The 56,049-nt window shown below is 66.6% G+C and carries 55 protein-coding genes, 3 tRNA genes and 1 pseudogene (1 of these 59 only partly in view); 31 read left to right on the top strand and 28 right to left on the bottom strand.

What is annotated here, in order from left to right; all coding sequences use genetic code 11:
* On the top strand, positions 1-29 hold the 3' portion of the coding sequence (glk, locus tag QZ546_RS10405; protein ID WP_294236847.1) for a glucokinase. 937 nt of this gene lie to the left of the window's left edge; 29 of the gene's 966 nt are visible here — the last part of the coding sequence; its start codon lies off the left edge, out of view; it ends in the stop codon at positions 27-29.
* A complete protein-coding gene (gene eda, locus QZ546_RS10400; RefSeq protein WP_058744040.1) occupies positions 26-631 on the top strand; it encodes a bifunctional 4-hydroxy-2-oxoglutarate aldolase/2-dehydro-3-deoxy-phosphogluconate aldolase in 606 nt (201 codons plus the stop codon). The genes glk and eda overlap by 4 nt, the downstream gene beginning before the upstream one ends.
* Positions 632-759: 128 nt before the next feature.
* On the opposite strand, the gene QZ546_RS10395 is transcribed toward eda, so the two are convergent.
* The gene (locus QZ546_RS10395) at positions 760-1,638 is read right to left on the bottom strand and encodes a LysR family transcriptional regulator (RefSeq protein WP_294236844.1); all 879 of its coding nucleotides are present in this window, start codon (positions 1,636-1,638) and stop codon (positions 760-762) included.
* Between the two features lie 94 nt (positions 1,639-1,732).
* Here QZ546_RS10395 and bla point away from each other — a divergent pair, with 94 nt between their 5' ends.
* Positions 1,733-2,605 carry a subclass B3 metallo-beta-lactamase gene (gene bla, locus QZ546_RS10390; RefSeq protein WP_294236842.1) on the top strand — a complete coding sequence of 291 codons (873 nt, stop codon included), beginning with the start codon at positions 1,733-1,735 and terminating at the stop codon, positions 2,603-2,605.
* Here the strand turns inward: bla and QZ546_RS10385 are convergent, their stop codons facing one another.
* The 7 genes and pseudogenes from QZ546_RS10385 to fabD all read right to left on the bottom strand — a co-directional run bounded on the left by QZ546_RS10385 (position 2,606) and on the right by fabD (position 8,373).
* A complete protein-coding gene (locus QZ546_RS10385; RefSeq protein WP_294236840.1) occupies positions 2,606-3,025 on the bottom strand; it encodes a hypothetical protein in 420 nt (139 codons plus the stop codon).
* Between the two features lie 87 nt (positions 3,026-3,112).
* Positions 3,113-4,081, bottom strand: coding sequence for an endolytic transglycosylase MltG (gene mltG, locus QZ546_RS10380; protein ID WP_294236838.1), 969 nt, complete (start codon positions 4,079-4,081; stop codon positions 3,113-3,115).
* Positions 4,082-4,433: 352 nt separating this feature from the next.
* Entirely contained in the window at positions 4,434-5,690 is a 1,257-nt protein-coding gene (fabF, locus tag QZ546_RS10375) for a beta-ketoacyl-ACP synthase II (RefSeq protein WP_294236834.1), read from the bottom strand.
* Positions 5,691-5,812: 122 nt separating this feature from the next.
* Positions 5,813-6,049: an acyl carrier protein gene (locus QZ546_RS10370; RefSeq protein ID WP_007403554.1), complete on the bottom strand. Its 237-nt coding sequence runs from the start codon at positions 6,047-6,049 to the stop codon at positions 5,813-5,815.
* A 130-nt stretch (positions 6,050-6,179) separates the two neighbouring features.
* A complete protein-coding gene (gene fabG / locus QZ546_RS10365) occupies positions 6,180-6,920 on the bottom strand; it encodes a 3-oxoacyl-[acyl-carrier-protein] reductase (protein ID WP_294236938.1) in 741 nt (246 codons plus the stop codon).
* Positions 6,921-6,977: 57 nt separating this feature from the next.
* Positions 6,978-7,367 (bottom strand): annotated as a pseudogene (locus QZ546_RS10360) (GxxExxY protein); the annotation flags it as partial.
* A 46-nt stretch (positions 7,368-7,413) separates the two neighbouring features.
* A complete protein-coding gene (gene fabD / locus QZ546_RS10355; protein ID WP_294236831.1) occupies positions 7,414-8,373 on the bottom strand; it encodes an ACP S-malonyltransferase in 960 nt (319 codons plus the stop codon).
* 257 nt (positions 8,374-8,630) lie between these two features.
* On the opposite strand from fabD, the gene rpsF reads away from it, so the two are divergent.
* From rpsF to QZ546_RS10335, 4 genes are all read left to right on the top strand, one after another.
* Positions 8,631-9,041, top strand: a complete 411-nt coding sequence (gene rpsF, locus QZ546_RS10350) for a 30S ribosomal protein S6 (RefSeq protein ID WP_037567458.1) — start codon at positions 8,631-8,633, stop codon at positions 9,039-9,041.
* Positions 9,041-9,265 (top strand): 30S ribosomal protein S18, encoded by a 225-nt coding sequence (gene rpsR, locus QZ546_RS10345; RefSeq protein WP_007403456.1) that lies wholly within the window; start codon positions 9,041-9,043, stop codon positions 9,263-9,265. Before rpsF ends, rpsR begins: the two co-directional genes overlap by 1 nt.
* Before the next feature lie 12 nt (positions 9,266-9,277).
* Positions 9,278-9,874, top strand: a complete 597-nt coding sequence (gene rplI, locus QZ546_RS10340; protein ID WP_294236829.1) for a 50S ribosomal protein L9 — start codon at positions 9,278-9,280, stop codon at positions 9,872-9,874.
* A gap of 489 nt (positions 9,875-10,363) precedes the next feature.
* Positions 10,364-10,717: a hypothetical protein gene (locus tag QZ546_RS10335; RefSeq protein ID WP_294236826.1), complete on the top strand. Its 354-nt coding sequence runs from the start codon at positions 10,364-10,366 to the stop codon at positions 10,715-10,717.
* Between the two features lie 876 nt (positions 10,718-11,593).
* Here the strand turns inward: QZ546_RS10335 and mutL are convergent.
* Positions 11,594-13,381 (bottom strand): DNA mismatch repair endonuclease MutL, encoded by a 1,788-nt coding sequence (gene mutL / locus QZ546_RS10330; protein ID WP_294236823.1) that lies wholly within the window; start codon positions 13,379-13,381, stop codon positions 11,594-11,596.
* A 134-nt stretch (positions 13,382-13,515) separates the two neighbouring features.
* Here mutL and QZ546_RS10325 point away from each other — a divergent pair, with 134 nt between their 5' ends.
* From QZ546_RS10325 to QZ546_RS10290, 8 genes are all read left to right on the top strand, one after another.
* Positions 13,516-14,556: a rod shape-determining protein gene (locus QZ546_RS10325; protein WP_042482832.1), complete on the top strand. Its 1,041-nt coding sequence runs from the start codon at positions 13,516-13,518 to the stop codon at positions 14,554-14,556.
* A gap of 24 nt (positions 14,557-14,580) precedes the next feature.
* Entirely contained in the window at positions 14,581-15,450 is an 870-nt protein-coding gene (gene mreC / locus QZ546_RS10320; protein ID WP_294236818.1) for a rod shape-determining protein MreC, read from the top strand.
* Positions 15,447-15,971 carry a rod shape-determining protein MreD gene (gene mreD / locus QZ546_RS10315; RefSeq protein ID WP_294236816.1) on the top strand — a complete coding sequence of 175 codons (525 nt, stop codon included), beginning with the start codon at positions 15,447-15,449 and terminating at the stop codon, positions 15,969-15,971. Before mreC ends, mreD begins: the two co-directional genes overlap by 4 nt.
* A gap of 2 nt (positions 15,972-15,973) precedes the next feature.
* Positions 15,974-18,052 (top strand): penicillin-binding protein 2, encoded by a 2,079-nt coding sequence (gene mrdA, locus QZ546_RS10310; RefSeq protein WP_294236812.1) that lies wholly within the window; start codon positions 15,974-15,976, stop codon positions 18,050-18,052.
* On the top strand, positions 18,049-19,161 hold the full coding sequence (rodA, locus tag QZ546_RS10305; RefSeq protein ID WP_294236809.1) for a rod shape-determining protein RodA: 1,113 nt from the start codon (positions 18,049-18,051) through the stop codon (positions 19,159-19,161). Before mrdA ends, rodA begins: the two co-directional genes overlap by 4 nt.
* Positions 19,162-19,276: 115 nt before the next feature.
* Positions 19,277-19,352, top strand: a tRNA-Lys gene (locus tag QZ546_RS10300).
* A 77-nt stretch (positions 19,353-19,429) separates the two neighbouring features.
* Entirely contained in the window at positions 19,430-19,792 is a 363-nt protein-coding gene (locus tag QZ546_RS10295) for a DUF6481 family protein (protein WP_294236807.1), read from the top strand.
* Positions 19,789-20,460: a spermidine synthase gene (locus QZ546_RS10290; RefSeq protein ID WP_294236804.1), complete on the top strand. Its 672-nt coding sequence runs from the start codon at positions 19,789-19,791 to the stop codon at positions 20,458-20,460. The genes QZ546_RS10295 and QZ546_RS10290 overlap by 4 nt, the downstream gene beginning before the upstream one ends.
* Before the next feature lie 105 nt (positions 20,461-20,565).
* On the opposite strand, the gene QZ546_RS10285 is transcribed toward QZ546_RS10290, so the two are convergent.
* From QZ546_RS10285 to QZ546_RS10260, 6 genes are all read right to left on the bottom strand, one after another.
* The gene (locus tag QZ546_RS10285; protein WP_294236802.1) at positions 20,566-20,754 is read right to left on the bottom strand and encodes a DUF4169 family protein; all 189 of its coding nucleotides are present in this window, start codon (positions 20,752-20,754) and stop codon (positions 20,566-20,568) included.
* On the bottom strand, positions 20,754-22,217 hold the full coding sequence (locus QZ546_RS10280) for a phospholipase D-like domain-containing protein (protein WP_294236800.1): 1,464 nt from the start codon (positions 22,215-22,217) through the stop codon (positions 20,754-20,756). The genes QZ546_RS10285 and QZ546_RS10280 overlap by 1 nt, the downstream gene beginning before the upstream one ends.
* 62 nt (positions 22,218-22,279) lie before the next feature.
* The gene (locus tag QZ546_RS10275; RefSeq protein WP_294236797.1) at positions 22,280-23,323 is read right to left on the bottom strand and encodes a sulfate ABC transporter ATP-binding protein; all 1,044 of its coding nucleotides are present in this window, start codon (positions 23,321-23,323) and stop codon (positions 22,280-22,282) included.
* A complete protein-coding gene (gene cysW / locus QZ546_RS10270) occupies positions 23,320-24,165 on the bottom strand; it encodes a sulfate ABC transporter permease subunit CysW (protein WP_294236794.1) in 846 nt (281 codons plus the stop codon). Before cysW ends, QZ546_RS10275 begins: the two co-directional genes overlap by 4 nt.
* Positions 24,162-24,992 (bottom strand): sulfate ABC transporter permease subunit CysT, encoded by an 831-nt coding sequence (gene cysT, locus QZ546_RS10265; protein WP_294236791.1) that lies wholly within the window; start codon positions 24,990-24,992, stop codon positions 24,162-24,164. The genes cysW and cysT overlap by 4 nt, the downstream gene beginning before the upstream one ends.
* Positions 24,993-24,997: 5 nt before the next feature.
* On the bottom strand, positions 24,998-26,029 hold the full coding sequence (locus QZ546_RS10260; RefSeq protein WP_294236788.1) for a sulfate ABC transporter substrate-binding protein: 1,032 nt from the start codon (positions 26,027-26,029) through the stop codon (positions 24,998-25,000).
* A 207-nt stretch (positions 26,030-26,236) separates the two neighbouring features.
* Here QZ546_RS10260 and QZ546_RS10255 point away from each other — a divergent pair, with 207 nt between their 5' ends.
* Positions 26,237-27,679 carry an NAD-dependent succinate-semialdehyde dehydrogenase gene (locus tag QZ546_RS10255; RefSeq protein WP_294236785.1) on the top strand — a complete coding sequence of 481 codons (1,443 nt, stop codon included), beginning with the start codon at positions 26,237-26,239 and terminating at the stop codon, positions 27,677-27,679.
* A 134-nt stretch (positions 27,680-27,813) separates the two neighbouring features.
* On the opposite strand, the gene QZ546_RS10250 is transcribed toward QZ546_RS10255, so the two are convergent.
* The gene (locus QZ546_RS10250; protein ID WP_294236782.1) at positions 27,814-28,218 is read right to left on the bottom strand and encodes a helix-turn-helix domain-containing protein; all 405 of its coding nucleotides are present in this window, start codon (positions 28,216-28,218) and stop codon (positions 27,814-27,816) included.
* A gap of 41 nt (positions 28,219-28,259) precedes the next feature.
* Here QZ546_RS10250 and QZ546_RS10245 point away from each other — a divergent pair, with 41 nt between their 5' ends.
* Positions 28,260-28,868, top strand: coding sequence for an NAD(P)-dependent oxidoreductase (locus QZ546_RS10245; RefSeq protein WP_294236779.1), 609 nt, complete (start codon positions 28,260-28,262; stop codon positions 28,866-28,868).
* Between the two features lie 142 nt (positions 28,869-29,010).
* Positions 29,011-29,086 (top strand) — tRNA-Lys (locus QZ546_RS10240).
* A 105-nt stretch (positions 29,087-29,191) separates the two neighbouring features.
* On the opposite strand, the gene QZ546_RS10235 is transcribed toward QZ546_RS10240, so the two are convergent.
* On the bottom strand, positions 29,192-30,820 hold the full coding sequence (locus tag QZ546_RS10235; RefSeq protein ID WP_294236776.1) for a peptidase S10: 1,629 nt from the start codon (positions 30,818-30,820) through the stop codon (positions 29,192-29,194).
* Between the two features lie 257 nt (positions 30,821-31,077).
* Entirely contained in the window at positions 31,078-33,663 is a 2,586-nt protein-coding gene (locus QZ546_RS10230; protein WP_294236773.1) for a M1 family metallopeptidase, read from the bottom strand.
* A 133-nt stretch (positions 33,664-33,796) separates the two neighbouring features.
* Between QZ546_RS10230 and QZ546_RS10225 the strand changes: the two genes are divergently transcribed.
* Entirely contained in the window at positions 33,797-34,756 is a 960-nt protein-coding gene (locus QZ546_RS10225) for a nitronate monooxygenase family protein (protein WP_294236770.1), read from the top strand.
* A gap of 3 nt (positions 34,757-34,759) precedes the next feature.
* On the opposite strand, the gene QZ546_RS10220 is transcribed toward QZ546_RS10225, so the two are convergent.
* Positions 34,760-35,221: a DUF1465 family protein gene (locus QZ546_RS10220; protein ID WP_294236767.1), complete on the bottom strand. Its 462-nt coding sequence runs from the start codon at positions 35,219-35,221 to the stop codon at positions 34,760-34,762.
* A gap of 75 nt (positions 35,222-35,296) precedes the next feature.
* A complete protein-coding gene (locus QZ546_RS10215) occupies positions 35,297-35,494 on the bottom strand; it encodes a DUF465 domain-containing protein (protein ID WP_294236764.1) in 198 nt (65 codons plus the stop codon).
* Between the two features lie 230 nt (positions 35,495-35,724).
* Here QZ546_RS10215 and QZ546_RS10210 point away from each other — a divergent pair, with 230 nt between their 5' ends.
* Positions 35,725-35,880 carry a DUF465 domain-containing protein gene (locus tag QZ546_RS10210; protein ID WP_294236762.1) on the top strand — a complete coding sequence of 52 codons (156 nt, stop codon included), beginning with the start codon at positions 35,725-35,727 and terminating at the stop codon, positions 35,878-35,880.
* A 194-nt stretch (positions 35,881-36,074) separates the two neighbouring features.
* On the opposite strand, the gene QZ546_RS10205 is transcribed toward QZ546_RS10210, so the two are convergent.
* Together QZ546_RS10205 and dksA are read right to left on the bottom strand one after the other, a co-directional pair.
* Entirely contained in the window at positions 36,075-36,479 is a 405-nt protein-coding gene (locus QZ546_RS10205) for a PilZ domain-containing protein (protein ID WP_294236760.1), read from the bottom strand.
* Positions 36,480-36,705: 226 nt separating this feature from the next.
* Positions 36,706-37,167: an RNA polymerase-binding protein DksA gene (dksA, locus tag QZ546_RS10200; RefSeq protein ID WP_294236757.1), complete on the bottom strand. Its 462-nt coding sequence runs from the start codon at positions 37,165-37,167 to the stop codon at positions 36,706-36,708.
* Positions 37,168-37,598: 431 nt separating this feature from the next.
* On the opposite strand from dksA, the gene QZ546_RS10195 reads away from it, so the two are divergent.
* The gene (locus tag QZ546_RS10195) at positions 37,599-38,468 is read left to right on the top strand and encodes a PEP-CTERM sorting domain-containing protein (protein WP_294236756.1); all 870 of its coding nucleotides are present in this window, start codon (positions 37,599-37,601) and stop codon (positions 38,466-38,468) included.
* Between the two features lie 25 nt (positions 38,469-38,493).
* On the opposite strand, the gene QZ546_RS10190 is transcribed toward QZ546_RS10195, so the two are convergent.
* Positions 38,494-38,925 (bottom strand): host attachment family protein, encoded by a 432-nt coding sequence (locus tag QZ546_RS10190; RefSeq protein ID WP_294236754.1) that lies wholly within the window; start codon positions 38,923-38,925, stop codon positions 38,494-38,496.
* 89 nt (positions 38,926-39,014) lie between these two features.
* Here QZ546_RS10190 and serS point away from each other — a divergent pair, with 89 nt between their 5' ends.
* From serS to tyrS, 5 genes are all read left to right on the top strand, one after another.
* Positions 39,015-40,292: a serine--tRNA ligase gene (gene serS / locus QZ546_RS10185; protein WP_294236752.1), complete on the top strand. Its 1,278-nt coding sequence runs from the start codon at positions 39,015-39,017 to the stop codon at positions 40,290-40,292.
* Complete coding sequence (gene surE / locus QZ546_RS10180; protein WP_294236750.1) at positions 40,292-41,056, top strand: 5'/3'-nucleotidase SurE; 765 nt, start codon at positions 40,292-40,294, stop codon at positions 41,054-41,056. The genes serS and surE overlap by 1 nt, the downstream gene beginning before the upstream one ends.
* Before the next feature lie 34 nt (positions 41,057-41,090).
* Positions 41,091-42,317, top strand: a complete 1,227-nt coding sequence (locus tag QZ546_RS10175) for a M23 family metallopeptidase (RefSeq protein WP_294236748.1) — start codon at positions 41,091-41,093, stop codon at positions 42,315-42,317.
* Positions 42,318-42,415: 98 nt separating this feature from the next.
* Complete coding sequence (locus tag QZ546_RS10170; protein WP_294236746.1) at positions 42,416-42,823, top strand: hypothetical protein; 408 nt, start codon at positions 42,416-42,418, stop codon at positions 42,821-42,823.
* 92 nt (positions 42,824-42,915) lie between these two features.
* Positions 42,916-44,142 (top strand): tyrosine--tRNA ligase, encoded by a 1,227-nt coding sequence (gene tyrS / locus QZ546_RS10165; protein WP_294236743.1) that lies wholly within the window; start codon positions 42,916-42,918, stop codon positions 44,140-44,142.
* 219 nt (positions 44,143-44,361) lie between these two features.
* Here the strand turns inward: tyrS and QZ546_RS10160 are convergent, their stop codons facing one another.
* Together QZ546_RS10160 and recG are read right to left on the bottom strand one after the other, a co-directional pair.
* Entirely contained in the window at positions 44,362-44,802 is a 441-nt protein-coding gene (locus tag QZ546_RS10160; protein WP_294236741.1) for a DMT family transporter, read from the bottom strand.
* 30 nt (positions 44,803-44,832) lie between these two features.
* On the bottom strand, positions 44,833-46,887 hold the full coding sequence (gene recG / locus QZ546_RS10155; protein ID WP_294236739.1) for an ATP-dependent DNA helicase RecG: 2,055 nt from the start codon (positions 46,885-46,887) through the stop codon (positions 44,833-44,835).
* Positions 46,888-46,962: 75 nt separating this feature from the next.
* Between recG and QZ546_RS10150 the strand changes: the two genes are divergently transcribed.
* Positions 46,963-47,229 (top strand): succinate dehydrogenase assembly factor 2, encoded by a 267-nt coding sequence (locus tag QZ546_RS10150; RefSeq protein WP_294236737.1) that lies wholly within the window; start codon positions 46,963-46,965, stop codon positions 47,227-47,229.
* Between the two features lie 31 nt (positions 47,230-47,260).
* The gene (mfd, locus tag QZ546_RS10145) at positions 47,261-50,728 is read left to right on the top strand and encodes a transcription-repair coupling factor (RefSeq protein WP_294236735.1); all 3,468 of its coding nucleotides are present in this window, start codon (positions 47,261-47,263) and stop codon (positions 50,726-50,728) included.
* 177 nt (positions 50,729-50,905) lie between these two features.
* On the opposite strand, the gene QZ546_RS10140 is transcribed toward mfd, so the two are convergent.
* Together QZ546_RS10140 and QZ546_RS10135 are read right to left on the bottom strand one after the other, a co-directional pair.
* Positions 50,906-51,334 (bottom strand): DUF4440 domain-containing protein, encoded by a 429-nt coding sequence (locus QZ546_RS10140; RefSeq protein ID WP_294236732.1) that lies wholly within the window; start codon positions 51,332-51,334, stop codon positions 50,906-50,908.
* Positions 51,322-52,983: a bifunctional diguanylate cyclase/phosphodiesterase gene (locus tag QZ546_RS10135; RefSeq protein ID WP_294236730.1), complete on the bottom strand. Its 1,662-nt coding sequence runs from the start codon at positions 52,981-52,983 to the stop codon at positions 51,322-51,324. Before QZ546_RS10135 ends, QZ546_RS10140 begins: the two co-directional genes overlap by 13 nt.
* Before the next feature lie 125 nt (positions 52,984-53,108).
* Here QZ546_RS10135 and moaA point away from each other — a divergent pair, with 125 nt between their 5' ends.
* From moaA to QZ546_RS10120, 3 genes are all read left to right on the top strand, one after another.
* Positions 53,109-54,128, top strand: a complete 1,020-nt coding sequence (moaA, locus tag QZ546_RS10130; protein WP_294236728.1) for a GTP 3',8-cyclase MoaA — start codon at positions 53,109-53,111, stop codon at positions 54,126-54,128.
* The gene (locus tag QZ546_RS10125; protein ID WP_294236726.1) at positions 54,125-54,904 is read left to right on the top strand and encodes an NAD kinase; all 780 of its coding nucleotides are present in this window, start codon (positions 54,125-54,127) and stop codon (positions 54,902-54,904) included. Before moaA ends, QZ546_RS10125 begins: the two co-directional genes overlap by 4 nt.
* 109 nt (positions 54,905-55,013) lie before the next feature.
* A tRNA-Asn gene (locus QZ546_RS10120) sits at positions 55,014-55,088 on the top strand.
* Positions 55,089-55,518: 430 nt separating this feature from the next.
* On the opposite strand, the gene QZ546_RS10115 is transcribed toward QZ546_RS10120, so the two are convergent.
* Positions 55,519-56,049: integrase core domain-containing protein (locus QZ546_RS10115; RefSeq protein ID WP_294236724.1), on the bottom strand; the 531-nt coding region annotated here is incomplete at its 5' end.

Raw genomic sequence — 56,049 nt, 5'->3', positions numbered from 1 at the left:
CCGCGGCCTTCGCACAGGAGCATACATGACCGACATCGCCACCATCATGCGCACCAGCGCGGTCATTCCCGTGCTGGTCATCGACGACGCCGCCACCGCCAAACCGCTGGCCGAGGCGCTGGTCGCGGGCGGGCTGAAGGTGCTGGAGGTGACGTTGCGCACCCCCGCCGCGCTGGAAGCCATGGCCGAGATGAAGAAGGTCCCCGGCGCGATCGTCGGTGCCGGCACCGTCGTCAACGAGCAGCAGCTGCGCGACGTGGCCGATGCGGGTGCGGAGTTCATCGTTTCGCCCGGCCTGACCGATCGGCTTGGCGCGGCGGTAATCGACAGCGGCATCCCCTATCTGCCCGGCATCGCCAATGCGGGCGACATCATGCGCGGGCTCGATCTGGGCCTGACCCATTTCAAGTTCTTTCCCGCCGAGACCAGCGGCGGGCTGAAGGCGCTGAAGGCGCTGGCCGCGCCCTTTTATCAGGCGCGCTTCTGCCCGACCGGTGGCATCACCGAAGCGAGCGCCCCCGACTGGCTGGCGTTCGACCGCGTGCTGTGCGTCGGCGGCAGCTGGGTCACGGGCGGGTCGATGGCGGACGTCGAGGCCAAGGCGCGCGCCGCGGCGGCGCTGCGCGGCTGATCCAAATCCTCCCCAAGCTATGCTTGGGGAGGGGGACCGCCCGGCAAAGCCGGGTGGTGGAGGGGCGTGGCATCCGCGATTGTCGACCGCGACATCCGTCCGTCAGGCCTGACGGCCTGCCACCTCCCCTACAGGGGAGGAATATCCACCGCCCCTAGCACCCACTGGCGAAACGCCTTCATCGCCAGTCCCTCTTTCCGCAACAGCAATCGCGTCAACCAATAGCACCCGGCGTCAATTTCCACGTCGAACGGCTGCACGAGCCGCTCCGTTGTCAATTCATGTCCGAACATCACCTTTGGCGCGAGCGCTACGCCCAGCCCCGCCATCGCGGCCCCCACCATCAGTGCCGAGCTGTCGAACATCGGCCCGCGCAAGGTCGGCGGCTGCGCACCCGCCGCCGCGAACCAGCTTTCCCATTCGCTGACCCGATAGGATCGCAACAGCCGTTCGCGCGCCAGATCCCCCGGCGCTTGCAGCCGAGCCGCCACCAGCGGCGCGCAGAGCGGTGTCAGCGGCGCAGCCATCAGCCGCTCGGCATGGGTGCCATGCCACGCCCCGTCGCCAAAGCGGATCGCATAATCTAGCCCCTCCCCCGCCAGATCGACCCGGTTGTTGTTGATCGACACGCGCAGGTCGATATGCGGATGGGTCGCGGCGAAATCGTCCAGCCGCGCGAGCAGCCAGCCGGTGGCAAAAGTCCCGACCACCCCGATATTCAGCACATATTGGAACCGACCATCGGCAAAGCGATCCAGCGTCGCCCCGATCCGGTCGAACGTCTCGGCCAGCACCGGCACCAGCGCCTGTCCGTCGTCGGTCAAGGCCAGCCCGCGCGGCAGCCGGTGGAACAGCCGCGCGCCCAGTCTTTTCTCGAGCGTCGCGACCTGATGGCTGACTGCCCCCTGGCTGACGCATAGCTCGATCGCGGCCCGGGTGAAGTTCAGATGCCGTGCCGCCGCCTCGAATGCGCGAAGGGCGTTGAGCGGCAGTTGGGCACGGTCCATGGCCCACCATGAATTCTGCTCATGGCTCTGTCGAGCGAAGATGCTTTGTCGGCGCGCCCGAAGCGATCCATCATGCCGGGCAAGGAGACCCATCATGCTCGCCAGGCCGACCCTCTTCTCGCTGATCGCGCTCGTCACCGCAACCGCCAGCCCTCAGGCGCCGGATCCGCTGACCCGGCCGATCGTGACCGACCGCACCGCCGGATGGCTGACGCCGCGTCCGCCGGTAAGGGTCTTCGGCAATACCTATCTGGTCGGTTTCGGGGGCCTGAACGTCGCGCTGATCAATACCGGCAAGGGCCTGATCCTCATCGACGGCGCGCTGCCCCAGGCCGCACCCGCGATCCTGGCCAACGTCTCCAGGCTCGGTTTCCGGCCGCACGACATCAAATATATTCTCAGTACCGAGCCGCATTTCGATCATGCGGGCGGCATCGCGGCCCTGGCGCGAGACACCGGCGCGACCGTCATCGCCAGCGCGCGCGGCGCCGAACGATTGCGGACCGGCCGTCTGGCCGCCGACGACCCACAGCGGGCTTATGACAGCCGCTTTCCCGCCGTGGCTTCGGTCCGCGTCATCCATGACGGCGAAAAACTACGACTGGGCGACACGGTCGTGACGGCCCGTGCGACGCCGGGCCATACCATGGGCAGCATGAGCTGGAGCTGGCCCGCCTGCCAGGCTGGATCATGCCGCGCGATCGTCTTCGCCGCCAGCCTGAACCCGGTGTCGGCCGAGGATTATCGCTTCTCGGCCCCGGCGAATCGTTCCGTCGTCATGGCCTTCGCACGCGGGCAGGCGGCGATGGCGCGCCTGCCCTGCGATATATTGATCACCGCCCATGCCGATCAGGACGGCGCCACCGACCGCTTCCGCGATTCTCCCGGTGCGTGCCGGGCCTATGCCCGTTCCTCAAGAGAGGCGTTGCAGGCTCGGTTGCGCCGGGAGGCCGCATCGCCGCGCTGATTACTCGACCGTCAGGTTGCTCAGCGAGCGGACCGAGACCTCGTGCTGGAGGCGGTTATAGCTGCGCGGCGTGCCGTTGATCACGTTGACGATCGGCATCAGCTTCAACATGCCCTTCACCCGCACGGTACGGCCGATCAGCGCGGTTTCGGGGGCCGCGCCCAGCTTTTCCTGCAGCTTGCGCGCGGCTTGAGGGGTCAGCCGGAAGGTCAGGTCGTCCGGCGAGCGGTAATCGGCATTCGAGTTGAGGTACAGCGCCTCGCGCGTCCGCTGGGCCGCGGCGACCGTCATCTCGAACGTGCCCGTGACACCCCGGCCACGCCGCGCATCGGCCAGCGCCATGGCCTCGGTAGGCTGCATTACCGCGCCAGCCTGCGGCATGGCGGCGACCAGAAGTACGGAACCCAGCAACGTGATCATCGAACAGTCCTCCCAACCAGAAGCCATGGTCTGGCAGGAAGATGCTACAGGTCCGAGTCCAAGTTGAAAGTGGGCGAAAGGCGCTGGTTACATTTCCCCGCGCTGGCGACGGATCGCGTACCATTTCTGAACATTGGCATTATGCTCGGCCAGCGTGTCGGCAAAGACATGGCCACCGGACCCGTCCGCGACGAAATACAAGGCCTTGCTGTCCGCCGGATCCAGCACCGCGTCGATCGAGGCACGCCCCGGATTGGCGATCGGCCCGACCGGCAGGCCGGGGCTGGCATAGGTGTTGTACCCGTTCTTGGCGTGCAGCTCCGAACGCAGGATACGGCGGCCGAGCGGACGCCCCTTGGTGATCGGGTAGATGACGGTCGGGTCGGCCTGAAGCGGCATTCCGATGCGCAGACGGTTGCCATAGACCGCCGCCACCGTCCGGCGTTCGGAGGGCTTGCCCGTCTCCTTCTCGACGATCGAGGCGAGGATGATCGCCTCCTGCGGCGTCTTGACCGCGATGCCGGGCTTACGGTCGGCCCAGGCCTGGGCAAGATAGTCCTTCATCGCCTTCTGCATCCGCGCGACCACCGAGGCGCGGGTGTCGCCCTTCTGGTACGCATAGCTGTCGGGCAGGATCGAACCCTCGGCAGGGACCGGCACATCGCCGGTCAGCCCGTCGGCGCGTATCAGGGCGTCATAGACCAGGACAGACGGGTATCCCTCGGGCACCGGCACCAGCCGCTGGCGGACCTTTCCTTCCTGCAGCAGGGTCAGGACGTCATGGGCGCTGGCATGTTCGGGAATGGCATATTCGCCCGCCTGGATTGCGCTGCCCTTGCCGAAGAGCCGCGCATAGAGGCGGAACCGCCCGGCGGAACGGATCGCACCGGCCTTTTGGAGGGCATTGGCGGCCCGCGCCAGGCTGGCGCCCTCGGGCACGACGACGGCGAGGGGCTTCTGCGCCGGTCCGCTGCCCGCCCAGTCATGCGCGACCCAGGCGAATACGGCGATGCCGATCAGCCCCAGCAGCAACCCGATACAGCCGACCTTGCGCATATCTCACCCGGTTTTGACTAGGGCGCACAGGCCCGGACAGGAAACAACCCCGGCACCGATCCGGGCCCGCTTGCGTGCCAGCCCGATGGCGCGGGCCGATCCATATTGCAAGCGGACCCCGAACGATGCCGGGGTTGGCATTTCAAACGGCCTGCACTTCGTTCGCACTGAGCGAAGTCGAAGTGCATGCCCTGCGTGCACCCCTGATCCCGTGGCCTTCGACTTCGCTCAGGCTGAACGGAGGTTGGGGAGCGTGGCACAATATAACCGCCGTTCAGCCTGAGCGTAGTCGAAGGCCAAGGGAAACCCCTGGAACGCAACGACTCCGCCCCACCCGAACGGCGGAGGAGCGTCAGATCGCCTTCATCACCAGCGAAGCATTGGTGCCGCCGAAGCCGAACGAGTTGTTCAGCACCGCCTTCACTTCGCGCTTCTTGGCCGTGTGCGGGACCAGGTCGACGCCCTCGGTGCCCTCGTCGGGGTCATCCAGGTTCAGCGTGGGCGGCACGATCTGGTCGCGCAGCGCCAGGATGCAGAAGATGCTCTCCACCGCACCGGCGCCGCCCAGAAGATGGCCGATCGCCGACTTGGTGCTCGACATCGACGCGCCCGACAGGTCGTCGCCGAACACGCGCTTGGCGGCGGCCAGTTCAATCGTGTCGGCCATGGTCGAGGTGCCATGCGCGTTGATATAGTCGATGTCCGACGGCTCCATGCCCGCCTTGCGCAGCGCCATGCGCATCGCATTCTCGGCGCCCTTGCCCTCGGGGTGCGGCGCGGTGACGTGATAGGCGTCGCCCGACAGGCCGTAGCCTACGACCTCGGCATAGATCTTCGCGCCGCGCGCCTTGGCGTGCTCATATTCCTCGAGCACGACGACGCCCGCGCCCTCGCCCATCACGAAGCCGTCGCGGTTCTTGTCATAGGGACGGCTCGCCTCGGTCGGGCGGTCGTTCATGCTCATGTTGAGCGCCCGCGCCTGCGCGAAACCGGCGACGCCCAGTGGGTTGATCGTGCTTTCCGAACCACCCGCCAGCATGATGTCGGCATCGTCGTCGCGGATCATCCGCGCCGCGTCACCGATCGAATGCGCGCCGGTCGAGCAGGCGGTGACGACCGCATGGTTCGGGCCCATCAGGCCGTATTTGATGCTGACCTGACCCGAGATCAGGTTGATCAGACGACCGTGGACGAAGTGCGGGCTGACCCGGCCGGGGCCGCGCTCGTGCAGATTGACCGATTCGATCTCGATGCCCGGCAGGCCGCCGATGCCCGAGCCGATCGACACGCCGGCACGCAGCTTCGTCGCCTCGTCCATCTCGGTCAGGCCGGCATCTTCCAGCGCCTGTCCGGCGGCGTCGATGCCATAGACGATGAACGGATCGACCTGGCGCTGGACCTTGTGGTCGACGCGCTTGTCGGGGTCGAAGCCATATTCATGATCCTTGGGCTTCACCTCGCACGCGATGGTGCATTTCTGCCCGGTGGTATCGAACCGCGTGATCGGACCGGCGCCGGACTTGCCAGCGATCAGATTGGCCCAGGCGGTTTCCACGTCCGCGCCCAGAGGCGTGACAAGACCCAGTCCGGTGACGACGACGCGCCGCATATTCCACTCCATTCAGAACGAAAACGGCTCCCCGCCCGCTAGTCGGGGTCGGGGAGCCGCTTGAAACCTGGCCTGTTACGGCCTGATCGGCCCGCATGACGGCGGGCCGAGTGGCCCCGTTATCAGGCCTTGTTCTCGTCGATGTACGTGATCGCGTCCTTGACGGTCGTGATCTTCTCGGCGGCATCGTCCGGGATTTCGACACCGAACTCTTCCTCGAACGCCATGACGAGCTCGACGATGTCGAGGCTGTCGGCACCGAGATCGTCGATGAAGCTCGCGTCCTCGGTCACCTTGTCGGCTTCGACGCCGAGATGCTCGACGACGATCTTCTTCACGCGGTCGGCGGTCTCGCTCATGGTAATCCCTTCTCGTATCTAATCGGGGGTTGGTAATTCCTGAACGCACGTAGAACGCGCGCCCATGTCTGGCAAGCCCGTCCAGCGACGGACTTGGTTTAGTATCGGATCATTCGAGCCCTGGCAGGGCTCAGAGCATCGCCATGCCGCCATTGACGTGCAGCGTCTGGCCGGTGACATAGCCCGCTTCCTTCGACGCCAGGTACACGACGGCGGCGCCGATATCCTCGCCCTTGCCCAGGTCGCCCGCCGGAATCTTGCCGAGCAGCGCGGCCTTCTGCGCCTCGGGCAGCACGTCGGTCATCGCCGAGCGCATGAAGCCCGGTGCAACGCAGTTGACGGTGACGTTGCGGCTGGCGAGTTCCTGCGCCACCGCCTTCGACATGCCGACGATGCCCGCCTTGGACGCGGCATAGTTCGCCTGGCCCGGATTGCCGGTCGCGCCGACGATCGAGGTGATCGAGATGATACGGCCGAAGCGCGCCTTCATCATCGGCTTGGCGGCGGCGCGGATCAGGCGGAAGGTCGCCTCCAGGTTGACGCTGATGACCTGGTCCCACTCCTCGTCCTTCATCCGCATGGTCAGGTTGTCGCGGGTGACGCCCGCATTGTTGACCAGGATGTCGAGCTTGCCGCCCAGCGCTTCCACCGCCTGCGGGACCAGCGCGTCGACGGCAGCGGGGTCGGAGAGGTTGCACGGCACCGCGACATGATCGCCGCCCAGCTCGGCACGAAACGCCTCCAGCTTGTCGATATTGGAGCCGGACAGCGCCAGCTTCGCCCCCTGCGCGGCCAACGCCTTCGCGACCGCCGAGCCAAGGCCACCGGACGCGCCGGTCACGAGGGCTGTCATTCCTGTCAGGTCGAACATTGGAAACTCCCTAGAAATTTTGTTCGCGCAGACGCGCGGAGGACGCAGAGGGGTTATGGCAGAGGGGTTATGGTTGTTGACGAGGCGACGTATACCCTCGCGCAACGTCTCCCCTCCGAAGTTGATCAACAGCCCAACGGGCTGACCAGTCAGACGCAGATAGGTCAGTAGTTGTTTGGCGTGAACAGGAGCCAAGCGTTCCACCGATTTGATTTCGACCACAAGGCGCTCATCAACCAAAAGGTCGATCTTGAACGCTCCCTCGATACGCACGCCTTCAAATTCGATGTCGATACTGCGCTGGCGCGCGACCGAGTAGCCCATAGCCGCCAATCTGGCGGCCAGGACAATCTCATAGACACTTTCCAGGAGACCGGGACCCAACTCGCGGTGCAGCCGCAAGGCCACATCGACGACATCCCCGCTGATGAGATCGATGTCACGCAATGGCCCCAATCCCCCTCTGCGTCCTCCGCGCCTCTGCGCGCAAAAATCAGAGCTTGGCGAGAAGCCCCTCGATATCGTCCATCGTCACGACACTCACCGCGTCCGCATCCGGCGCGATGCGCTTGACCATGGGGCCGAGCACCTTGCCGCCGAACTCGACGAAATTCGCGACACCCGCATCCTGCATCGCCAGCACCGATTCGCGCCAGCGGACCATGCCCGTCACCTGCGCCACCAGCAGCGCGCGGATCGCGCCGGGATCGGCGACCGGTGCCGCCTCGACATTGGCATAGACCGGCACCAGCGGCGCGCGGATCTTCGCCTCGGCGAGCGCGGCGTCCATCGCATCGGCGGCGGGCTGCATCAGCGGGCAGTGGAACGGCGCCGACACCGGCAGCAGGACCGCGCGCTTGGCGCCCAGATCCTTGGCCAGCGCCACGGCCTTCTCGATCGCGGCGCGGTGGCCGGAGATCACGACCTGGCTGGGATCATTGTCGTTCGCCACGGTGCAGACCAACTCCTCGCCACCCTCGGCCAGGATCGAGTCGACCGCCGCGCCCGCGATGGTCTTCGCCTTTTCCAGGTCCGCGCCGAGCAGAGCGGCCATCGCCCCCTCGCCCACCGGCACCGCCGCCTGCATCGCCCGGCCGCGCAGCTTGAGGAGACGCGCGGTCGTCGCCAGGTCGATCGCATCGGCCGCGCACAATGCGGTATATTCGCCCAGCGAGTGGCCCGCGACGAAATCGACCTTTTCCGACAGGCGGACGCCGCCTTCCTTTTCCAGCACGCGCAGGGTCGCGATGGCGTTCGCCATGATCGCGGGTTGCGCATTCTCGGTCAGGGTCAGCTCGTCGGCTGGCCCCTCGACCATCAGGCGATAGAGATGCTGGCCCAGCGCCTCGTCGACCTCCTGGAACACCTCGCGGGCGACGGGGCTCGCCTCGGCCAGCGCCTTGCCCATGCCGACGGCCTGGCTGCCCTGGCCCGGAAAGATGAATGCACGCATATGTCGTTCTGCCATGAAACGGTAATAGGATGGCCCGCGCGGTAGAAAGGTCGCCCGCCGCTGGCAAGTGCGAGGCCCCTTAGCCGCTTGCCTTTTGCCGCCAAATCGCTATGAGCCAGCGCACCATTGGGCGGGAAGCACCTGCTTCACCCGCCCTCATGCCATTTTGGCGTGACGGTATTGAAGTATGGAAGACAGCCGGAGGGGCGTCCCACATGGGGTGGGCGTCAGCGATCGGCCAACATAAGGTAAGCTGCATGGCTCTTTACGAGCACGTGTTCCTTGCGCGCCAGGATCTGGCACAGGCGCAGGTGGACGCGCTGGCGGAAGCCGCCACGAAGATCGTCGAGGACAATCAGGGCAAGGTCGTGAAGACCGAGACCTGGGGCCTGCGTTCGCTGGCGTACAAGATCGCCAAGAACCGCAAGGCGCATTACGTCATGCTCGAAATCGACGCCCCCGCGGGTGTCGTCGCCGAGCTGGAGCGCCAGACCCAGATCAACGAAGACGTGATCCGCTACATGACCGTCAAGGTTGACGGCCATGAAGAAGGTCCGTCGGTGATGATGCGCAAGCAGGAGCGCGACCGCGAGCGTCGTGCCGATCGTGGCGAACGCCCCGACCGTGCTGACCGCCCCCGTCGTGATCGTGAAGAGGAAGCCGCATAATGGCCCGCCCGTTTTTCCGTCGCCGCAAGAGCTGCCCCTTCTCCGCGAAGGACGCGCCCCGGATCGACTATAAGGACGTCCGTCTGCTGCAGGGCTTCGTGTCCGAGCGCGGCAAGATCGTTCCGTCGCGCATCACCAGCGTGTCGGCCAAGAAGCAGCGCGAACTCGCCCAGGCGATCAAGCGCGCGCGTCATCTGGGCCTCCTGCCCTACGTCGTGAAGTAAGGGGTCTTACAGATGAACGTTATTCTGCTTGAGCGCGTCGAGAAGCTCGGTGCCATTGGCGACGTGGTTTCGGTGAAGGACGGCTATGCCCGTAACTTCCTGCTGCCGCGCAAGAAGGCGCTGCGCGCCAACGAAGCCAACAAGAAGGTGTTCGAGGCCAACCGCGCCCGCATCGAAGCCGAGAACGCGAACCGTCGCGCCGAGGCTGAAGTCGAGTCGAAGACCTTCGAGAACGCCACCGTCACCCTGATCCGTCAGGCGTCGAACGTCGGCCAGCTGTACGGCTCGGTCGCGGTGCGTGACCTGGTCGAGGCGCTGGTCACCGACGGCCACAAGGTTAACAAGAGCCAGATCGTGCTCGACCGTCCGATCAAGGCGATCGGCCTGTACGACGTGCGCGTCGCGCTTCACCCGGAAGTGGCCGTGACCGTCAAGGTCAACGTCGCCCGTTCGCCGGAAGAAGCCGAGATGCAGGCGCAGGGCGTCGACGTCATGGCCTCGATGTTCGAGCGTGACGAAGCCGGCTTCACCGAGGATTACGATCCCAACGCAGAGCCCGGCGCCACCGCCGAGGTTCAGCCGGAGCAGGAAGAAGAAGTGCAGGGCTAAACCCTTACCGCTTCGGCCTTCCGCCGATAAAAAGAGGGCCGTCCGGGATGACCGGGCGGCCCTTTTTGCGTCTTGGGAGACAGCAACCGGATGCGCACCCTATGGGCGCGCGAATGACCTCAGGGGCAACTGACGCAGGCGCTGACGACAGCGGCCAGAGGGATCAAGGCGAAGATGAGCGGCATTATCTTTTTCATGGTCAAAACTGCCAAAGCCTATCCATGGCCAGTAAATACACGGCCGAGTGCAAAAGTTTCGTTACGATAAACGCACGAGCGAAAAATTCTTCGCTTCGTCGCCATATGGGCTCGGCTCATCGCTAAAACAAGGACTGTTTAGCCTGGGTTAAGCGAGAGCGATGCGCTGCACTGCGCCCGGCGGTAGCGACCGGCATTCTCCCGTGAACGCAAGGCCGACGGTCCGATCCGACTTTACGACACGCCTATCCGCCTGCATCGTCCGCCTCGTTTCCGTCGATAGGGGTGTCGCATGAGTTGGGGAGCCTATCGTTGGAAAGCGCGACTTTTTGGCATGCTGTCCATGAGGAGGGGATTTCGGCTGCGGGCAGGCTGGCCTCTCACGTGGCGACATGCGGCGACACATGAGTGGCCACCCCTGCCGATCACCGCAGATGATTTTGCCTGGTCCCGGGAGGCGGGAATCGGCCTTGTCGCCGAATATGGCGACGAGACGCTGTTTCTGATCGACCGCGACTGGTTCGGATGGCCCGATCCGCCCCAATGGGGCCTGGCATCCTACGATCGAAACCGGAACAGATGGGCGATGTGGGGTGATTTCGACGAATGGCCTGCGGCTTGGCAACGTCCCGCACCGATGGGCTGACCCTGCGGAGCACCTATACCCGCCACATCTCCAAGACGGCGCCACCCAGAGCGATCGTAACGAATAGGAACGGTAATTTGGCATGATAGGCCGAGCAACGCTGACCCACGCCCTCGCCGCCGTAGCGGCGGCCTATGCCGCTCCCCCAGAGCCATTAAAGGGGCAATTTCTGGCGGCGATTTGGGCGGACCTTCAACTCAACGCGACGATCGGAAACGATAATGGGATCGCGTCACTTTGGTATCAGGCAGGGAGCGGTACAGCGCCCGACCTCCATATCCAGGATCTCGCCTGCACTCGAAAGCAGTCGCAATATCGGTGCTCTTTTGTGCTGCATCGGGACGGTGGCCCAAAGATAATATCGGGCCAGGCTGCCCCAGCCAGATTGGCCTGCACCGCGTCCTTCCATGCCACCGGCGAGGGCTGGTCCGTCGTCCATGAAGCTCCGCGTCGCATGGGCCACAGCAGGACCTCAATGCTCTGCAAAAGCCTGTCGGGCTGATCCTCCCTGCGGCGCTTCGTTTGAAGGCCCACGTCGAACTATGTGTCGCGCTTGAAACACAGGATACAGATGGGGATCGGGGAAAGCGCGATTGTCACGAACACCAGTAGTTCATCCAGGTGCCATTGTTGATTCCAGCCCGCCCATGCAAGCGTGAACCACGCCCCGCTCGCGACTACGACGGTGTAGCCGATTGCGGCGACCCGCGCCGAAACATTTGGTTTACCTGCCATCCGTGCGGAATATCATGAGCCTCCATGCACGCGAAGGGGCCTAACTGCCTCGACCATCATATGGACTGTCGATCGCCATCCGTTCTGTTGCAAAAGGGTTGAGCGATCGCGGAGTATCTCCATGATCTGACGGCACGCTCATCACTTCCGCCCGAACAGCTTCTCGATATCCCCATGCTGTAATTTCACCCAGGTCGGGCGGCCATGGTTGCACTGGCCGGAATGCGGCGTGACCTCCATTTCGCGGAGCAGCGCGTTCATCTCGGCGACCGACAGGATTCGACCCGCCCGGACCGAGCCGTGGCAGGCCATGGTGGCCGCGACATGGTCCAGCCGCTCGCGCAAGGACAGCGCCTGGTCGAACGCCGCCAGTTCGTCGGCTAGATCGGCGACCAGCCCCTTGGGATCGCTCTGTCCCAAGAGCGCAGGCGTGGCGCGGACCAGCATCGCGGTCGGGCCGAAACGTTCTAGGTCGAGGCCAAACTCGGCCAATTCCTCGCCTCGCGCCTCCAGGCGGTCGCAGGCGGGTTCGTCCAGTTCGACGACTTCGGGGATCAGCATCGCCTGTGATGCGACCCGCCCGCCAGTCAGCGCGGCACGCATCCGCTCGAGCACCAGACGTTCGTGCGCGGCGTGCTGGTCGACCAGTACCAGGCCGTCCTCGGCTTCGGCGACGATATAGGTCTTGGCGACCTGTCCGCGTGCGACGCCCATCGGATATTGTCGCATTTCGGGCGGGGGAGTGAAGGCGGCTTCGGCGCGGGCGAGCGGCGGCGGTGCCGCGAAGCCGGGGCGAGCCGCGAAGAGCGACTGGCGCTCCATCACGCGCGTTTCCGGTGCGGCGGCGGACCAGTCATCGGCTATCGGAGCCGCCGCCAGGGGTGAGGCAACACTCTCGGCCTGCCACATGGCCAGCGCCGAGTCGGGCGGACGCTGGACGCTGCGATGGCCCGCTTCGTCCAGGGCGCGACGCAGGCCCGAGACGATCATGCCCCGGATCAGCGCGGGATCGCGAAAACGCACCTCGGTCTTGGCCGGATGGACGTTCACATCGACTTCCGATGGCGGCATGTCGAGGAAGAGCGCGACCACCGCGTGGCGATCGCGCGGCAGCATCTCGGCATAGGCGCCGCGGATCGCGCCCATCAGCAGCCGGTCGCGCACAGGCCGCCCGTTGACGAACAGATATTGATGGTCGGCAATGCCCCGGTTGAAGGTCGGCAGCCCTGCGACACCGCCAAGTGTCACCGAGTCGCGTACCCAATCGATCGCGACGGAATTTTCTGCCAGCGCCCGGTCGGTAAGCCCCGCCACCCGGCCCGGACGCTCCTCGCCGCCCGGTACGGTCAGCACCCGCCGCCCGTCATGCTCCAGCGTGAAGGCGATATCCGGCCGCGCCATCGCCAGGCGGCGTATCATGTCGAGACAGGCGGCATATTCGGATCGCGGCGAACGCAGGAATTTGCGCCGGGCGGGGACGCGTGCGAACAGGTCCTCGACCACGATCCGCGTTCCCGGCGGCACGGCGGCGGGGCCGTCGCGCAGCACCTCGCCATTGTCGACCACCCGCGCCCAGCCATCGCGGCCCGCCGGTCGGCTTTCGATCGTCACCCGCGCGACGCTGGCGATCGACGGCAGGGCTTCGCCGCGAAATCCGAGGGTTAGGACCGATTCGATCGCCTCGTCCGGCAATTTCGAGGTGCAATGCCGCTCCAGCGCCAGCGCCATGTCGTCGGCCGTCATGCCGCAACCATCGTCCGCCACCTCGATCCGGCCGATCCCGCCCTGCCCGATCGACACGGCAATCCGTGTCGCCCCCGCGTCGATCGAATTTTCGACCAATTCCTTCAACGCACTGGCGGGCCTTTCCACCACTTCACCGGCCGCGATACGATTGACGAGATGGGGAGGCAGACGCCGTATTGACATGCGGCAAACCCTAGCCCAAGCGACGGCATCCCGCGACCCCGCAAATGACGGTGCAGGCGCCTGTGACGGCTCTTGGCGGCGGTTCGGGATATGAGTCCACGCCCACCCGGTCCACAGACGGAACGAAAGCTTCGATGCCCCTCCCCCGCTTCCTGAAATTCATGTCGCAAGACATGGCGATCGACCTCGGCACCGCGAACACCGTGGTCTATGTCCGCGGACGCGGCATCGTGCTGAACGAGCCGTCCGTCGTCGCGGTCGAGACGATCAACGGCATCAAGCGGGTGAAGGCGGTCGGTGACGACGCCAAGCTGATGATGGGCAAGACCCCCGGCAATATCGAGGCGATCCGCCCGCTTCGCGACGGCGTGATCGCCGACATCGACGTCGCCGAACAGATGATCAAGCACTTCATCCTGAAGGTGCACGGCCCGCGCAAGTTCGCGCGCTGGCCAGAGATCGTGATCTGCGTGCCGTCGGGTTCGACCAAGGTCGAGCGCCGCGCGATCCGCGACGCCGCCTCGAACGCGGGTGCGAGCCAGGTCTTCCTGATCGAAGAGCCGATGGCCGCCGCGATCGGCGCCGACATGCCCGTCACCGAGCCGATCGGCTCGATGGTGGTCGACATTGGCGGCGGCACGACCGAAGTCGCGGTGCTGTCGCTGCGCGGTCTCGCCTACACCACCTCGGTCCGCGTCGGCGGCGACAAGATGGACGAGTCGATCGTCTCTTACGTTCGCCGCAACCATAACCTGCTGATCGGCGAAGCCACCGCCGAGCGGATCAAGCAGGAAGTCGGCATCGCGCGTCCCCCGGCGGACGGCATCGGCGTGACCATCCAGATCAAGGGTCGCGACCTGGTCAACGGCGTGCCCAAGGAAATCCAGATCAACCAGGGCCAGATCGCCGAGGCCCTGTCCGAGCCGGTTGCGACCATCGTCGAGGGCGTCCGTGTTGCCCTGGAGAACACCGCGCCCGAACTGGCCGCCGACATCGTCGACCAGGGCATCGTCCTGACCGGCGGCGGCGCGCTGCTTGAGGGGCTGGACGAGGTCCTGCGCGACGAGACCGGCCTGCCGGTGACGGTGGCGGAGGATCCGCTGACCTGCGTGGCATTGGGCACCGGCCGCGCGCTGGAAGACCCGATGTATCGCGGCGTCCTACTGAACGGCTAACCTCCAGCATAAGGGGACCGGCGCATGGCGCCTGCCCGCGACCGTCGCACCGGTTTCTCGCGACGGCGGCAATATGGGGCTTTCCTGGCCTATGTGCTCGCGGTGGCGGGTGCGGTGGTGGGTGCGGTGCTGCTTGTCGCATCGACCTTCAACCCGCCCGTCTTTGGCAGCTTGCGCATGACGCTGGGCAGCGTGACCGCCCCGATCTCCGGCGCGTTCGTCGCGGTCGGCGATGCTGTCAGCGGCGTGCCCGACGCCATCGGCCATTATTTCTTCGTCCATTCCGAGAACGACCGCCTGCGCGCCGAACTCGACCGGTCGCGCAAGCTGCTCCAGACCGCACGGACCATCTCCTATGACAATGTCCGGCTGCGGCGTCTGCTGGCGGTCCGGGACCGCACCGCCGATACGGTCATCACCGCGCGGCTGGTCAGCTCGACCGGCTCAAGCGGCCGTCGCTTCGCGCTGCTCAATGCCGGGCGGTGGCAGAATGTGACGCCGGGCATGGCGGTGCGCGGGCCGGAAGGGCTGATCGGCCGGGTGGTCGAGGCGGGGCCCGCCGCCGCGCGTGTGCTGCTGCTCACCGATCCCGAAAGCATCGTGCCGGTCCGCCGCACCCGTGACGGCCTGCCCGCGATCGCGGTCGGGCGGGGTGACGGCACGCTCGACGTGCGGTCGGTCAACACCAATGTCCGGCTGGCCAAGGGCGATCTGTTCGTCACATCGGGCACCGGCGGCCTTTACGCGCCCAACATCCCGGTTGCGCGCATCCAGAGCGACGGCGGCGACGTCGCCATCGCCCAGCCTTTCATCCAGCCCGATACGCTGGACTTCGCGATCGTTCAGCGCGCCTTCATGCCGATGCCGTCACCTGCGCCGGCACCCCGGCCGTGACCCTCGACACCAGCAACCCCTTCGACCCCGGACTACCACCCGCCCGCGCCCGGGCCCTGCCGTGGCTGACCGTGATGGCCGGTTCGCTTTTCGCCATCGTGCCGGTGGTGGCGATCGTGCCGTTGCAGCCGCCCATGGGGCTGCTGATGCTGCTCGCCTGGCGGCTGGTCGCGCGCTTCGCGTTGCGGCTCTGGGCCGCCGCGCCGCTCGGGTTATTCGACGATCTGGTGTCGGGCCAGCCGCTGGGCTCGGCGATGCTGCTCTGGTCGCTGACCTCGCTCGCCATCGACCTGTTCGAGCATCGGCTGGTGTTTCGCGATTTCTGGCAGGACTGGCTGATCGCCAGCGGGGCCATCGCCTTCTGCCTGATCGCCGGGCGCTTCCTGGCGGTGCCGGTGGGCGCGCAGGTGGACGCGCCGCTGATCGTCCAGATCGGGATCACCATCCTGCTGTTCCCGATGGCGACGCGCCTCGTCGCGTGGATCGATCGCAAACGCGGCCGAAATGAGGTAGGGGCCTGACCATGGAACGCCAGGGGCGGATCATGACCGAGGCCGCGCAGGCCTATAGCTTCTCCCGCCGCGCCTTCGTGCTGGGCGCTGCGCAGGCCGGTGTCGGCCTGTTGCTGGCCGGGCGCATGGCCTGGCTGTCGATCGCGCAGAACGAGAAGTATAATCTTCTCTCTGAGAGCAACCGCGTCAACACGACGATGATCCCGCCGCGGCGTGGCTGGCTGATCGACCGGCACGGCATTCCGATCGCCAACAACCGGACCGATTTCCGGGTCGACATCATCCCCGACCGGCTGGACGACAAGGACAAGGACCGCGTCCTGGGCCTGCTCCGCCAGATCCTGAAGCTCGACGACGAGGCGATGAACCGCATCCGCCTGGACCTGGAACATGCCGCCGGGTTCCAGCCGGTGCAAGTCGCCGAACGGCTCGACTGGGAGCGGTTCGCCGCCGTCAGCGTCCGTCTGCCCGAGCTGCCCGGCGTCCAGCCTACGCGGGGCTTTGCGCGCTTCTATCCGGCCGGCCCGGCGGTGGCGCATCTGACCGGCTATGTCGGCACGCCCACCGCCGAACAGTTCAAGGCCACGCACGACCAGCTGCTCGTCACCCCCGGCTTCAAGCTGGGCAAGGACGGGCTGGAAAAGATGCTGGAGCCCTATCTGCGTGGCAAGCCCGGCGCCAAGCGCGTCGAGGTGACGGCGCGTGGCAAGGTGGTGGCGGAGCTCGCCACCCGCCCCGACGTGCCCGGCCGCAACATCCGCCTGACCATCGACTCCGGGCTTCAGGAATATGCCGCGCGCCGGCTGGGTACCAATTCGGGCTCGGCCGTGGTGCTCGACTGCCGCACCGGCGAGACGCTGGCGATGGTGTCGATGCCCGCTTACGATCCGAACAGCTTTTCGGACGGGATCAGCCATCTGGAATGGTCGATGCTGTCGGAAAACGACCATGTGCCCCTGATGAACAAGGTGACGCAGGGGCTCTATCCGCCGGGCTCGACGGTCAAGCCGATGAACGGCCTGGCCCTGCTGGAGGCCGGTGTCAGTGCGGACGACCGGGTGTTGTGCACGGGCGCGATGCGCGTCGGCACCGGCATCTTCCATTGCCACAAAAAGGGCGGTCACGGCGCGCTGAACCTGAAGGGCGCGATCGAGCAGAGCTGCGACATCTATTTCTATGAGATGATCCGCCGCATGGGCTATGACCGCATCGCGCCCGTCGCGAAGATGGTCGGGCTGGGTCAGAAATTCGACCTGCCGCTCAGCACCCAGCGTTACGGCACCGTACCCGATGCAGCGTGGAAGCTGAAGAAATATAAGTCAAAATGGACCGTGGCGGACGGCCTGAACGCGTCGATCGGCCAGGGCTATGTGCTGGCCAATCCGCTGCAGCTGGCGGTCATGGCGGCGCGGATCGCATCGGGACGCGATCTCCAGCCCAGCCTGTTGTCGCATCAGGTCCATCTCGACTCCCCCGCCCTGCCCGTCGCCTCCGAGCATCTGGCGGTGGTGCGCGACGCGATGTTCGGCGTGGTCAATCAGGGCGGCACCGGCGGCGCGGCGCGGATGCTGGTCCCGGGCGTCAGCCTGGCGGCCAAAACCGGCACCGCGCAGGTGCGCCGCATCACCATGGCCGAGCGGCGCAGCACCGGCGTGCTGAAGAATGGGCAACTGCCCTTCAAGTTGCGCGACCATGCGCTGCTGGTCTGCTTCGCGCCCGCCGACAATCCGCGCTATGCCGCCGCCGTGGTCTTGGAACATAACGGCCATACCGTGCGCAATCTGGACGCGCCGCTGATCGGGCGCGACATCATGACCTATTTGTTCGATCGCGATCGTGCGCTGGCCTCGCTGGCCGAGGCGGAGCCGACCTGGGGTGGCGATATCGCGACCCGGATGCGTGCCGAGGAAGCCGCCTACCGCGCCGAACATACCCCCAAGCCCGCCTCCGCCGCGACCAAGACCGATGCCGGCGCCGCCACCGACGCCCCCGCCGTGTCGGCGGCGACCAACATGTCGGACGCGCAGGCGGAGGCGATGGCGACGCGCGAAACCGATCCCGGCGACGATGTGGGCGATCCCAATCCATGAACGGCCCCCGCATCATTCCCGAACCCATCGCGCAGCTTCCATGGCGCGTGATCCTGCTCGTCACCGCGATCGGCTGTTTCGGGCTGGTCGTGCTCTATTCGGCCGCTGGCGGCTCGCTGACCCCCTGGGCCAAGCCGCAGGGGGTGCGCTTCTTCGTACTGCTGGCGGGTTCGCTGATGCTCTCGCGCCTGCCGCTCGACCTGTGGCGGCGGATCGCGATGCCGGGCTATCTGATCCTCGTCGTGCTGCTCGTGCTAGTCGAATTGCTGGGCGCGGTACGCGGGGGCAGCCAGCGATGGCTCGACGTCGGGTTCATCCGGCTGCAACCCTCCGAGCTGATGAAGCTGTTCATCGTACTGGGCGCGGCGCGCTTCTATGAACTGATGCCGCCGGGCGAGACGCGGCGCTTCTCAGGGATATGGCCGGTCGCGGCGATGATCGCCGTCCCCGCCGCCCTCGTCATGAAGCAGCCCGACCTCGGCACCGCGCTGATGATCTGCGCGGGCGGTGCGACGGTCATGTTCCTGGCGGGCGTGCCCCTTCGCCTGTTCATCGGCGGCGCGATGGCGCTGGCGGTGGCCGCACCGCTGGCCGTCAATTTCGTGTTGCACGACTATCAGCGCAACCGCGTGCTCATCTTCCTCGACCCCGAAAGCGATCCGCTGGGTACCGGCTATCATATCAGCCAGTCGAAGATCGCGATCGGGTCGGGCGGCATCTGGGGCAAGGGTTTCTTGAACGGCACCCAAAGCCATCTCGACTATCTGCCCGAGGGGCATACCGACTTCGTCTTTGCGACCATGGCGGAGGAATGGGGGCTGGTCGGCGGGTGTTTCCTGATCCTGGCCTTCCTGCTCGTCATCCGCTGGGGCCTGAACGTGGCACAGGCCGCGCCGACACGCTTTGCCCGGCTGACGGCGGCGGGGCTGTCCACGACGATCTTCATCTATGTCATGGTCAACCTCATGATGGTCATGGGGCTGGCGCCGGTAGTCGGCATCCCCCTGCCCCTGGTCAGCTATGGCGGGTCGTCGCAGATGACGGTGCTGTTGTGCCTGGGCATATTGATGGCGATCGACCGGGAAAATCGTCGCTCCACCCGCTGGTAACGGCAAAAATCGACGGAAAGCCGCAAAAAGCATTTGCAAAGCCCGGGAGCGATGCTAAAGGCGCGCCTCCCGATCACGAGGCGGGCCGCCGGACGGCCTGACGAGCGTGACGAACGGACGCATAGCTCAGTTGGTAGAGCAGCTGACTCTTAATCAGCGGGTCCTTGGTTCGAGCCCAAGTGCGTCCACCAGTTTCTCCAACGGCCCTGCAGCGATGCGGGGCCGTTGTGCATTGGGCTCCCATGGCCCTCCAGCGGGATGATGATGAATGGCAGGATATAAGGTTCCCGGTTTCGCCGATCGTGCGGCCGCCTCGCGTGACGCCAAGGCCGCCGCGCTCGAGCGGCTGCGCAACAAGGCCGCGCCCGACCCGGCGGTGGTCGCTGCCCGCGCCGCGGCCCGCGAAGCCAAGCAGGCGGCCGAGGCCGAGCGCCGCGCCGCGCACAAGGCCGCGATCGAGCAGGAAAAGGCCGCGCGCGAGGAAGCCCGCGCCAAGGCCCAGGCCGAGGCGGAAGCCGCTGCCGAGGCCGCAGCCGCCGCTGCGCGCCCGCCGGTCGTCCCGACCGCTGCCGAGCTGAAGGCCGCGCGCGACGCCCGCTACGCCGCTCGCAAGGCGCGCCAGGGCAAATGACCCCGCGCGAGCTGCTGGGCATCGCCGAGGTGCCCGGCGGCGAGCCCCTGCGACTGTTCCGCCGGGGCCGTGACTTCATGATCGTGCTCGACCGCAACGAGCTGATGAGCACGCGCATGAGCGGCTCGGAAGTGGCGCTCGGCACCATGACCTGCGACCGGCTGGGCGGACGCAACGCGCCGCACCTGCTGATCGGCGGCTATGGCATGGGGTTCACCCTGCGCGCCGTGCTCGCCCGGCTGGGCCGCGATGCGCGGATCACGGTCGCCGAGCTGGTCCCCGGCATCATCGAATGGGCGCGCGGACCGATGGCCGAGCTTACCGCCGGATGCCTGGACGATCCCCGCGTCACGCTGGCGATGGGCGATGTCGGCAATGCGATCTATGCGGGGCGTGGGGCTTATGACGCGATCCTGCTCGACGTCGACAATGGCCCCGACGGGCTGACCCGCCCGGCCAATGACGGGCTCTACTCAAACCGGGGGCTGGACGAGGCGCGCATGGCGCTACGCCCCGGTGGGGTGCTGGCCATCTGGTCGGCCGCACCCGACCCGGTCTTCACCCGGCGCTTGTCGCGGGCGGGCTTCCTGGTCGATGAGGTCAAGGTCCGTGCCCGCGAAAACGGCAAGGGCGCGACCCATACCATCTGGTTCGCCACGCCGCGCTGATCCCTTTTCCTCCCTTTTAAGGGGAGGTGGCGCGCGCAGCGCGTCGGAGGGGTGTCCCGCTATCGAGGGGGCGCCCCCACCATGCTGCGCTTGGTCCCGCTCCCCTTACAGGGGAGGAATCTCGTCCCGCTTGGCTCCGTCCAGCTCTTTACGAAGCCGCTCCTGCTCCGCGGCATCCCGCTGCTTTTCCGCCTTGGTCCGCCCGAAGCGCGCCCGATTCTCCGCCGCCTGTTGCTCGGCGGCCTTGCGCGCCAAGCCTTTGCGCGCCTGGCGGAAACTGACGACCTCGCCCATCAGCGCCGCCGCAGCCGCCGGAACAGCCCCTTGCGACGGCTGAGCGCCTCGAACATCTCCTCGGGGCCTTCGGGGTCGAGTACCTCGTTATCCGCGAGCCATTCCTCGACGCTCGACAGGTCGGGCACCTCATAGGGCCGCAAGCTCCGCCCCTCCGTTCCCCGCAGCGCTTCGACGGCCGCGATCAGCGAGCCGGTCCGCGCCACCGTTTCCGCAACCTGCGAAGGCGCCACACCCAGATGCTCGCCGAGCAGATCGTCCCGGATCGCCGCGATCCGTCGCCCCGCCTCGCTGTCCGGCTCGACCGCGATCGCCAGGTCGCATTCCGTATCCAGCCGCATCGAACGGTTGTTGAGGTTCGACGAGCCCAGGCGGAACACCCGATCGTCGGCGATCAGGATCTTGGCGTGGCAATAAATGGGCTCGCCCCCCGCCGTGAACGGGTGATAGATCCGCATCCGTCCATACCGGTCGCGCCGCCGCAGCGCCTCGAACAACCGGGCGCGCGCCGTATCCATCGCGATTGGCTCCAGCCAGCCTTGCGCGGTCAGCGGGTTGATGATGACGAACTCGGGCCCATCCGCCTCGTCCAGGCGCCGGGCGATCGCCTCGGCCACCCGGCGCGAGGCGAAATACTGGCTCTCGATATAGACGTAGCGTTCCGCCCGCGCGATCTGGGCGAGGAACAGCGCCTCGTTTTCGTGGATCGGGGTCTGATCGTCCATCTCGGGCATGGTGCGCGCAATGGCGACGGGCTGGTCGGTGAAGTCGGGCTCCAGCCCCTCCGGCCAGCAGCTTTCGCCCGGCGCAGCGGGGGCCATGCGCTTGCCGCCGGCCGCGTGCCAGCGTTCGCGGAATAGCTCGCCCAGCGCATGGGTAACTGGCCCCTCCACCGCGCTGATCGCATCATGCCAGGGCTTATAGGGCTGTCCGCCAGGCCGCTTGCGACCGGGATCGTCGTCGCGGTGTTCGCGCGTGTCCCAACGGTCGCTGGTCATGTCGATCCCGCCGCAAAAGGCCAGCTTGTCGTCGATGATGACGATCTTCTGATGGTGCGAGGCTGCAATCGGGTGATGGCCGTCCAGCTTGGTATGGATGCGCTTGTGCGCCATCCACTTCATCACCGTGAAGAATGTCCGCCCCCGGAACAGTGACTTGATCGCACCCGTGTCCCAGCGGAGCAGGAAGATTTCCAGCTCCGGGTTACGCTCGACCAGCGAATAGATGAAATCGCCGACGGACTCGTGGGGGGCTTCCTCGTGATCGAGGACGATGCGCGCGTCGAAATCCCATCCGATCAGCAAAATCTGCTTACGGGCGTTCAGCATCGCGCGGCGGGCCATCCGGAAATACTTTTCCGCATCGATGATGACCGCCATTTGCTCGGCCTGCTCGATCCGCCAGCATTCCTGTCCGACCTTCAAACCCGATCTCCCGTTTGCATCCGCCTGCGACCATCTCATGCCCGCACCCTGCCGGGCTGGCAAATGGCCAAACGGTTGCGATGGCGAAATGGTCCGTGGGATCAAATCTTTGCGAATATCCGATAGTGGGTCGGGCGCAGGTTCAGCACATCGCCCGTCGCGGCGCTGGCGTCGACGGGCAGGTCGAAGGTCAACGGCTCGGCCAACCCCGCCATCGCGACGGTGATGCGACGCGACCGGCCGATCGGGCGGCTCGTCACCACCGTGACGGTTAACGCGTCGGGCGCGCCCGGTGCGGCCAGTTCGACATCATGCGGGCGGATGTGAAGCTCGCCCGCCCCCTCCCCCCGGCTCGTATCGGGCAGCACCGCCAGCCCCTGCACGACCATTGCCGAGCCGCTTGCCCGCGTGACGGGAAGGCAGTTGGTTTCACCGATGAAGGACGACACGAAGGCGGTGGCCGGTTCGGCCTGCACCTCACGCGGGGTGCCGACCTGTTCGATCACGCCGCCGCGCATCACGACGATGCGGTCGGCGATTTCCAGTGCCTCTTCCTGGTCGTGCGTCACGAAGATCGACGTCAGCCCCGTCTCGTCATGGATGCGCCGCAGCCAGCCGCGCAGGTCCTTGCGCACCTGCGCATCGAGCGCGCCGAACGGCTCGTCCAGAAGGAGCAACTGCGGCTCGATGGCGAGCGCACGGGCCAGTGCCACCCGCTGGCGCTGGCCGCCCGACAGCTGCGCGGGGTAGCGATCGCCCAGTTGGGGCAGCTGGATCAGTTCCAGCAATTCGGCGACCTTGGCGGCGATCACCGCCTTGGCAGGCCGATCGCGCCGCTTGCGCACCGTCAGGCCGAAGGCGATATTGTCCGCCACCGTCATGTGACGGAACAGCGCGTAATTCTGGAACACGAAACCGATCCGCCGCTCGGCGGCCGGAGTGCCCGTCATGTCCTGCCCGTCGAACAGGACATGACCCTCATCCGCAAAGTCCAGCCCGGCGATGGTCCGCAGCAGCGTCGTCTTGCCCGATCCCGAGGGGCCGAGCAGCGCCAGGAACTCGCCCGGCTTCGTCTCCAGCGAGACGCGATCCAGCGCGGTGAAACCGCCGAAGCGGCGGGAGATATTCTCGACGACGATGCTCAATGCGCGGCTCCCGCCCGGTGGATGCCGAAACGCCATTCCAGCACGGTCTTCGCTCCCAAGGTCACCAGCGCGAGCGAGGCGAGCAGAGACGCCACCGCGAACGCGCCGACAAAGTCATATTCATTGTACAGGATCTCGACATGCAGCGGCATGGTGTTGGTCAGCCCCCGAATATGCCCCGACACGACCGACACCGCGCCGAACTCGCCCATCGCGCGGGCATTGCACAACAGCACGCCGTAGAGCAGCCCCCAGCGGATATTCGGCAAGGTGACGTGCCAGAAGGTCTGCCAGCCGCTCGCCCCCAGCGACCGCGCCGCTTCCTCGTCGTCGCGGCCCTGTTCGGCCATGAGCGGGATCAACTCGCGCGCGACGAAGGGGAAGGTCACGAAGACGGTGGCCAGTACGATGCCGGGCACCGCGAAGATGATCCGCACGCCATGTGCGGTCAGCCAAGGGCCCAGCCATCCTTGCGCCCCGAACAGCAGCACGAAGATCAGACCCGACACCACCGGCGACACGGAAAAAGGCAGATCGATCAGTGAGATGAGCAGGCTTTTTCCACGAAAATCGAACTTGGCGATGGCCCAGGAGGCCGCAACGCCGAACACCGCATTGATCGGCACCGATATAGCCGCCACCAGCAGGGTCAGACGGATCGCCACCAGCGCATCCGGATCGACCAGCGCCTCGACGAACACCTGCCATCCCTTGGCAAGACCACCCGCGAAGACCATGATAAGTGGCAGAAACAGGAAAAGCGCCAGGAACAGGAAGCCGACCGCGATCAGCGTCCGCCGTGCCCAGCGGCTTTCATGGGTGGTCGGATTGGAGGCGCTCATCGCGTCCCCCGCTTGGCGCGCCACGCCTGAAGCAGATTGACGAACAGCAGTAGCGCAAAGGACAGGACCAGCATCACGCAGGCGATGGCCGTCGCGCCGTCATAGTCGAACTGCTCGAGCTGGGTGATGATCAGCAGCGGCGCGATCTCCGACTTGAAGGGGGCATTGCCCGCGATGAAGATGATCGAGCCATATTCGCCCACGCCGCGCGCAAAGGCGAGCGCGAAGCCGGTCAGCAATGCCGGTGCGATGGCCGGCAATATGACCCGGTGGAATGTCTGAGCACGCGTGGCGCCCAGGGTCGCGGCGGCCTCTTCCACATCCCGGCCCAGATCGGCCAGGACCGGCTGAACCGAGCGAACAATGAATGGCAAACCAATGAAAACCAACGCGATCGTCACGCCAAGCGGCGTATAGGCGACCTTAATCCCCAACGGCGCGAGCAGCGATCCCACCCAGCCATTGTCCGAATAGAGCGCGACGAGCGCGATACCCGCCACCGCCGTCGGCAGCGCGAAGGGCAGGTCCACCGCCGCGTCGATCAGCTTCTTGCCCGGGAACTCATACCGGACAAGGATCCAGGCGATCAGCAGCCCGAACACCGAATTGACCGCCGCCGCCGCCAGCGCCGCGCCGAAGCTCAGGCGATAGGCCGCCAGCGCGCGCGGCGATAGCCCGACCTCGGCAAAAGCGTCCCAGCCCATGCCCGCCGCCCGGATAACCAGCGCCGACAAGGGTATGAGTACGACCAGCCCGAGCCAAAGGATCGTCATCCCCATGGTCAGGCCGAAGCCCGGCAAGGCGGATCGTCGCGTCGAACGCCCCATCCCGGTCAGCGCTTCCTGCTGCCGGCATAGATGCTGTCGAACACGCCGCCATCGGCAAAGAAACGCTTCTGCGCCGCACCCCAGCCGCCAAAGTCCTGGATCGTCACCATCTCCAGCTTGGGGAAGGTCGCGGCATATTTCGCCAGCACCGCCTGATCGCGGGGGCGGTAGAAGTTGCGCGCGGCGATCTCCTGCCCTTCCGGCGTATAGAGGAACTTCAGATATTCGGTCGCGACCTGCTCGGTGCCATGCGCCTTGGCGTTGGCATCGACCACCGCGACCGGCGGCTCGGCGAGGACCGAGATGGAGGGCACGACGATGTCGAACTTGCCCGCGCCCAGTTCCTTCTCGGACAGCAGCGCTTCATTCTCCCAGGCGATCAGCACATCGCCCAAGCCGCGCTCGACAAAGGTCGTGGTCGCGCCGCGCGCACCGGAGTCGAGCACCGGCACATGGCCATAGAGGTCCGCCACATATTTCTGCGCCGCCGCATCGGAGCCGCCCGCCTTCTTGCCATAGGCCCAGGCGGCCAGGAAATTCCAACGCGCCCCGCCGCTGGTCTTGGGGCTGGGCGTGATGACCTGCACGCCCGGCTTCACCAGATCGGCCCAGTCGCGAATGCCCTTGGGATTGCCCTTGCGGACCAGAAACACGATTGTCGAGGTATAGGGCGCGCTATTGTCCGGCAGGCGGCTCTGCCAGTTGGCCGGAAGCAGCTTGGCCCGTTCGGCGATCGCGTCGATGTCATAGGCGAGCGCCAGCGTCACGACATCGGCCGATAGCCCGTCGATCACCGATCGCGACTGCTTGCCCGACCCGCCATGGCTCATGCGGAACGATACGGTCTGGCCGGTCTTCGCCTTATACGCCTTCGCGAACGCGGCGTTGACGTCTTTGTACAGCTCGCGCGTCGGGTCATAGCTGACGTTCAGCAGCTCGACCGAGCCCTTGCCGCCGCCATTCCCGCCCGAACAGCCCGACAGGCCGGTCGCTCCGATCATCAACGCGGCAATAGCTGCCCGAAATGGTGCTCGCATCTGGACCCGTCCCTTTCGTTTCGGCGCGTAACCTATCTCGATCCTCCCGATAGGAAATGCCGGAAAGCTTGGGACGCACAAAGCCCTGCTTTTGCTCCCCCGATCCCGACAGAAGGCCGGTCCGGCGGCGTTCGCCCTTGCATCCATGGCGAACAGGGCCGATCTCCCGCCCGCATAAACCTCTCACCTTCCCTGGAAAGGACGCGCATGACCGCCCTCGATTTCGACGTGAAGACCGGCCTGTATATCGCTGGCGAATGGCTGGGTGCGGCAGGGCGCGATACCCAGGCGGTGCTGAACCCCGCGACCGGCCAGCCGCTGGGCGACCTGCCGCTTGCCACCACCGCCGACATGGACCGCGCGCTGGAGGCCGCCGCGCGCGGGTTCGAGACGTGGCGGAAAGTCTCGCCGCAGGAGCGCGCCGCCGTCCTGCTACGCACCGCCGCGCTGGTCCGCGAGCGTGCCGAGGATCTCGCCCGCCTCGCCACGCTGGAGGAAGGCAAGCCGATCGTCGAGGCGCGCGGTGAGGTCGCCGCGACCGCCGCGTTGCTGGAATTCCATGCGGGCGAGGCGGTGCGCATCTATGGCCGCGTCCTGCCGCGTCCGACCGGCACCCGCTCGCTGGTGCTGCACCAGCCGGTCGGCCCGGTCGCGGCCTTCTGCGCGTGGAACTTCCCGGTGATGAACCCGGTGCGCAAGCTGTCGCCCGCCATCGCCGCAGGCTGTTCGGTCATCCTGAAGCCCAGCGAGGAAACCCCCGCCAGCGCCATCGCGATCCTGCGCTGCTTCCAGGATGCGGGCCTGCCCGGCGACGTCGCGCAGCTGGTCTTCGGCGTGCCCGATGCGGTGTCGCGCCACCTGCTCGCCTCGCCGATCACCCGCAAGCTCAGCTTCACCGGATCGGTGCCGGTCGGCAAGCATCTGCTCAAGCTCGCCGCCGATACGGTGATGAAGTCGACCATGGAGCTGGGCGGTCACGGCCCGGTGCTGGTTTTCGACGATTGCGATCTCGACAAGACGCTCGATACGCTCGTTACCCACAAGTTCCGCAATGCGGGCCAGGTCTGCGTCGCCCCCACCCGCTTCCATGTGCAGGAAGGCATTTACGAGCGCTTCGCCAAGGGCTTTGCCGAGCGCGCCGCCGCGCTGAAGATCGGTGACGGCCTGTCGAGCGATACGCAGATGGGCCCGATGGCCAATCCCCGCCGCCCCGAAGCGATCGGCGCGATGATCGAGGATGCGGTGAAGAACGGCGCGCGCAAGCTGACCGGCGGTGAAGCCAAGGCAGACGGTGACGGCTTCTTCTTCGCGCCCACCGTGCTGGCGGACGTGTCGCTCGACGCCAAGGCGATGAACGAGGAGCCGTTCGGCCCGATCGCACTGATCCGCCCCTTCGCCACGACCGAGGACGCGATCGCCGAGGCGAACCGCCTGCCCTTCGGCCTGGGCGCCTATTGCTTCACCGAGAATGGCCGCCGCCAGAACCAGCTGGGCGACGAGATCGAGGCGGGCATGATCGCGATCAACACCGTACGGCTCAGCTGGGGCGATGCGCCCTTCGGCGGGGTCAAGGAAAGCGGATACGGTTCGGAAGACGGACCGGAGGGCATCGCCAACCATATGATCACCAAGGCGGTTCACATCGCCTGAGGCCCTGCCCCTCCACCACCGGGCTTGCGCCCGGCGGTCCCCCTCCCCAAGCATAGCTTGGGGAGGAATGGGCTGCTCAATATCGTACCGGAACGCGACCGCGAGCGCAGGTCATGGTGGCGGCGCCACGCCCTTCACTCGCGTGCCCGATACGCCGCCCGCGCCGCCTCCACCTCCGCCTGATGCATGTCCGCCCAGCGGACCAGCCCCTGCATCGGCTCTAGGAACGATCGGCCCAGTTCGGTCAGCCGATACTCCACACGCGGCGGTACCTCCGCATAGACGGTGCGCTCGACGAACCCGTCCTCCTCCAAGCGCCGGAGCGTGCGCGACAGCATCTGCTTCGACACGTCCCCGATCCGGCGCAGCAACACGTTGAACCGCAATGTCTCCGGTTCCAGCGCGGAAAGGACGAGCAGGCTCCACTGGTCCCCGATCCGGTCGAGAACGTCACGAACCGGACAGCCATTCTCCCCGGTCAGGTCGATGTGACCTGGTCCCTGAAAAGGGACGTCTTGCGGTGTTGCGCGGCCTTGCATAGCTCCACGGTCTACAAAGTGGACCATGAAAAGGAAAGACCATGAAGATTGCGCTGATCGGAGCATCGGGCCAGGCGGGCTCGCGTATCCTGAAGGAATTGTCGGATCGCGGCCATCAGGTGACCGCCATCGCCCGCCATGCCGAGCGGATTGCCGATCTGCCCGGCGTCACGCCGACCGCTGGCGATATGAACGACGCTCACGCCCTGGCTGACACGCTGCGGGGCCATGACGCAGTCGTCAGCTCGGTCCATTTCCTGGTAACCGATGCCAAGGCATTGATCGACACGGTACGCGCGGCGGGCGTGAAGCGCTATCTTGTCGTCGGCGGCGCGGGCAGCCTGGAGGTCGCGCCCGGCCAGCGGCTGATCGACCAGCCCGGCTTCCCGGACGAATATAAGGCCGAGGCGAGCGCGGGCACCGCCTTTCTCGACCTGCTGCGCGACGTCGAGGATCTGGACTGGACGTTCCTGTCGCCCTCCGCGATGTTCGTGCCCGGCGAGCGTACCGGTCGGTTCCGGCTCGGCACCGATCAGCTGTTGGCGAACGAACAGGGCAGCAGCATCTCGTTCGAGGATTACGCCATCGCACTGGCCGACGAGATCGAGCAGCCCCGCCACATCCGCCAGCGCTTCACCGTCGGCTATTGAGCCGCTTGATGGCCGGGATCGGAGTGTCGATCCCGGCCACAATAAAAATGTCAAAAAACCCCTTGGCAGGTCGGAGTCGCTCCGCTAACAGCGCCCGACCAGACGGGGACATCGCTTCCCCGCCATGCCGCAGACCGGCATCGGACGCATAGCTCAGTTGGTAGAGCAGCTGACTCTTAATCAGCGGGTCCTTGGTTCGAGCCCAAGTGCGTCCACCATTTCCACGATTTTTCCGTGAATTGCTCGACAGCGATAGCTGCCGCTCGCGACGTTGCGCCCAACGGGTGGCGACGGTCCGACCGCCACCGCCCCATTGTCGCCCTTCAGTCCGATAGAGCGCGGGTGGAGGACTTTGCCCCCTGCCCCGAAGGTGGCACCGGCGGGGTCGCCGATTTCGCATCGCTCACCGCCTCGTCATACCAGCGCGACAGGTCCGCCTTCATGCTGTGCAGCGCATCGGGGTTCAGGTACGTCATGTGCCCGGCCGGATAATAAGCGAAGCGCAGGTTCGCCTGTTGTGCGGGCTCCAGCATCATGTGGCCAAGGTCGTTCTCGGTCCCGAAGAACGGCGTGGCCATGTCGTAATAGCCGTTCATCGACAGCACCTTCAGATACGGGTTCGCCCGCATTGCGGCCGCCAGGTCGATCGCTGTGTTGGGGTTGTTCTGGCCGCCATCGGGCGACTTGTGCTTCCAGTTCCAGGTCCAGCCCGCCGCATCACGCGCCGACAGGCGGTAGGGCAGCTCGGTCTGGTAGCCGAGCGTTGATTGCAGATAGTCCTGGAAGGACGCGATATAAGCCCCGGAGATCGCGTCCGACGAGGCATCCGTCTCCGGCCGATCGCCCGCCGCGTCGGTGTCGATGCCCAGATAGCGCGAATCGAACCGCCCCACGGTCCGCGCCTGCGACCGCAGCAATTCCTTCTGGAACCGCGGCAGGTCGATACGCAGGTTCGCACGCTTGATATAATCGGGCGAGAGGCCGATCAGGCGGCTCATCTGCTCGGCGATCTGGTCGCGCTCCTGGGGCGAGATGCCCTGCCCCTTGGCCAGCGCCGACATGTACGGCCCGACCGCAAAGGCCCGCGCCTGCGCCACCACCGTCGCGACATCGGCGGGGCGGTCGGTCAGGCGATTATGGTACCAGGCGGTCGCCGCATAGCTGGGCAGATAATTGATATAGACCTGATCCAGCCCCGGCTGGCGATAGCCGTAATTCATGATCGAGCTGAGCAGCACCACGCCGTTCAGCGCCATGCCCCGTTCCTGCAACTGATAGGCCAGCGCCCCCGAACGCAGCGTGCCATAGCTCTCGCCCAGCAGGAATTTGGGGCTCATCCACCGGCCATATCTGGTGACGTAGCGCTGGATCGCGCCCGCGAACGCGTCGACATCCTCGTCCACGCCGTAGAATTGCGCCGGCTTCATATCGCCCAGCGGGCGCGAATAGCCGGTGCCGATCGCGTCGAGGAAGACGAGGTCGGTCTTGTCGAGCAGCGAGTCCGGATTGGGCCCGACATCATAGGGTGCAGGGCGCACGAATTCCGGGCTGGTGGTACGGATGCGGATCGGCGCGAACGACCCCATGCGCAGCCAGAGGGAGGGCGAACCCGGCCCGCCATTATACAGGAAAGTCACCGGGCGCTTCGTACCCGGCTTCACCCCGTCCAGCGTATAGGCGGTATAGAACATCGAGGCGGTCGGCTTGCCCTCGATATCGCGGATAGTCAGCGTGCCCGCCGACGCGACATAGGGATAGACGCGGCCGTTGATGGTCACGCTGTCGCGGTGCCGCACCTCGGCCTCGTCGAGCGGCGCGCGGACCCAGGCAGCCTCTACCTCGGCCTTGGCGGCTTCGTGATGCGCGGCCTTTTTCTCTCCCTCCTCCTGCGCGGCGAGCGGCGCGGTCAAAGCAGTGGCGGCGAGGAGAAGGACGAGAGTATTGCGGATCACGGAGCGCTCACGAAAGACTGACAGTTGCGTCAAAGTTCCCCCGTTTTGGTCGGGAAGGCAAGCGCTTCGCTTTCGCCCTTTCCCTTAGTCCTCCCCATCTTTGATGGGGAGGGGGACCATCGCGTCAGCGATGGTGGAGGGGCATATCCCTCCCCGACCGCCATCACCCGGAGCAAGTGACAGGGCATCGCCCCTCCACCACCCGGCGTTGCCGGGCGGTCCCCCTCCCCAAGCGTAGCTTGGGGAGGATTGTGGGATCAGCGGGCCAGCCAGGTCTGGACCGCAGGCTTCAGGCGATCCGCCACCGCCTTGCGCACCGCGATCTGGGCCAGGGCGCGCTTGGCGCCGCCGCGCGATCCTTCGGGCAGGTTGGCCGCAGCCCAGCTCTCGATCTTGCCCGGCATGGCGGGGTCGTTCGATCCGGCCCCCAGACCGACGATGAAGGTCGCCCGGTTGCTTTCCTCCAGGAAGCTGTCGACCAGCGGCTTGTTCGCCACCGCCCAGTCGAACGCCATGTCGGGATGCGCGCCCGCGATCGCACTGAGCAGCGCGGCCCGCTGCGGCGGGGTGAAGCTGTTGCCCTTCAACAGGCCCAGCGCCCGGCGTGCCGCATTTTCATCCTCGGCATAGCCCAGCAGGCGGACATAGCGGTTCTTGACCACGGGATTGCGCTCGTCTTTGGCCAGGTCGAGCAGCTTGTCCCACTCGGCGGACGTCGCGCGGGTGGCGTAGGTGGCCAGAATCGGCTGGCGGATCGCCGCCGGGATCGCGTCGGGGTTCTTCGCCAGCGCGGCGACATAGCCGCGCGCGCGGGCCGCGACCATCGCATCGCCGCTGGTGCCGAGCTGGCCGATCAGCGTCTCGCGCAGATTGGAGATCAGCGCACCCTCATTCGGCTGCGCCTCGAAGCCGACCCGCGCCAGGACGGGCGACAGGATCGCGGCCGTCTTCGCACGCAACGGCTGCTCTAGCGGCGTGCCCTTGTACAAGCCGTTCAGCCGGGCCAGCTCGCCCGCCACCGTCTGCCATTCCAGCGGATCCGCCTCGGGCTGGACGCGTGCCATCAGGTCGAACCAGCGGCCCAGATCCTGATAACCGCCCGCCGCCAGCGCATAATCGTCACCCAGCGTGCCCAGGCGATCCTCCAGCGTCAGCCGGGTATAGTCGCGCACGATCGCGGCATGGCCCGCATCGTCATACAGGACGCGGGTATAGGAGCCCTTGCCCTGATTGAGGACCAGCGTGCCGCATCCGCCGACGCTGACCGGCATCGGGGTCGCGCCCGTCACGATCGTGCTGGTTTCCCCGCCGCCAATCGTGGCGACGCGGATGGGGACGTGCCAGGTCTGCGGCACCTTGGACGCCTGGTCCAGGCCGAAGCGGCCCTGAGCCAGCATCGCAACCGTTTTGCCGCCCTCGCAACGGCTGCCCGACAGGGTGATCAGCGGCACGCCGCTTTGCAGCGTGAAGTCGTGCGCGATGGTGGCGACATTGGTGCCCGACGCCTTGGACAGTTCCTCCCACAACTGGTCGGTCACGGTGTTCTGATATTTATACTTCGCCATATAGGCGCGGATGCCCTTGCGGAACGTGTCCGCGCCAAGCGTGGATTCGAGCATCCCGATCACCGCCTGCCCCTTCAGATAGGTGATGCTGTCGAACGCCTCGCCGATCTGGTCGACCGTCTCGACCTTGCGGATGATCGGGTGGCTCGCGGCGGTCGCGTCGATGCCCATCGCGGACTCGCGCTCACCCGACACATTCGCTGCGGCGGCCTTCCAGCTGGGGTTGAGGTCGTTGGACGCCTTGCCCTCCATCCAGGAGGCGAAGCCCTCGTTCAGCCACAGATCGTCCCACCAGCGCGGCGTCACCAGGTCGCCGAACCACTGATGCGCCATTTCATGCGCGACGACGGTGTGGATGCGCTGGCGGTTGCTCTCGGTCATGACCTTGGGGTCGAAGAGCAGCTCGTTCTCGAAATAGAAGATCGCGCCCCAATTCTCCATCGCGCCGAAAAACTGGCTGGAGCCCGGCCCCGCGATCATGTCCATCTTGGGTAGCGGATAGGGCGTGCCGAAATAGTCGTTATAATAGGAAAGCAGCTTGGTCGCCGCGCCCAGCGCATAATCGCCCTGGTCGACCACGCCCTTGCGGCTGACCACGCCGATCTGGACGCCGCTCGCATCCACCGTCTTGCGGTCGAGATTGCCGGAGCCGAAATACAGCAGATAGCTCGACATGACCGGCGTCTCGTCGAACCGGTAGAGCTGGCTGCCATCGGCCTGGGGCGTGATCGAGGCGGCGGGCATGTTGCTGATCGCGCGCTGGCCCTTGGGGGCGGTGGCGGCCAGGCGGAACTTCGCCTTGAAGGCGGGCTCGTCCCACATCGGCGCGAAGCGGCGCGCGTCGGGCGCCTCGAACTGGGTCGCCAGCATCCGGTCTGGCGTGCCGTCCGCATTGGTATAGTCGATCGCGAACAGGCCGTTGGCCGAACGATTGATCGTACCCGTCCAGGCAAAGCCGACCTTGTGCCGCCCGACCGACGCCGCCTGCGGCAGGGTCAGCGTCAGGGTCTGCGCCGTCTTGTCCAGCGCAAATGGCACCGGCTTGCCGTCGAAGGTCGCGGTGGAGACGGTCAGTTCGGCGGCGTTGAGCACGATGCTGGCGGTCGCCTGTCGCACATCGACATCGACCGTCTCCTCACCCGAAAAGGTCATCGCCTTGGCATCGGGGCGAATGGTGATGTCGTACAGGACGGGGGCGACCGTCTGGGGCAATTGCCCCGCCGCCAGCGCGGGGCTTGATACGGTCAGGGCCAGCAGGACCGAAAGTGCGGACTTCATGGGCAAAAGGGCCTCTCTCAGGGGAATGGCCCGATACCTACGCCCTCCCCATCCCAAAGCAAATGTCAGTCATGTCATAATATGTCATCGGGCTGCGGCTAGACACGCTTTACCTTTACGTTATCGTCAAGCCATGAGCCTGCCATCCGCCCTGAGTCGTCTCGCCCTGCCCGTCATCGGGTCGCCGCTGTTCATCATCTCCAACCCGGATCTGGTCATCGCCCAGTGCAAGGCGGGGATCGTCGGATCCTTCCCGGCGCTGAACGCGCGGCCCGCGAGCCTGCTCGACGAATGGCTGCATCGCATCACCGAGGAGCTGGCCGCGCACGACCGTGCGCATCCCGATCGCCCGGCGGCGCCCTTCGCGGTCAACCAGATCGTCCACCGCTCCAACGACCGGCTGGAGGCCGATCTGGCGGTCTGCGCCAAATGGAAGGTGCCGATCGTCATCACCTCGCTGGGCGCGCGCGAGGACGTCAATGCGGGCGTGCACGACTGGGGCGGGATCACGCTGCACGACGTGATCGACGACCGTTTCGCACGCAAGGCGGTGGAGAAAGGCGCAGATGGCCTGATCGCGGTGGCGACCGGTGCGGGCGGCCATGCGGGGCGCCTCTCGCCCTTCGCGCTGGTCCAGGAAATCCGGGCGTGGTTCGACGGGCCGCTCGCGCTGGCGGGGGCGATCGCGACCGGCGATGCGGTGCTGGCGGCGCAGGCCATGGGCGCCGACTTCGCCTATATCGGCTCCCCCTTCATCGCGACGGTCGAGGCCAATGCGGCACAGGCCTATAAGCAGGCGGTGGTCGATGGCCGGGCCAGCGACATCGTCTATTCCAGCCTGTTCACCGGCGTGCACGGCAATTATCTGCGCGCCTCGATCACTGCCGCGGGGCTTGACCCCGATCATCTGCCCGAGGGCGATGTGGCGGCGATGAATTTCGGCGGCGGCCAGGCGGCCAAGGCGTGGCGCGACATCTGGGGCGCGGGCCAGGGCATCGGCGCGGTCGACCGGATCGTGCCGGCTGCCGAGCGGGTCGCGACGCTGGCCCGCCAATATGCCGCGGCGCGCGCGCGCCTGTCGCTCAGGGATTGAGGATCAGAATGCCTGGTCGAGCCGGGCGTGGAGCATTCGCGCGGGGCTGACGACCGGCATCTCGCTGTCGGCGAGCTGGTCCAGCCGCTCGACCCGGCGGTGCAGGTCCAGGCTGGCATGGGTCAGCGACCGGGCATGTTTGGGCAACGTCTCCACCTGCTCCACCTCTGACTCGGGCGAACGGCCCAGCCGCCGGACGGGATGGCGCGCATCGTCCCAGCCCATTTCCCCCGCCTCGACCGCGCGCTGGGTCAGGACCCAGGCGATGATGTGCATCAGCCGCGTCGTGACCTTCAGCGATTCGCAGGAAAAGGCCACCCGCGCGACCGGATCGAGCGATTCGCGCTCAATGCGTCCGATGCCGTCGAAATAGCCCCGCGCATCCTCGGCCAGCGCCATGGCCTCGCCATAAAGGCCGTCGATCAGTCGGGCGTGGAAGGGGGAGTCAGGGGCGGCGCGCAACATAGCGCTTCGCTCGCATGAGCCGGCGATCCGACACAAGACCCGACGACCGCCCCCCTGTCCCGATACGGCGCGCGATCAGGCGATGATGTCGGGGATCAGGCGATCCTCCAGCTCGGCCAGCTCGTCGCGCAGGCGCAATTTGCGCTTCTTGAGGCGGGCGATCTGCAGCTGGTCCGGGGTGTTGGACTGCAGCAGCGCGGCGATCGCGTCGTCCAGATCGCGATGCTCGACGCGCAATATGTCGATCCGCGCACGCGCCAGCGTGATGTCCATCCTGCTACCCCCATGCCGGGCCGGCGCGCGGAACGTCCGACGCCTGGCGAGCCCCTGTAGCAAGCCCGGGCGGGCGCGGCGAGAGGCCCAGGCATCTGCTCGACGCGTCTCCAACGCGTCATCCCGCCAAATGCTTCGACCGGTCGATTTCAACCAAAATCAGGGGGGACAAGCGCGCGATTTGGTGATTTAATCCTATCCCCAAAGCAACGACAGGAGGTTGAAGCCCTATGCATACGGCGCATCAAACGGCCCTGGAGACCAAGCACGCCACGCTTGATCGGCGAATCAGCGCCGAATCGCAGCGTCCCGTACCGGACCCTATCGTCCTGGCGGGTCTCAAAAAGCAGAAGCTTAAGCTGAAGGAAGAAATGCTGGGCCTGTAAGCCCCGCTCGGCCGCGCGGGTCCGGTGACCCGCCGCGGCCCTTATTGCGGTCGCCGCGACACCGGGCGCGGCCATCGCCGCCTCACGCATTTCAGCGCGGTAGCGCGCGACGCCAGAACGACATCGCTGACATTCCCGCTTTCCACCCCTTTTTCCCGGGGTAGAAATGCCGATCCCGCCGAACCGGGATCGGTTCAGTGGTTGAAAGGCCGGGTTTTCGGCGTCGTGGCGGCCTTGGCATATTCGGGCGTCGATGTGCCGCCGCCGACCGGCTTGCGCGCCAGTTTGGGATCAATCTGACGGTCGAAGGCAACACCGACGCGCCCCTGCGTGCACCAGGCGATCCGACCCGTGATCGGGCCCACGCCGCGCAGGTCGAGTTGGACCGACGAGTTGATTTCCACCGATACCGGCAATTCGGCCATCAGGCCGCCTTCGGAAATATTGCGCACGCGGACCTCGCGTGGACTGTTCTCGCCTTCCAGCGTCATTTGCGCCATCATCAAAAGGCTGTCGCGCTGTCCGGTGCGGTCTGCCCGCTCCAGTTCCTCTTCGGCCATTTTTGCCCCATTACCGGGCATGCGGTTCATCGCGTCCATATCGCTTCCGGTGCCCGAACGTTTCCATGCGCCCCTGACGTAGCCGGGGCTGCGTTGCCATTTCATTAATATGGTTGGGAAACGCCTGATCGCAACGGACGGGCAATACGGATTTGCGCCCATTCGATGGAGGCACTGCGCCCCGAACCTAATCAGGACTTTTCCTGATTAGGGCCGTCTCGGGTCGGGGCAGCCCCGGAATTGGGGCAGGACCGGCTGCGCCGGCTCAATCGTCGCGGGAAACCTTTTCGTTGCGCTCGTGACGCTCCTGCGCCTCGACCGTCATCGTCGCGATCGGCCGGGCTTCCAGCCGACCCAGGCTGATCGGCTCGCCGGTGACTTCGCAATAGCCATATTCACCCTCGTCGATCCGGCGCAGCGCGGCGTCGATCTTGGAGATCAGCTTGCGCTGGCGATCGCGGGTCCGCAGTTCGATCGACCAGTCGGTCTCGCTCGATGCGCGATCGGTCAGGTCGGGTTCGCGGAGCGAATCAATCTGCAGCTGCGACAGGGTACCCTGCGCCTCCCGCTGGATCGATTCCTTCCATTCCAGCAGTTTGCGGCGGAAATAGGCCTGCTGCTTCAGACTCATGAACGGCTCGTCCGCGCTCGGACGATAATTTTCGTCGATATCGTTGGCCGCATCCGGCCCAGTGGAATCTTTCACGCGATTAAACACCGTCGCCATACCACTCTCCCAAAGGGCCCGTCGGAGCGACGTTCGGCACCGAGTTCGTCGGGACCGCCCCCTGATGGTTGATAGCGCCTATAGTCGGTGCCACCTTTTGTCGCAAGCGACCGACATTTCATCGTAATCGTAATTTCTATAATAATATTGCGGCATGAACAGAATATGGACAAAGCGGGCCCTAGGCACGGGGTTTGCACACCCGATCATCGAACCCGCCGGTCCGTCGCCTCGTCTCGACGTTCGGCCGTAATGGTTCCCGGGGCCCGAATCCCAAAGCCGGACGTTACGCCGCACGACGGGGGTTGGAGCTTAAGCCTTTCTTGGTCAGTATGATGACATATGCGGCCCCATAACTGCCGTGCGGGCGGCCGGGCGGCGATGTCGTCCCAGCGCGCGGCTTGAGGCTTGCACGGTTTGAGGATGGGACGATGTCAGTGCGAATGGCCTTGGCGAAGCTGACGGCATGTGCCGCGGGCGGCGCCGTGATCGGCGGGGGGGCGGTCCATATGGTGGACAATCCCACGCGGCCGCCCCTGGTCAAGCAGACAAAGGTCAAGAAGCGGATCGTGCACAGGGATCCTCCGGCCCGTGTCGCACGCCGTGCCGTCACCCGTCGCACCACCACCACGACCACCCCGCCGCCGACCATCGTCACCGTCACGACGCAGTCGCCGCCAGTTCCCGTTCCCCTGCCCCCCGGCGGCCCGTCGGTTGCGACCGGCGGCGGCTATGTGCCTGCCGTGATCGGTGGCTGGGGCGGTGGCTTCGGTGGCGGCTGGGGCGGCGGTTTTGGCGGCGGCTTCGGCTTTGGCGGCGGCGGATCGAGCGGCAGCATCGTCATCTCCTCGACCAGCAGCGGCGGGTCGACCTCCACTTCGTCCGCCTCGGGCGGATCGGGTGGCTCGTCCACATCCTCGGCGTCGGGCGGCTCGGGCGGCTCCTCGACCTCGACGGGCGGCTCCTCGACCTCCACCGGCGGGTCTTCGACGTCGTCGGGCAATATCTCCTCGACCAGCGCATCGTCGGGCAATGTCAGTTCGTCGAGCGCCTCGAGCACTTCTTCGGCCTCGTCGAGCGGCTATACGTCCAGCAGCAACGGCTGGTCGTCCAACGGCTCGTCGGCGAGTTCGGCGTCGAGCGCCTCGTCCGCGTCCAGCGCCTCCAGCGCCTCCTCTTCGGGCAATGGCGAAACGCACCCGCCCACGCCTGTCCCCGCGCCGCCGATGGTCCTGCTGTTCGGCAGCGCGGCTGCGGCCCTGGTCATCCGGCGGCGCCTGACCAGGCCAAAGGCGGCCTGAGCGTCGGCACCGCCGGACCGGCACCTTAGGCCTTTTGCAGCGCGGCCTCGATGTCGGGCACCGGATGGCCGGTCAGGTCCTTGGCCAGTTCGCCGACCAGCCGGTCCTCGACCGCCTTGTGATAATGTTTGCGCAGTTCGCCCAGCGTCTTGGGCGGCGCCACGACGATCAGCGCTTCATACTCGTTGGCCAGCGCGCGACGCTTGAGCATGTCGGCGGTTTCGGCCGCGAAGCGATCCTCTTCCTGCTGGTGGAAATCGGCCTCGCCCATCGTCCCGCCCAGGGTGGAGGAGGCCTGCCCGGCCCGGTCGGTCTTCTGGTCGCGATCGGCGGGATTGGGATGCTCCACCGCCGTCTCGACGATCAAATTAGGATATTCGGCATCCCCATCATTGCGGAAGAACAGGCTCTTCTGGCCATCGACCACCAGCACGAAGCTGTTATGCGGCACTCGCATCGCGTTTCTCCTTCTATGGACGGGCGGATAACGCGGGCGCTTCGCCACGGGTTGCGTGACGGCGGAGCGGAGGCCATAGCCTCGCCCCCATGCACGACATTCGCCTGATCCGGGACGACCCCGCCGCCTTCGACGCCGCCCTTGCCAAGCGGGGCGCCGCCCCCCAGGCCGAGACGCTGATCGCGACCGACGAACGCCGCCGCACGATCATCGCCGAGGCGCAGGCCGCGCAGACCCGCCGCAACGACCTGTCCAAGCAGATCGGCCAGGCCAAGGCCGCGCGCGACGAGGCGCGGGCCCAGGCGCTGATGGACGAGGTTGCGGCACTCAAGGCGAAGCTGCCCGAGCTGGAAGAGCAGGAACGCGTGGTCGAGGCCGAGCTGAACACCGCGCTCGCCGCTATTCCCAATCTGCCCGCCGCCGACGTGCCGCCCGGCGCGGACGAGAATGACAATGCGCTGGTCCATCAGAAGGGCGAGCCGACTACCTTCGCCTTCGAGGCGCGCGAGCATGACGCGATCGCGCCCGCGCTGGGCATGGATTTCGAGACCGGCGTGGCGCTGTCGGGCGCGCGCTTCACCCTGCTGCGCGGGCCGATGGCGCGCCTGTCGCGTGCGCTCGGCCAATATATGCTCGATCGGATGACCGAGGAGAACGGGTTCGAGCTGGTCCAGCCGCCGCTCTTGGTCCGCGACGAGGCCGCCTTCGGCACTGGCCAGTTGCCGAAGTTCGCCGAGGATCTGTTTCGCACCACCGATGGCCGCTGGCTGATCCCCACCGCCGAGGTATCGCTGACCAACATCGTCCGCGAGGCGATCCTGAGCGAGGCGGAGCTGCCGCTGCGCTTCACTGCGCTCACCCCCTGTTTCCGTTCGGAAGCGGGTGCTGCGGGGCGCGACACGCGCGGCCTGATCCGCCAGCATCAGTTCGACAAGGTCGAGATGGTGTCGATCACCACCCCCGACCAGTCGGATGCCGAGCATGAGCGGATGACGGCCTGTGCCGAGGGCGTGCTGGAGGCGCTGGGCCTGCCCTATCGCCGGATGCTGCTGTGCACCGGGGACATGGGCTTCTCGGCGGCGCGCACCTATGACCTGGAGGTCTGGCTGCCTGGCCAGGCGCGCTACCGCGAGATTTCGTCCTGCTCGACCTGCACCGATTTCCAGGCGCGGCGCATGATGGCGCGCTATCGCCCGACCGAGGGCAAGGGGACGCGGTTCGTCCATACGCTCAACGGCTCGGGGCTGGCGGTCGGCCGGACCCTCGTCGCGGTGATCGAGAATTACCAGCAGGCCGATGGCTCGGTCGTCGTGCCGGAGGTGCTGCGCCCCTATCTGGGCGGACAGGCGGTGCTGGAGCCGCGCTGATGCGCATCCTCCTGACCAATGACGATGGCTATCACGCGCCGGGGCTCGCCGCGCTGGAACGGATCGCGGCAACGCTGTCCGACGATGTCTGGATCGTCGCGCCGGCCGAGGATCAGTCGGGGACCAGTCGCTCGCTGACCCTGACCCGGCCGATGCGGCTCCGTCAGTTCGGCGAGCGGCGCTTTGCGGTCACCGGCACGCCGACCGATTCGGTCCTGATGGCGCTGGGCGAGGTGATGAAGGACGCCAAGCCCGACCTGATCCTGTCAGGCGTCAATCGCGGCGCCAATCTGGGCGAGGACGTGTTCTATTCCGGGACAGTCTCCGCTGCCATGGAAGGCGCGCTGGCGGGCATCCGCGCGATCGCGCTCAGCCAGCGTTACCCGACGCAAGGAGTCGGGGACCGGGTATCCTTCGCGACCGCAGAGGCTTGGGGCGAACGGGTCTTGCGGCCGTTGCTGGCACTCGATTTCGCACCGCGCACGCTCGTCAATGTCAACTTCCCGCCGGTCGCGCCGGAGGCGGTCAAGGGTATTCGGGTCGCGCGCCAGGGTCTGCGCGACTATGGCCGCGCCCGGCTCGACCGGCGCAGCGATCCGCGCGGCTATGACTATTACTGGCTGGCGCTTGGTCGCCTGCCGCACCAGCCGGGCGACGATACCGACCTGGATGCGATCGCGGACGATCATATCGCCGTCACGCCCTTGCATCTCGACCTGACGCATGGCCCTTCGCTTGCTATGCTTAACGAAGCGTATCGCTGAGTTGAGCCGGGGGGACTGGGGCGTGGGGCGGAATGTGGCATCCATCGGGGGCGTGATTGGTATCGGCCTGCTGGTATCGGCCTGTATCCCCAATATGGAGCCGCCCATGGCAGCGCCACAGCCGGTCGCTCCGCCCATCCCGGCGCCCGTCCAGACCACTCCGGCGGCGCGTGAGACGGCCGTCGCGCCTCCGCCGCGTCCGGTCGGCATGCGTCCGACCATCCGCCGCTCGGTGCCCGCCACGACCACCCGGACACTCCGCCGCACGCCGCTCGCATCGCCGGTGACCGACACGCCGCAGCCGGTCGGTGCCGAGCGCCAGCGCGTTTCCACCCTGCCCGCACCCCGCCCCTCCTGGGAGGTACGGCCCGTCACCCCCGACGCGCGTGCGATCGCGGAGACGAGCTATGTGGTGCAGCCCGGCGACACGCTGCGCGGCGTCGCCGACAAGACCGGCGCAGGGTCCGAGGCGATCGCCCGCGCCAATGGCCTGACCCCGCCCTTCGTCATCAAGGCGGGGCAGAAGCTCACCATTCCCGGTGGCCGCTATCATCTGGTCCGCTCCGGCGAGAGCGGCATCGCCATTGCCCGCGCTTACGGTGTCGAATGGTCCCGCATCGTCGAGGCGAACGGGCTGACCGAACCCTTTGTCCTGCGCGCGGGACAGCGTATCGTGATCCCCGGTGCGGCAACCGCCACGGCGAGCGGCACTCCGCCCAGCAGCGCGGCCGAGCGCGCGGCGGCCTTCACGCTCGACGTCGACGACATCCTGACCGGCGGCGAGCCCGCGCTGGCCAGCAACCAGGCCCCCGCCAAGCCCAGCCCCACCCCGCGCCGCGTCCTGCCGCCGACCGCCGTGGTCGCCGCGCCCAGCCGCCTGCGCTCGGGCTTTGCCTGGCCGGTCGACGGCAAGGTGGTGAAGCGCTTCGGCGCCGGCTCCAGCGGCGAGCGCAATGACGGCATCAAGATCGCCACACCGGTCGGCACGCCGATCAAGGCGACCGCCGACGGCGTCGTCGCCTATGTCGGCGACGGCATCGCCGCGCTGGGCGGCCTGGTCATCGTCAAGCATGGCGACGGCTGGACCAGCGTCTATGGCCATGCCTCCAAGCTGATGGTCCAGCGCGGCCAGAGCGTGAAGCGCGGCCAGACGCTGGCGCTGTCGGGCCAGAGCGGCTTTGCCGACCGACCCGAACTGCATTTCGAACTGCGCCGGGGCCGTGCGCCCGTCGATCCGCTGAGCCAATTGCCCGCCCGCTGAAGATGAACATCGCCTAACGGGCGGTTCAGGATACGGAACGCCACGACCTGCCATAGGTTGAAAACGAACTTGGGGCCGCTGCCCCTGGGAGTTGGCGTATGAAGAAGATGTTCCGAACTCTGGCCATGATCGGCCTTTCGGTGGCGGGCGTTGCGACGACGACGGCGCTGCCTATGTCCTCGGCCCAGGCCCAGTCCTGGCGCGACGATGGCTATCGTCACGACCGTGATCGCCGCGACGACCGTCGCGACTGGCGCGGTGATCGGGGGGATCGGGGCGACTGGCGGGGCGAGCGGCGCGGCTGGCGTGACGATCGCGGCTGGCGCGGCGACAATTGGCGGGCCCGGCGCGAAGCGCGCGTCGCTCGCGAATATGATCGCGCGCGTCGCACCCCCGGCTATGTCGATCCGCGCTCGCAGGGCGACTATACCAACTATACCGGACCGGGCTCGGGCTACCGCCCCTGCCACTATGTCCGACAGAATGGCCGTACCCTCTGTCGGTAACAGCGATATGGCGCGCGGGACTTGGGTCCGCGCGCCCTTTACCATCCGCGGAGGGTGACGAACGCGGATCGGCGGTGTAACGGCCAGTCGTTATGGCATATACCTCCGATCTGCTTCGCACCCTGGATGAACGGGGTTACGTCCACCAGATGACCGACGCCGCCGCGCTCGACCGGCTGGCCGTGTCGCAGGTGGTGCCCGGCTATATCGGCTTCGACCCGACCGCGCCGTCGCTGCATGTCGGCAGCCTGGTGCAGATCATGCTCCTGCGCCGGATGCAGCAGACCGGCCACAAGCCGATCGTCCTGATGGGCGGCGGCACCGGCAAGATCGGCGATCCCAGCTTCAAGGACGAGGCGCGCAAGCTGCTTGGTGAGGACGGGATCAAGGATAATGTCGCCTCGATCAAGCGCATCTTCGAGCGGTTCCTGACCTTTGGTGACGGGCCGACCGATGCGGTGATGGTCGACAATGCCGACTGGCTCGACAAGCTCGAGTATATCCCCTTCCTGCGCGAAGTGGGGCAGCATTTCTCGGTCAATCGGATGCTGTCGTTCGACTCGGTGAAGCTACGGCTCGACCGCGAACAGTCGCTCAGCTTCCTCGAATTCAACTATATGATCCTCCAGGCCTACGACTTCCGCGAACTGGCGCAGCGTCATGGCTGCCGCTTGCAGATGGGCGGGTCGGACCAGTGGGGCAATATCGTCAACGGTATCGAGCTGGCCCGCCGCATGGACGGGACCGAGGTGTTCGGCGTGACCACCCCGCTGATCACCACGGCGGACGGCGGCAAGATGGGCAAGACCATGGCGGGCGCGGTCTGGCTGCACGAGGATCAGCTGCCGCATTTCGATTACTGGCAGTTCTGGCGCAACACCGACGACCGTGACGTGGGCCGCTTCCTGCGCCTGTTCACCGACCTGCCGCTGGACGAGATCGCGCGGCTGGAAAAGCTGGAAGGCGCGGAGATCAACGAGGCGAAGAAGATCCTCGCCAACGAAGCCACCGCCATGTGCCGTGGCCGTGTGGCGGCGGAGGAGGCGGCGGAGACGGCGCGGCGGACCTTCGAGGAAGGTGCGGCGGGTGCGGCGTTGCCGAACTTTGCGGTTTCGGGCGGATCGGTGACCATCGTCGATGCGCTGATCGGGCTGGGCTTTGCCAAATCGAAGGGCGAAGCACGTCGCCTGATCGCAGGCGGCGGTGCCCGCGTGGACGGCGAGAAGGTGGCGGACGAGAATGCCGTCATCGCGGTCGGCGGGGAGCCGGTAAAGGTCTCTTCGGGGAAGAAAAACCACGGGTTGCTGACGGCGGGGTAATTCCCTTGGCCTTCGACTTCGCTCAGGCTGAACGGCGGTTTGCAGGAACACCCCTCTAAACCTCTGTTCCCCGGCGAAGGCCGGGGCCCAGTTTCTACGTCGCCGAGGAAGCGGGACAACGATGCGTGGGAGGCATCCTCCTCCCACCCCCACCACCAACGCCTAGCAACTGGACCCCGGCCTCCGCCGGGTTACGGCTCGGTCGATGCGCCAGCGCCCTCACCCCCGCCGAACCACCACCGCGCCCGCGATCACCAGCGCGACGCCGACGATCTTGCCGATCGAAACCGGCTCAACCTTGACGTCGAACAGACCGAAATGGTCCACGATCAACGCCGCCACCAACTGGCTGGCGATCGCCGCCGTCAAAGCCACCGAAATCCCAAGCCTCGGCGCGGCATAGGCCAACACCGCCACGAACCCCGCGCCATAGAATCCGCCCAGCCACGCCCAACCTGGCGCCCCCTTAAGCGCCGCCGGACTGGTCCGGTCCATCGCCACCCAGGCGATCGCGAGCACCAATGTCCCGATCAGGAACGAGGTCAGCGCCGCCAGCACCACCGACCCCGACACCTTGGCGAGTTCGGCATTGGTCGGCGGCTGGATGGCCAGACCGATACCGGCGATCAGGACGAGGATGAGCGGAAAGACAGCAGCCATCAGCGCCCAACGCCACGAACGCGTCTTCGTTCAGCCCGATCGCAACAGCGCGACGCCCGCATCCCGCTCGAACAGATAAAGCGCCGTCCGCGCCGCCTGTCCACGCGGAGCCTCCAGCCCACCATCCCGGTCGATCAGCAGCCGCGCATCGTCCTGCGCGCATTGCATCAGGTCGGCCATGTTCTCCGGCGTCGCGAGCCGGAACGCCATCTCCCCCGATTGCCGCGTGCCGAGCAGCTCGCCCGCCCCGCGCAGCCGCAGATCCTCCTCGGCGATGCGGAAGCCGTCATTGGTCTCGCGCATCAACGCCAGCCGCGCGCGCGACGTCTCCGACAGATGCGAGCCGCGCAGCAACAGGCACCGCGACAGCCCCCCGCCCCGCCCGACACGCCCGCGCAACTGGTGCAACTGCGCCAGCCCGAAGCGGTCGGCATGTTCGATCACGATCAGCGTGGCGTTGGGCACGTCCACCCCCACCTCGATCACCGTCGTAGCGACCAGCACCCCCAGCCGCCCGCCCGCGAACGCCTCCATCACCGCGTCCTTCTCGGCGGGCTTCATCTTGCCATGGACCAGGCCGACCCGCTCGCCGAACCGCGCCCGAAGGGTTTCGGCGCGCATCTCGGCCGCGGCGAGGTCGGACTTCTCGCTTTCCTCGACCAGCGGGCACACCCAATAGGCCTGTCCGCCCTCCGACAAATGGCGGCCGAGCGCGTTGACCACCTCGTCCAGCCGGTCCTCCGACACCACCCGCGTCTCGATCGGCTGGCGGCCGGGGGGCATCTCGTCCAGCCGGCTGACATCCATCTCGCCATAATTGGCCAGCGTCAGCGTGCGTGGGATCGGCGTCGCGGTCATCGCCAGCAGATGCGGCGGCGTCTTGCCCTTGGCCGACAGCATCATCCGCTGCGCCACGCCGAAGCGATGCTGCTCGTCCACCACCACCAAAGCCAGGTCGCGATAGGTCACGGTTTCCTGAAAAATGGCGTGGGTGCCGACGAGGATGTCGATCTGGCCCGCCGCGAGCGCCATCAACGTGGCCTCCCGCGCCTTGCCCTTGTCGCGGCCCGTCAGCACCGCGATCTCGACCGGCAGCCCGGCAAGCGTCTTGCGCAGCGTATCATAATGCTGGCGCGCCAGGATTTCGGTCGGGGCCAGCATCGCGGCCTGCGCCCCCGCCTCGACCGCGATCAGCATCGCCATCGCCGCGACCAGCGTCTTGCCTGCGCCCACATCGCCCTGAAGAAGCCGCAGCATCGGCGCGTCCTGCGCCAGATCGCCCTCAATCTCGCGCACCGTCCGGCTCTGCGCGCCGGTCAGCGTATAGGGCAGCTTGAGCATGTCGCGCAGCCGCCCGTCACCGTTCAGCGCCCGCCCGCGCCGCTTGCGGGTATCGGCGCGGACCAGGGTCATCGCCAGCTGGTTGGCGAATACCTCGTCATAGCCCAGCCGCTCGCGCGCCTTGGCATCGGCCGGATCGGCATGGATGCGGGCGAGCGCCTCCTTCCAGTCGGGCCAGCCGCGCTGCGCCTTCAGCCCCGGCTCGATCCATTCGGGCAGTTCGGGCGAACGCTCCACCGCCTGCGCCGCCAGCGCGCCCAGCCGCCGCGAGGTGATCCCCTCCGACAGCGGATAGATCGCCTCGCGCTCGCGGAAATCGTCATTGCTGTCGCCCAGATCGGGGTGCACGATCTGCAAATCCTGGCCGTACAGGTCGAGGCGACCTGACACGATCTTCGTCTCACCGATCGGCAACAGCTTCTTCACCCAGCCCGAATTGCCGCCGAAATAGACGAGCGCCACGCTGTTGCCCGCCGTATCCTCGGCCCGCACGCGTGTCGGGCCGCGCGGCGAGGACGACACGCGGTGCTCCTTCACGGTCAGCGGGATGGCGATGACCCGCCCGGCATCCGACACCATCAACTCGTCGCGCGGAAAGCGGTCGATATGCCCGGTCGGCAAATGAAAGGCGACATCGACCACGCGCGCGATGCGCAGGCGTTCGAGCGGCTTGGCGAGACCGGGCCCGACGCCTTTCAGCGACGTGACCTCGGCGAACAGCGGATTGAGGATATCGGGACGCATGACTAGATGGGTCTGTATAGCCTACCCGCCGCATGTCGCTAGAGCGTGCGCGCAATCTCGTTGGATCGGAACCCCATGGACCACGAAACCCGTATCAAGCGCCTCCGCTTCCGCGCATGGCATCGCGGCACCAAGGAAGCCGATCTGATGATCGGCGGCTTCTTCGATGCGCATCATGAGACGCTGAGCCCCGAAGAGCTCGACTGGTTCGAGGCGCTGCTGGAGGAACAGGATGTCGACATCATGGCCTGGGCCATCGGCACGCAGCCCTGCCCGCCTGAGTGGGACGGCCCGGTGATGCAGCGGATGCGCGCGCTGAATTTCGTGCCGATCGCCCGGTAACTTCCTGCCACTTCTCCCGTTTCGGAACCCCATGCCCGATATCAAGACGATCCTGACCGCCAAGAGCCCGCTGACCCTGTCGGGCGTTCCGGCGGGGTTCCTGCCCGTGCTGCTCGCCGACCTGTCGCGCGCCGCGACGACGCGCGCGGTCTTCATCTGCGCCGACGAAGCGCAGATGCGCGAGCTGGCCTCGACCGCGACCTATTTCGCGCCCGAGCTGGAGGTGGTGCAGATCCCGGCCTGGGACTGCCTGCCCTATGACCGCGCCTCGCCGACCTTGCGCGTCATGGCGGAACGGATCGCGGGGCTGCACCGATTGCAGGCCAAGCCGAAGACGCCGCAACTGGTCCTGACCACCGCCAATGCCGCGACCCAGCGCGTGCTGACCCCGTTCCGCATCCGGCAACTGGTCGCGCGCCTTGCTCCCGGTGAGCGGATCGGGCTGGAGAAGCTGTCCGCCCTGCTCCAGGCGAACGGCTATGTCCGTACCGAGACGGTCCACGATCAGGGCGAGTTCGCGGTGCGCGGCGGGCTGGTCGACCTGTTCCCCAGCGGCGAGGAACAGGCACTGCGGCTCGATTTCTTCGGCGACGAGATCGAGAGCGTCCGCACCTTCGACCCCGCCGACCAGCGGACCACGGGGCGGATCGACGGCTTCACCCTGCTCCCCGCGTCGGAAGCCTTGCTCGACGAGGAATCGATCAAGCGCTTTCGCACCCGCTACCGCGAGACCTTCGGCGCGACAGCGACCGGCGACCCGCTCTATCAGGCGGTGTCCGAGGGGCGGCGGATGGCGGGGATGGAGCATTGGCTTCCGCTGTTCGAGGAGAAGCTGTCGACGCTGTTCGACCATCTCGGTGACGGTGCGGTGGTGGTGCGCGACAATGGCGTCGCGGCGGCGGCGACCGGCCGGTTCGACGCGATCGCCGACTATTATGAGAATCGCAAGCGTGCCGAGGCCGCCCAGCCGGGCAGCTTCCGCCCGCTGCCCGCCAAGGCGCTCTATCTCGCCCCCAAGGAATGGGGCGAAGGACTAGACGCAGCCACCGCGCATCTCGCTTCCCCCTTCCACGAGCCGGAAAGCACCACCGTCCTTGATTTCGAGGTGGACGGCGCGCGCGACTTCGCCCCCGAACGCGCGGCGCACGCCAATATCTATGAGGCGGTGGTCGACCATGTCGAGGCGCTTCGCAAGGAAGGCCGCAAGCCCGTCCTCGCCAGCTACTCCGTCGGCGCGCGTGAGCGGCTCGGCAGCCTGCTGAAGGATCACGGACTGAAGGGCGCCAAGGCCGCCGAAACCTGGCAGGAAGCGCTAGGTATCGCCGATACGTCGAAAAGCTTCGGCGTCGCACTCGTCGTCCTGCCGCTCGACCATGGTTTTACCGCGCCGGGCATCGCAGTTCTGACCGAGCAGGACATGCTGGGCGACCGGCTGATCCGGCGGCAGAAGCGGCGCAAGTCGGCCGACGCCTTCCTGGCGGAGCTGGCGACGCTCTCGCCCGGCGATCTGGTTGTGCATTCGGATCACGGCATCGGCCGCTATGAGGGGCTGACCTCGATCCCCGTCGGCAAGAGCCCGCATGACTGCGTCGCGCTCTCCTATGCGGGCGGCGACAAGCTCTATGTGCCGGTCGAGAATCTCGAAGTCCTGACCCGCTATGGCTCGGGCGAGGACGGCGCGACGCTCGACCGCCTGGGCGGTGAGGCGTGGCAGCGGCGCAAGTCGAAGATGAAGGAGCGCATCCGCGAGATCGCGGGTGAGCTGATCGCCACCGCCGCCGAACGCGCGCTGCGTCCCGGCGAAGTGGCCGAGCCCGACAGCGCGGGCTATCCGGCGTTCGTCGACCGTTTCCCCTATGAGGAAACTGACGATCAGGACCGTGCCATCGACGATGTGCTGGGCGACCTGACCGCTGGCAAGCCGATGGACCGGCTGGTCGTCGGCGATGTCGGCTTCGGCAAGACCGAAGTGGCGTTGCGCGCGGCCTTCGTCGCGGCGATGGCGGGGATGCAGGTGGCGGTGGTCTGCCCCACCACGCTGCTTGCCCGCCAGCATTACAACAACTTCGTCCAGCGGTTCGAGGGCTTTCCGATCAAGATCGGCCGCCTCTCCCGCCTCGTCACCGCGACCGAGGCGAAGAAGGTCAAGGACGGTGCAGCGTCGGGCGACATCGATATCGTCGTCGGCACCCATGCGCTGCTGGCGAAGAATGTCGAATTCAAGCGGCTCGGCCTCGTCATCGTCGACGAAGAACAGCGGTTCGGCGTCACCCACAAGGAACGGCTGAAGGCGCTGAAGGCCGATGTCCATATGCTGACGCTGACCGCCACGCCGATCCCGCGCACGCTGCAAATGGCGATGTCGGGCCTGCGCGAATTGTCGGTGATCCAGACGCCGCCGGTCGATCGGCTGGCGGTGCGCACCTATATCATGCCCTGGGACCCGGTGGTGCTGCGCGAGGCGCTGCTGCGCGAACATTATCGCGGCGGGCAGAGCTTCCTCGTCACACCGCGCGTCGCCGACCTGCCGGACATCGAGGAATATTTGCGCAAGGAGGTGCCCGAGGTCCGCTATGTCGTCGCGCACGGCCAGATGTCGCCCACCGAGGTCGAGGAGCGCATGTCCGCCTTCTACGACCGCAAGTTCGAGGTGCTGGTGTCGACCACCATCATCGAGAGCGGCATCGACATTCCCTCCGCCAATACGATGATCGTCAACCGCGCCGACCGTTTCGGCTTGGCCCAGCTCTATCAGTTGCGCGGGCGGGTCGGCCGGTCGAAGACGCGCGCCTATGCCTATATGGTCACCCCGCCCGAACGGATGATGACCGAGGCGGCGGAGAAAAGGCTGAAGGTGCTGTCCGACCTGGATTCGCTGGGCGCGGGGTTCCAGCTCGCCAGCCATGACCTCGACATTCGCGGCGCGGGCAATCTGCTCGGCGACGAACAGTCGGGGCATATCAAGGAGGTCGGCTACGAACTTTACCAGTCGATGCTGGAAGAGGCGATCCTGGAGGCCAAGGCGGGCGGTGCGTTCGAGAAGAAGCGCGACTTCTCGCCGCAGATCACCGTCGATGCACCAATCCTGATCCCGGACGATTACGTCCCCGATCTCGACCTTCGCATGGGGCTTTATCGCCGCCTCAACGATCTGGAAAAGAACAGGGAAGTGGAGGAATTCGCCGCCGAGATGATCGACCGCTTCGGTCCGCTGCCCGAGGCGACCGACAATCTGATCCAGGTCATCAAGATCAAGCTGAACGCCAAAAAGGCCTGCATCGCCAAAATGGATGTCGGCCCGCGCGGCGTGCTGGTCGCCTTCCACGACAACCGCCCCCCCAATGTCGACGGGCTGTTCGCCTATGTCGAGCGGCTGGGCGACCTCGCCAAGCTGCGCCCCGATGGCAAGCTGGTCCTCAACCGCGCCTGGCCCGACGCCAAGGCCCGGCTGCACGGCGCACTGCAATTGTCGAAGGGCCTGGCAAAGGCAGCGGGATAACGCTCCAATCCTCCCCATCTCCGATGGGGAGGGGGACCGCGCCCGAAGGGCGTGGTGGAGGGGCGGGTTCCCGAACGAACCTCATCGCCCGTCGAAACAGAACCGCCCTGCCCCTCCACCATCCGGCTGCGCCGGGCGGTCCCCCTCCCCAAGCGCAGCTTGGGGAGGAATTGGGGGTCAGCTGCTATGGTCGGCGACGATCTTCCAGCCATCGGCGCGGCGCTCGAACAACAGCGAGGTCATGCCGCTTTCGCCGCCCGACAGGTTCCATCGGGCGATCAGGAACCGGCGCTCGCCCAGCCGCTTCCACTCCAGAAAGTCGAAGCGGAGCTGGCCCCGGCTGTTGCCGTCGCCCGTAAAGCTGCGCTGGAAATTCTGCGTGATCGCGGCCTTGCCACGGGTCAGCCCGCTCTTGCCGACGAACACCGCATCAGGGGCGTAGATCGCGACGAAGCGGTTCAGATCGCCCTTGTTCCACCCCTCCGCGCTGTCGAGCATCGCGGCGCGGATCCCCACCTCGGCCGGGTCGGTGGCGGGCGCAGCGGCCTGGAGGGCGACGGGAGCCAGCATCAGTCCGCCGATCATCACCATGCTCATGCCGCGCATTCCATCTCCTCCTCGACCATCGTCCGCAACGCGTCTTCGTCCAGCGGCGCGGCGCGCAGGAAGCCTTGATAGGTCTCGCAACCCAGCCGTCCCAACAGCTCCGCCTGTTCATGGGTCTCCACGCCCTCGGCGATGATGCCCATGCCCAGTTGCGCGGCGATCCGGATGATCCCGCGCACCACCACCCGGTCGCGGCGCGAGGCGTCGACCTCGGTCACCAAGGCGCGGTCGAGCTTGATATAGTCGATCGGCAGGCTGGTCAGATAGGCCAGGCTGGAATAGCCGGTCCCGAAATCGTCGATCGCGATCCGCACACCGGCCTGGCGCAGCGTGTCCAGCACCGCGGCGGCGCGGTCCAGTTCGCGGATCAGGCCGGTTTCGGTGATCTCCGCGGTCAGCCGCTCGATCGGGAAGCCGCTGCTTGCAACCCGATCCAGGAACAGTCGCGCAAAACCCGCGCGGGCGACATCGGCGGCGGTGATGTTGATCGACAGGCGCAGATGCGACAGGCCCGCCGGCCAGCGCGCCGCCCGCTGCAGCGCGATCTGCTGGATATGATCCGACAAGGCGAGGCCCAGATCGGCGCGCTCGGCCGCTGCGAACAACGGATCGGCGCCCAGCGGCCCCAGCGTCGGATGCCGCCAGCGGGCCAGCGCCTCCACCCCGGTGATCCGCCCGGTCTTGATCGCGACCTGCGGCTGGAACACGATGTCGATCTCGCCCCGCTCGATGGCGTGATGCAGATCGGCGGCCAGGACGTCGAGCGGGGTCACATCGCCCGGATGCGCGAAACGCAGCATCACGCCGTCCCCCGCCTGTGCCTGACGCAGCGCCTCACCGGCACGCGCCAGCAGCCCGGCCGGGTCTTCGCTGGCCTGCGACGTGGCAAGGCCCAGCCGTGCGCCCAGCCGGATCGGCACCGCGCCGGCTAGGAACGGCTGGGCCAGCACCGCTTCCAACGTCTCGGCGACTGCCCGGGCGCGCGACGGATCGACGACGCAGGCCATGACGAATTCCGCGCCGCCGGACCGCGCGACGATGGCGCTGTCGCCGAACGCCTCGGCCGCCGCGGCCTGGATTCGCGCCTCGACCGCCCGCAGCAACATGGTCCCCGCCGGGCGGCCATGCGCCGCGTTGATCAGGTCGAGCCGCGAGAGCGCGACGATGATCGCCAGGCACGATTCGCCCCGATCCATCGCATCGGCGATCCAGCGATGCACTTCGCCCACTTCGCCATCGGCATGGGACCGCCGCCGCCGGACATCCAGCGTGCGCCGGGCATGGCGCTCCGCCAGCTTCAGCGCGGCGTGGAGCATCGCATCGTCCGCATCGGGCGCCAGGACATGCGTCGCACCCGCCGCGATGAAGGCCTCCAGCGTGTCGGGCTGGGCATCGGGCACGGCGACCAGCATCGCGGCGCCGGTCGCCGCGATCACCGCCCCCAGCGCCTGCGCCGCGCGCAATCCCGCATCGCTCGGTCCACGAGCGTCGATCAGCGCCACGCGCGCCTCGCTCGCCAGGAAGGAGCCGACCAGCAGGTCGCCCGCCGTGGCGTCGCCATCGCGCGGCGCCATCGACCAAATCGCCCAGCCCGCGCGGATGATCGCGGCGTCCAGGGTCGCAGGGTGGTGGAACGAAAGCGCGAACACCGCCGTTCCCCTGCGGTGGGCGTTAAAACCGAATTCATCCTGCGTCATGGGCGCACCCTATCCACCGGCCTGGGGATCACCAACGGCAATCCGTCTTGTCCGCGTCCCGCCTTGGGGCTACCCTCATGACGATGGGCGGTGCCAAAGCCTCGACTGCCGGATCGCTGGTCGATCAACATGGCCGCATGATCCGATACTTGCGCATTTCGGTGACCGATCGGTGCGACCTGCGCTGCCGCTATTGCATGGCCGAGCAGATGACATTTTTGCCACGCTCCAAGCTGCTCAGCCTGGACGAGATCGCGATCATTGCCGAACGCTTCATCGCGCGCGGCGTGACCCGAATCCGCCTGTCGGGCGGCGAGCCGCTGGTGCGGCGCGACGTGGTCGACCTTGTCAAGCGGCTGGGCGGCCATGTCGGGCACGGCCTGGACGAACTGACCATGACCACCAACGGCACCCGTCTGGCCGACCATGCAGAAGGGCTGGTCGCGGCGGGTATGCGGCGGATCAATGTCAGCCTGGACAGCCGCGATGCCGAGCGGTTCCGCTACATTACGCGTCATGGCGATGTCGACCAGGTCATCCATGGCATCCTTTCCGCACGCGACGCAGGCCTGTCGGTCAAGATCAACATGGTCGCGCTCAAGGGGCTCAACGAAGATGAGATCGCTTCGATGCTATCATGGTGCATTTCGGAGGCGTTGGATCTTTCGTTGATCGAGACGATGCCGCTGGGGGCGATCGGCGAGGATCGCGTCGACCGTTTCCTGCCGCTGACCACCGTGTTCGACCGGCTGGCGGCGGAATTTCCGCTGGTCCGCGCCGGGCATCGCACCGGCGGCCCGGCGCGATACTGGCAGGTGGAGGGCAGCGATACCCGGCTCGGCCTGATCTCGCCCCTGACCGCGAATTTTTGCGACGGCTGCAACCGCGTGAGGCTGACGACCGAGGGCAAGCTGTATATGTGTCTGGGTCATGAGGACCAGGTGGATTTGAAGGCCGCGCTGCGCGATGGCGGAGTCGACGGGCTGGATGCGGCGATCGACGCAGGGCTGGCCGCCAAGCCCGCCCGGCACGACTTCCGCATCGCGGCGGGATCGGCCCCGGCGGTGTCGCGTCACATGAGCGTGACCGGCGGATGACCCAGCCCGTACGGCGGGCGCTGGTCGCCTCGCCCACCGCGCCCGCGCAAGCCGCGGTCGCCGATCTGCAGAACAGCGCCGACTGGGTCGATTTCGACGAAGCCGATTACGTCATCGCGCTGGGTGGCGACGGCTTCATGCTCCAGACGCTGCACCGGATGCTGGAACGGCGGCGCGGACCGGTGCCGGTGTTCGGCATGAACCTGGGCACCGTCGGCTTTCTGATGAACGAGTGGCGCAGCTATGGGCTGGAGGATCGCCTGGCCCGTGCCAAGCCGTTCCGCGTCACCCCGCTTCAGATGACCGCGACCGGGATCGACGGGCGCATCCAACAGCTGCCCGCGATCAACGAGGTCTCGCTGCTGCGCGAAACCCGCCAGACCGCCAAGCTGGAAGTCGCGGTCAATGGTCGCATCGTCCTGCCCGAACTGGCGTGCGACGGGATATTGGCCGCGACCCCGGCGGGATCGACCGCTTATAATTTCTCGGCACAGGGGCCGATATTGCCGCTGGGTTCGGCCCTGATCGCCCTCACGCCGATCAGCCCCTTCCGCCCCCGGCGCTGGCGCGGCGCGATCCTGCCCGACAAGGCGCGCATCTCGATCAAGGTGCTCGACCCGGGCAAGCGCCCGGTGTCCGCCGTGGCCGACCAGCGCGAGGTGCGCGACGTGGCGCAGGTCGATATCTGCATGGACCGGTCGCGTGAACTGACCCTGATGTTCGACCCCGAACATGCGCTGGACGACCGCATCACGATGGAACAGTTCGTCGCCTGACCACCCATTTTATCCACAGCTTTGGCGGCGAGACTTACGCAAAACCGTCAAAAAGGGGGTTGCGGCTTTTTTCGAGCCCTTTATAGGACCCCTCCACAGCGCCGGACATTCCCTGATAGCTCAGCGGTAGAGCTCTCGACTGTTAATCGAGCGGCCGTAGGTTCGAATCCTACTCAGGGAGCCACCGGCGCTGTTTTGGATGGTGCACCCCCTTCAGGGGGAGTACCACCCCCTCCTGGCGAACCAACGTTAGCCAGTAAGTCGAATGGCTTACGGAACGTGGTAGACAGTTCGCCGCCTGCAAATGTGCAGTTCGATAGCACGAGATTCAGAGCCCTGCGCTTGCTGGAAAGAGGCAGCGTTTCAAACCGGTGATGAGCTGTGCGGGCAAAGTCGACGAGCGCGATTCCGTCGTCGATCACGTCATCTTCCGCCGAAGCAGGACTCTCTAGGTCGCGGACGCACCTGTCTCGCTCCTCCCTCCATGTAGTCGCTACGCGATCGTGAAACTCGCTCGTTACCCGCCCCTCAATTTTGTCCAGGTAGAGGGTGTCGAGTCGGTGCTGGAGGCGATCGGCTTTGAACAGCCCCCACCGAGTGGTCCGGCTTGTTAGTTAGTGCATTGTCGTCTCCGCCGCCATTGCCGGGCGTAGGTGGAGCGAAGCGGAACCGGAGGCCGGTAATGGCGGTGTCACCGCTTCCGGGGCCGGCGGGCGGTAGCCCAGGCTGCTGTGCGGCCGGACGGTGTTGTAGTGACGGCGCCATGCCTCGATCAGCACCCTGGCCTCCGCGAGGCTGTAGAAGATCTCGCCATTGAGCAGCTCGTCGCGAAGCGACCCGTTGAAGCTCTCGTTATAGCCGTTCTCCCATGGCGAGCCCGGGGCGATGTAGAGCGTCTTCACGCCGATCCGGCCGAGCCAGGTCTGGACGGCGGTGGCTATGAATTCGCTGCCATTGTCCGACCTGATGTGCGCTGGCGGACCACGTTCAATGAACAGGTCGGCCAACGCGGCCAGCACGTCTTCGTGGCGGAGCTGGCGTGACACGATCAGTGCCAGGCACTCGCGGCTAGCCTCGTCGATGATGGTCAGGATGCGGAACTTGCGCCCATCGTGGGTACGCTCCTCGACGAAATCATAGGCCCA

Source organism: uncultured Sphingomonas sp. (assembly GCF_913062585.1).
GTDB lineage: Bacteria > Pseudomonadota > Alphaproteobacteria > Sphingomonadales > Sphingomonadaceae > Sphingomonas.
The sequence above is the reverse complement of the archived record's forward strand: the minus strand, read 5'-3'. Positions and strand labels throughout refer to the sequence as shown.

Coding starts and splice junctions, on each gene's coding strand:
- eda (WP_058744040.1), top strand. CDS start 26: ATGACCGACATCGCCACCATCATGCGCACCAGCGCGGTCATTCCCGTG.
- QZ546_RS10395 (WP_294236844.1), bottom strand. CDS start 1,638: ATGGACCGTGCCCAACTGCCGCTCAACGCCCTTCGCGCATTCGAGGCG.
- bla (WP_294236842.1), top strand. CDS start 1,733: ATGCTCGCCAGGCCGACCCTCTTCTCGCTGATCGCGCTCGTCACCGCA.
- QZ546_RS10385 (WP_294236840.1), bottom strand. CDS start 3,025: ATGATCACGTTGCTGGGTTCCGTACTTCTGGTCGCCGCCATGCCGCAG.
- mltG (WP_294236838.1), bottom strand. CDS start 4,081: ATGCGCAAGGTCGGCTGTATCGGGTTGCTGCTGGGGCTGATCGGCATC.
- fabF (WP_294236834.1), bottom strand. CDS start 5,690: ATGCGGCGCGTCGTCGTCACCGGACTGGGTCTTGTCACGCCTCTGGGC.
- QZ546_RS10370 (WP_007403554.1), bottom strand. CDS start 6,049: ATGAGCGAGACCGCCGACCGCGTGAAGAAGATCGTCGTCGAGCATCTC.
- fabG (WP_294236938.1), bottom strand. CDS start 6,920: ATGTTCGACCTGACAGGAATGACAGCCCTCGTGACCGGCGCGTCCGGT.
- fabD (WP_294236831.1), bottom strand. CDS start 8,373: ATGCGTGCATTCATCTTTCCGGGCCAGGGCAGCCAGGCCGTCGGCATG.
- rpsF (WP_037567458.1), top strand. CDS start 8,631: ATGGCTCTTTACGAGCACGTGTTCCTTGCGCGCCAGGATCTGGCACAG.
- rpsR (WP_007403456.1), top strand. CDS start 9,041: ATGGCCCGCCCGTTTTTCCGTCGCCGCAAGAGCTGCCCCTTCTCCGCG.
- rplI (WP_294236829.1), top strand. CDS start 9,278: ATGAACGTTATTCTGCTTGAGCGCGTCGAGAAGCTCGGTGCCATTGGC.
- QZ546_RS10335 (WP_294236826.1), top strand. CDS start 10,364: ATGAGTTGGGGAGCCTATCGTTGGAAAGCGCGACTTTTTGGCATGCTG.
- mutL (WP_294236823.1), bottom strand. CDS start 13,381: ATGTCAATACGGCGTCTGCCTCCCCATCTCGTCAATCGTATCGCGGCC.
- QZ546_RS10325 (WP_042482832.1), top strand. CDS start 13,516: ATGCCCCTCCCCCGCTTCCTGAAATTCATGTCGCAAGACATGGCGATC.
- mreC (WP_294236818.1), top strand. CDS start 14,581: ATGGCGCCTGCCCGCGACCGTCGCACCGGTTTCTCGCGACGGCGGCAA.
- mrdA (WP_294236812.1), top strand. CDS start 15,974: ATGGAACGCCAGGGGCGGATCATGACCGAGGCCGCGCAGGCCTATAGC.
- rodA (WP_294236809.1), top strand. CDS start 18,049: ATGAACGGCCCCCGCATCATTCCCGAACCCATCGCGCAGCTTCCATGG.
- QZ546_RS10295 (WP_294236807.1), top strand. CDS start 19,430: ATGGCAGGATATAAGGTTCCCGGTTTCGCCGATCGTGCGGCCGCCTCG.
- QZ546_RS10290 (WP_294236804.1), top strand. CDS start 19,789: ATGACCCCGCGCGAGCTGCTGGGCATCGCCGAGGTGCCCGGCGGCGAG.
- QZ546_RS10285 (WP_294236802.1), bottom strand. CDS start 20,754: ATGGGCGAGGTCGTCAGTTTCCGCCAGGCGCGCAAAGGCTTGGCGCGC.
- QZ546_RS10280 (WP_294236800.1), bottom strand. CDS start 22,217: ATGAGATGGTCGCAGGCGGATGCAAACGGGAGATCGGGTTTGAAGGTC.
- cysW (WP_294236794.1), bottom strand. CDS start 24,165: ATGAGCGCCTCCAATCCGACCACCCATGAAAGCCGCTGGGCACGGCGG.
- cysT (WP_294236791.1), bottom strand. CDS start 24,992: ATGGGGCGTTCGACGCGACGATCCGCCTTGCCGGGCTTCGGCCTGACC.
- QZ546_RS10260 (WP_294236788.1), bottom strand. CDS start 26,029: ATGCGAGCACCATTTCGGGCAGCTATTGCCGCGTTGATGATCGGAGCG.
- QZ546_RS10255 (WP_294236785.1), top strand. CDS start 26,237: ATGACCGCCCTCGATTTCGACGTGAAGACCGGCCTGTATATCGCTGGC.
- QZ546_RS10250 (WP_294236782.1), bottom strand. CDS start 28,218: ATGCAAGGCCGCGCAACACCGCAAGACGTCCCTTTTCAGGGACCAGGT.
- QZ546_RS10245 (WP_294236779.1), top strand. CDS start 28,260: ATGAAGATTGCGCTGATCGGAGCATCGGGCCAGGCGGGCTCGCGTATC.
- QZ546_RS10230 (WP_294236773.1), bottom strand. CDS start 33,663: ATGAAGTCCGCACTTTCGGTCCTGCTGGCCCTGACCGTATCAAGCCCC.
- QZ546_RS10225 (WP_294236770.1), top strand. CDS start 33,797: ATGAGCCTGCCATCCGCCCTGAGTCGTCTCGCCCTGCCCGTCATCGGG.
- QZ546_RS10220 (WP_294236767.1), bottom strand. CDS start 35,221: ATGTTGCGCGCCGCCCCTGACTCCCCCTTCCACGCCCGACTGATCGAC.
- QZ546_RS10215 (WP_294236764.1), bottom strand. CDS start 35,494: ATGGACATCACGCTGGCGCGTGCGCGGATCGACATATTGCGCGTCGAG.
- QZ546_RS10210 (WP_294236762.1), top strand. CDS start 35,725: ATGCATACGGCGCATCAAACGGCCCTGGAGACCAAGCACGCCACGCTT.
- QZ546_RS10205 (WP_294236760.1), bottom strand. CDS start 36,479: ATGGACGCGATGAACCGCATGCCCGGTAATGGGGCAAAAATGGCCGAA.
- dksA (WP_294236757.1), bottom strand. CDS start 37,167: ATGGCGACGGTGTTTAATCGCGTGAAAGATTCCACTGGGCCGGATGCG.
- QZ546_RS10195 (WP_294236756.1), top strand. CDS start 37,599: ATGTCAGTGCGAATGGCCTTGGCGAAGCTGACGGCATGTGCCGCGGGC.
- QZ546_RS10190 (WP_294236754.1), bottom strand. CDS start 38,925: ATGCGAGTGCCGCATAACAGCTTCGTGCTGGTGGTCGATGGCCAGAAG.
- serS (WP_294236752.1), top strand. CDS start 39,015: ATGCACGACATTCGCCTGATCCGGGACGACCCCGCCGCCTTCGACGCC.
- surE (WP_294236750.1), top strand. CDS start 40,292: ATGCGCATCCTCCTGACCAATGACGATGGCTATCACGCGCCGGGGCTC.
- QZ546_RS10170 (WP_294236746.1), top strand. CDS start 42,416: ATGAAGAAGATGTTCCGAACTCTGGCCATGATCGGCCTTTCGGTGGCG.
- tyrS (WP_294236743.1), top strand. CDS start 42,916: ATGGCATATACCTCCGATCTGCTTCGCACCCTGGATGAACGGGGTTAC.
- QZ546_RS10160 (WP_294236741.1), bottom strand. CDS start 44,802: ATGGCTGCTGTCTTTCCGCTCATCCTCGTCCTGATCGCCGGTATCGGT.
- recG (WP_294236739.1), bottom strand. CDS start 46,887: ATGCGTCCCGATATCCTCAATCCGCTGTTCGCCGAGGTCACGTCGCTG.
- QZ546_RS10150 (WP_294236737.1), top strand. CDS start 46,963: ATGGACCACGAAACCCGTATCAAGCGCCTCCGCTTCCGCGCATGGCAT.
- mfd (WP_294236735.1), top strand. CDS start 47,261: ATGCCCGATATCAAGACGATCCTGACCGCCAAGAGCCCGCTGACCCTG.
- QZ546_RS10140 (WP_294236732.1), bottom strand. CDS start 51,334: ATGCGCGGCATGAGCATGGTGATGATCGGCGGACTGATGCTGGCTCCC.
- moaA (WP_294236728.1), top strand. CDS start 53,109: ATGACGATGGGCGGTGCCAAAGCCTCGACTGCCGGATCGCTGGTCGAT.
- QZ546_RS10125 (WP_294236726.1), top strand. CDS start 54,125: ATGACCCAGCCCGTACGGCGGGCGCTGGTCGCCTCGCCCACCGCGCCC.